The sequence below is a fragment of the Aquimarina amphilecti genome, from assembly GCF_900109375.1.
Classification (GTDB): Bacteria; Bacteroidota; Bacteroidia; order Flavobacteriales; family Flavobacteriaceae; genus Aquimarina; species Aquimarina amphilecti.
Genome location: NZ_FOAB01000003.1, coordinates 638,799 through 681,144, shown reverse-complemented (window position 1 = coordinate 681,144; position 42,346 = coordinate 638,799). Strand labels below are relative to the sequence as shown.

Genomic DNA, 42,346 nt, shown 5'->3' with positions numbered 1-42,346 from the left:
CAAGAACCATTATTTGCAATTGATTTTCAAGCAATAAGAAACATTAATCAAAGTGATGATGGAACCGATTATGCACCACCGTTAACAGGAATTAGATCAGATGAACAATATGACCTTGGTGGTGGTTGGTCTGTTGCTGTACCTTCTTTAGAAGTTTTTGACACTTGGGATGACCGAGATTATAGAAAAACTGTGAGTTTTGATGCTACCGGAATTTTTAATGGTATTGTGGAACCTTATACGGTATTTACGGATTTTAATACAAGAGCAGTAAACCGTCCTCATATTGCTAAATACACTCGATTCATAGGAGCAACGGCTAATGGAAATGGTCGTGCATCAGAAACTAATTATGCCACAATGAGATATGCAGAGGTATTGTTGATTGCAGCAGAGGCATTAAATGAAATTAACGGTGGAAGCGAAGAAGCTCATCAGTATGTAAATAGAGTAAGAGCTAGAGCTAGAAATGGTTCTGATTTCCCGGCTGATGCTTCTGGTTTGTCTCAAGACGATTTTAGAACTATGGTATTAGAAGAACGCAGATTAGAGCTAGCCTTCGAATTTAAAAGATGGTATGATATTGCTAGAAGAGAAATGGGAACACAAGTATTTGGATCAACTGGACTCGAAGGTCTAAAAGCTAACTTTGATCCAACTCGTGATTATCTATTACCTATTCCAAATGAAGAAGTACTAAGAAATCCTAACTTATCTCAAAATGACGGGTATTAATTGATGATATCTATGATAAAAGAAAAAAGAAAAATATTTCCCGGATTAATTATCACTTTACTAATATGTTTTACCGCTTGTAAAGATATTTCTTCGGATAATAAACAAGAAGAAACGATAGCTGAAGAGGATAAGATTATTCAATATTCGGATAGGTTTTCATATTTATTAGACTATTCGGTAGATTCTTTAGCTTTTCCAAGAAGTGCTGATGATAATGGGATTATTAAAAAAGTTCTATCAAAGGATTGGACCAGTGGTTTTTTTCCAGGTACTCTTTGGAAAATTTATCAATTAACTGGTGATACTAAATATAAAGCTAAGGCTAAAGAATGGACAACTTTTATTGAAAAAGAAAAGTATAATGATAGAACCCACGATATGGGATTCAAAGTGTTTTGTAGTTTTGGAAATGGATACAGAATGACAAATGATGAATCTTATAGAGCCATTATTTTAGAAAGCGCAGAAACTCTATCTACTAGATATAACAGTACTGTCGGGTCGATCCGTTCTTGGGATTTTAATAAAGAAGAGTGGCAATTTCCTGTGATTATTGATAATATGATGAATTTAGAATTGCTTTTTGAAGCATCTAATTACTCAGAGGACCCTAAATATTATAATATAGCCCGGCAACACGCTAACACGACTTTAAAAAATCATTTTAGAGAGAATAATAGTAGCTATCATGTAATAGATTATGATACTATAACTGGTAAAATTAGAACAAAGGTAACTCACCAAGGTTTTAGCAATGAATCGTCTTGGGCAAGAGGTCAGGCTTGGGGGCTTTATGGCTATACTATGGCGTATAGATATACCAAAGATATAGCGTTTTTAGAACAATCTAAAAAGATTGCTTCTTTTTTAATGGAACATAAAAACCTCCCAGAAGATGCGATACCATATTGGGATTTTGATGCTCCTAATATTCCTAGTGAACCTAGAGATGCTTCGGCGGCAGCAGTTATTGCTTCGGGAATGATAGAATTATATGAATATACAAAAGACAAAAAGTATCTGGAATTTGCAGATGAAATTATAGCAAGTTTGTCATCAAAAAAATATATAATTCAAAAAGAAACTAATGTACCATTTATTCTAAGTCATAGTACGGGAAATTGGCCTAAAAATGATGAGATTAATGGACCAATTAGTTACGCTGATTACTATTTTTTAGAAGCAGTTTTAAGGAGAAAGAACCTTAAGTAAAGCCTACAAATCTTATGAATAATAGTATTTTTTCTTTTCTAAAATTGGTACAGTTTATAGTGCTTCTTTTTTTGTCTTCTTATTGCTTAGCGCAAATAAGTAGATTAAAAGAAAATATAAATGATAATTGGGAATATCTAGAATTGGATCTCGAAAATGTGGATCAGGTCCATAAACAAACCAATTGGGTTTCGGTTAATTTACCACATACTTGGAATAATTATGATACTATGGATCTTCAGCCTGGTTATAGAAGAAGTTCGAGTTGGTATAAAAAAAATATTCAGATAGAAGCGATCACAAAAGATGTTGTTTATGATCTATACTTTGAAGGAGCGAATATAACCACTCAAGTGTTTATTAATAGTAAATTAGTTGGAAAACATGTTGGCGGTTATATTGGATTTTCATTTGATATTTCTAAGGAGTTGAAAATTGGAAATAATGAAATATTGGTTAAAGTTGATAATAGTTATGATCCCGAAATAATACCTTCTCAAAAAAGTGACTTTTTTATTTATGGTGGAATAACCAGAGATGTATGGCTAATTCATAAGCATAAAACTAATATTTCTGATCTAAAAATAACTACTCCAGATGTTTCCAAAGAACAAGGATCTTTAAAGCTGGATATAGAAATATCAGGTCTGCAAAAAAATGAAGAATATAAAGTAACAGCCCATTTATTTGAACCAAATGGAAAAGAAATACAAAAAATCACAGAAAAAATACTTACCAATCAATTAACATTAAATTTAAAAGATATAGCTAAACCATTACTATGGGATATCGATGCACCTAATTTGTATACGATTGAGGTTGTATTATTAAAATCTGGAAAACAAATCGATAGATTATCAGAAAAAGTAGGCTTCCGCTGGTTCGAGTTTAAAAAAAATGGACCATTTTATCTTAATGGGAAAAGAGTATTGTTACGAGGAACACATCGTCACGAAGAACATGCAGGATATGGAGCAGCAATGCCAAATGAATTGCATCGCAATGATATTAAAGCTATAAAAGAGATGGGTGCTAATTTTATTAGGTTAGCACATTATCCTCAGGACCCAGAGGTTTATAAAATGTGCGATGAGTTAGGGATTTTAGTTTGGGATGAATTACCTTGGTGTAGAGGAGGAATTGGAAATGAAAATTGGAAAACCAATACCAAAAACATGTTATCCGAAATTATCAATCAAAACTATAATCATCCAAGTGTTATCATATGGTCTTTAGGAAATGAAATTTATTGGTTGCCAGATTTTAAGGATGGGGATAATGAGAAGAAATTAAATGATTTTTTAGAAGAATTAAATACACTATCACATACATTAGATCCAACAAGAAAAACTGCTATCCGTAAATATTATTCAGGATCAGATATTGTAGATGTATTTTCACCATCTATCTGGTCTGGTTGGTATTCTGGTAGCTATACTACCTATGAAAAAGCACTAAAAAAATATATAAAAGAATATACTCATTTTCTTCACGCCGAGTATGGAGGGTCTAGTCATTATGGTAGACATACAGAAAATCCAATTGATGGCAGTGGAACCATGGACCAAGATGGATGGACAGAGGCGATCACTCAAACTTCCATTACTAATATTGCCAAAATAGGTGATTGGAGCGAAAATTATATTGTGGATCTTTTTGATTGGCATTTAAAGATAGCCGAAACTAATCCATCTTTTGTAGGCAATGTACAATGGGCATTTAAAGATTTTGGAACACCATTAAGACCAGAAAATGATATCCCTTATGTAAATCAAAAAGGGATTATGGATAGAGAAGGAAACCCTAAAGACGCATATTACGTTTTTAAAAGTTATTGGGCGAAAGACCCATTTGTATATATAGAATCTCACACTTGGACAGAAAGACAAGGTCCTAAAGATACGTTTCGTACTATAAATGTATTTAGTAATTGTGATAAAGTAGAGTTGTTTTTTGAGGGAAAATCTTTAGGGGCAAAGAAAAAAGACATTAATAAGTTTCCTGCTTCGGGACTAACATGGGATGTGCTTTTTAAAGAAGGATCGAACCAATTAAAAGCAATTGGATATAAAGCTGGGAAAAAAGCTACAGATAGCCTTAAAGTTAGTTATAGGTATCAAAAAAATGATGTAGCCAAGTCATTGTCACTTTCATATGAAAAAATAAAAAATGGTAATTATTTAATTACGGCTATTGCAAAAGATAAAGAAGGATTGAGATGTTTAGACTATGAAGAGAGAGTCTATTTTCAATGCTTGTCTGGAGGAGAAGCTAAAAAATATCTAGGCACACCAATGGGCAGTGAATCCATTAAAATGTCTAATGGTAAGGCACAAATTGAAGTCATACCAAATAAAGAAAACTCTACTATCGAAATGATGGTGTTAAATCAAAGTTTTAAAGGAACTTATTTAACCATATCAAAATAATAGTTAGAGTTTACATTTTGTTAGTTTTTGAATTGTTTTTAGGGGAGGTGTCTTATGATGCCTCCTCTATTGTTTTTTAAAAAGGAAAATACGCTTTAGCATTATGGTAACAAATGTCGGAAACAATTTTACCTAACCATTTTTCATCTCTAGGTAGTATTCCATTTTTTACATCATCTCCGATTAAGTTACAGAGGATACGACGAAAATAATCGTGTCGCGGAAAAGATAAAAAACTTCTTGAATCAGTTAACATACCAACAAAACAACTAAGTATACCTATATTAGATAATGAGTTTAAATGTTTTTCCATACCATCTTTTTGATCCAAGAACCACCAAGCTGCACCATATTGAATTTTTCCTTTCACACTTCCGTCATTAAAATTACCAACCATAGAAGCAAAAACCTCATTGTCTGATGGATTCAAGTTGTATAGGATAGTTTTGGCGAGTTGATCTGTTTTGTCTAAAGAATTCAAAAACCTGCTTAAGTTTTTAGCCTGAGAATAATCACCAATGGAGTCAAATCCAGTATCAGGACCAAGTTTTTTTAAAAGTCTTTTGTTATTATTTCTAATTGCTCCTAGATGATATTGCTGAACCCATCCTCGTTTATGATAACAAGTACTTAAGAAGTGCAAAACTTCAAACTTGAAATAATTAATCTCTTTAATTTCAAGAGGTCTTTGTGCTTTTATTTTTTTAAAAATCTGTTCTATATTACAGGTTCCTTTCTGAAAATAATATAAATTCTCTAAGCCGTGATCAGATAATCTGCAACCAGTTTCGTGAAAGTAATCAATTCTGTTTTCCAGTGCAGCTAAGAGATCTTCAAAATTTTTAATTTGTATGTTGGATTTAGCTTCTAACTGATTAAGATATTCTAGATAGTTTGATGAATTTCCTATGGCATAGGAATTATCAGGTCTGAAGGTCGGTAAGAGCTTCATTTCTTTCTCTTTAGCCGCGTATCTGCTGTGGTTTTTTAGTGAGTCGATAGGATCATCTGTGGTGCAAACTAACGTTACATTGTTCATTTTTAGTAACCCTTGAGTCGTATGATTTAAGCTTTGTAATTGTTCATTGGTTGATGAATATATTTTTTTTGCCGTCTCTGGAGATAGTATTTCGGAGATAGAAAAATGCTTCATAAGTTCCATATGTGTCCAATGAAACAAGGGATTTCTTATGGTATACGGAACTGTATCCGCCCATTTTAGAAACTTTTCATTATCAGTAGCTTTGCCTGTGATAAATTTTTCGTTGATACCTAACGTTCGCATAGCACGCCACTTATAGTGATCTCCTTGTAACCATACTTCAGTAATAGTATTGAATTTTCTATTATCACAAACATCTTTTGGTGATAGGTGATTATGATAATCTATAATAGGTAGATCTTTAGCATAGGAATGATAAAGAATTTTGGAAAAATCGTTTTGTAGTAAAAAGTCGTTGTGGATAAATGACGATGTAGCTTTCATATTTTCTAACTAATTTGAATTAGAACATAGTTGCAATATAACTACCGTATAGTATCCAAATATTTGTTTTTGGGTAACGAATTGTTCAATATCTCTGATATTATGATTCTTAGTAAGTCATAAAGTTTATAAAACAATTCAGATGATCTTCTAATTTATTGTTTTTGATAAAAAAAGGCCTCATATAATGAGACCTTTTCTAATTTATTTGTAATGATATTATTTAACATTATGGATATGAACATCTCTTTGCGGGTAAGGAATTGATATTCCTGCAGCGTCCAATGCATTTTTAGAATCTTCTAAAGCACCAAAATAAACATCCCAATAATCAGCAACATTAGTATTTGGTCTTACTACAAGATTAATAGCGTTATCTCCAAGTTCACTAACCGCTACAGTAGGAGCTGGGTCCTTTAGAACTTTAGGGTTATCTGTAAGAACTTTCATAATAACATCTTTCGCTTTTTTGATATCATCTCCATAACCAATACCTATATTAAGATCGACTCTTAATGTTCCTTGAGAAGTATAATTTATAATATTTCCATTAGATAAGGTTCCGTTAGGAATGATTGCTTCTTTATTATCAGGAGTAGATAATTTTGTAGTGAAAATTTCTATTTCTTTTACCACTCCTAGAACTCCTTGTGCTTCGATTAAATCACCAATTTTAAAAGGTTTGAAGATCATAATAAGAACACCTCCTGCAAAATTAGCCAAAGATCCTTGTAGCGCTAAACCAATTGCTAAACCAGCGGCTGCTAAAATAGCAGCAAAAGATGTGGTTTCAACACCAATCGTTCCAAGAACAGCAAGAATTAATACAATTTTTAAAATCCAACCTAGAAGGTTAGAAAGAAATTTTTGCAGACTTTCGTCATAATTTCTTAATGCCATTACTTTAGAAATTCCTTTCAATAGTTTTTTGATGATCCAAGAACCTATAATCCAAATTAGTATTGCTCCAATTACCTTTGGTCCAAAATCAACAATAAAATCGGTTCCTTTATCCAACCACTTTTGAATATCCATATACAAGTTTTTTAAAATTAATGATTTGTAAGTCTTAAAATTAATAATTTATGTTTTTGATTGGGTAATACAATATATAAGAATATCAGAAATTCGATAAATGACCATTGAATGCCTTTAAAAGGTTAATAATCCTAAATTTTTTATAAGAGTTCTTACAAAACTTCAGGATTATTCATTTTAATTGTACATTACACAACCTCAAAAAAATAATTTATGTCAGAGTTTTTGTACTTTTTTAAAGAAGGATTTTTTCATGTCTTGGATTGGCAAGCATATGATCATATTCTATTTTTTATAGTCCTTATTATTGCATATGCTTTTGACGATTGGAAAAGAATTTTAACGTTAGTAACGTTATTTACTTTAGGGCATACGGTTTCTTTATTCTTAGCTGTCTACGATATAGTTACTGTAAATTCAAAACTTGTAGAGTTTTTGATCCCTATCACTATATTGATTACCGCTGTATTTAATGTATTTACGGCTAAGAATACTACAAAAAAAGATAAAATAGGAGTGTTGTATGCTACTACAGCTTTTTTTGGACTTATTCATGGGTTAGGCTTTTCAAGTTATTTTGATATGATTAGTAGCGGTGGTGATTATAAAGCACTTTCAATATTAGAATTTGCTCTTGGTATTGAAGTGTCTCAAATTATTGTTGTTCTAATAGTTCTTATTATAAGTTTCCTTGTTCAAATGATTTTTAGATTTTCTAAACGAGATTGGATATTAGTAGTTTCTTCTATAGTAATTGGGATGGTAATTCCTATGATAATTTCAAACAGAATATGGTAATTAATTATCAATTAGTGTTGTATTTGACACATAGTCATAATATATTCGTACTTTATTAAGTATAAGTACTATCCAATTTTTTATATGCCAAAAAAAAAACAACTGAAATATGATAAAGCCTATCTTAGAATAGCAAGAGAATGGGGGAAGTTATCCCATTGTGATAGAAAAAAAGTTGGCGCGGTTATTGTCAAAGATAGAATGATTATTTCTGATGGTTTTAATGGAACTCCAACAGGTTTTGAAAACCCTTGTGAAGATGAAGAAGGATACACTAAATGGTATGTGCTTCATGCAGAAGCTAATGCGATTTCCAAGGTTGCATCTTCTACACAATCTTGTAAGGGAGCTACATTATATATTACACTCTCACCTTGTAAAGAGTGTAGTAAATTAATCCATCAAGCAGGGATAAAGAGAATTGTATATCAAACAGCGTATAAAGATGATTCCGGACTTTTGTTTTTAGAGAAAGCTGGTGTAGAAATAGAAAACATTATTGATTTAGACGATTAATGGGTTATTCAAAAAAATATTTGCCATTATTTATTGGTTTGGCGATGGGAGCGGGAGTCTTTTTAGGAAGTAAGCTCAACTTTAGCAATCCGTCTGCTAAATTATTTTCCTACAATGCTAAAAAGGAAAAATTAAATCGGCTAATTGATTATATAGATTATGAATATGTCGATGATATTAATACAGATAGTATTGTAGATGTAACAGTAAATAGAATTCTTGAAAACCTTGATCCGCATTCTGTATATATTCCTCCAGAAGAATTAGAAGGTATTACCGAAAGTATGCAAGGAGATTTTATAGGAATTGGTGTTAGTTACTATCCGTATAGAGATACAATTTCTGTTATTAATACAATTAAAGGTGGACCTAGTGAACAATCTGGAATTTTGGCTGGAGATAGAATACTCATGGCTGATCAAGACACACTTTATGGTGAACGCCTGCGAAGAGATGGATTAGCAGATAAATTAAAGGGAGAACTGAATAGTCAAGTCCAATTAAAAGTTTATAGAAAAGGCACAGGTATATTTGATGTAGTTGTAAAACGAGGTAGAGTGCCATTGAGAAGTGTAGATGCTAGCTATATGCTAAAAGAAAGATTAGGATATATAAAAGTGAACCGTTTTGCAGAAACTACGTATAAAGAGTTCAAAAAAGCACTAGATTCTTTACAAGATCTTGGTGCAGAAAATTTAGTTGTAGATCTTAGAGATAATGGAGGAGGTTTTATTGCTCCTGCACTAAAAATGGCCGATGAGTTTTTGCAAAATGATGAATTAATCATGTTTACTAAAAATAAAAAAGGAGCCATAGAAAATAATTATGCTACACGTAATGGTAGTTTCGAAAAAGGAAATGTATATGTGTTAATTAATGAAAACTCTGCTTCTGCAAGTGAGATTTTTGCAGGTGCTATCCAAGATAATGATAGAGGTACTATTGTAGGTAGACGTTCATATGGTAAAGGTTTAGTGCAAAGAGAAATGGCATTAGGAGACGGTAGTGCAATTAGATTGACAATTTCTAGGTATTATACGCCAACAGGACGATCAATCCAGAAACCTTATGAGAATGGCAATAAAGAGTATTTTAATGAATATTTAGAAAGATATAAAAATGGTGAATTACAGAATGCAGATAGTATACAGGTTGCAGATTCTTTAAAGTTTAAGACACCAGGCGGTAAAACAGTGTATGGAGGTGGAGGAATAATACCGGATATTTTTGTTAGTAAGGATACCACAAGAGTTGGAGAGACATTAGATTATATGCTAAGATCCGGAAGAATGGGTGGATACATATTCGAAGAGTTGGATAAAAAGAGAGCATTTTACAATGAATTAACTGAAGAACAGTTCAAGGAAGAAATAAATATAGATGATGATTTTGCAGATGGATTTCTTGTATATACGAGAAAAAATGGAATTGATATTAATCTGAAAAATTATAGAGAACAATTAAAGAAGTATTTAAAAGCTATTATGGCTCAGCAACTATTTGGGACTAGTGAATTTGAAAAAATTATTAATAAAGATGATAAAATGATTCAAAAAGTTTTATCTATTTCTGATTAGAAACTTACATTCAATTTAAATATGGAATCACTAACGGATTTTCTAGCAATTTTCTGCTTTTGTTTTTTTTTAATCGCAATTATTATAACGCTTATAAACAATAGTGCTTCCATTTTATTAGATCACGGGATTTATGTACAATCTTCTTATCCACGTACATCATTATTAATAAAGCATATCAAAAGTACGTCTGATATGTCCTTTAAAAAATCTTTAAAGAAAGCTTTAGTATTAAGAAAATTGCACAAACTATTTATAGTGTTTTCATTAATATGTGGCATTTTTCTGGCTATATTAACATTTAAGTGATATTTTTAAAAACAGAAAAAGACTTTAGAATCTTATCTAGGCCCCAAATATGTCAGAATTAACAGAATATCTATTAGCAATTGCTCTTTGCTCTCCACTTTTTTTCTTTATTGTGGCAGTAGGGTTTAGGTTGTTGGATAATAGTGCGTCTTTATTTCTTGATAACGAAATTTTGGTGGATTCTTCTTACGTGTCAGGAGATTTGATTAGAGAGCATATTGAAAGTACTGAAGATTTCAAATTAAAGAGGTCCTTAAAGAGGGCTCTTACCTTCAGGAAATTGCATAACTTTTTTATGATTTTAGCAGTAATATCATTACCACCAGTAATCATTGCCTGTTTCCTTGTGACATTTATAGCATAAACCGTAACAGCTATCCGTTCTTCTGTTTCTGTTGTATAGCTCTAGAAATTAAAAGTATCATAAGTAAAATAACGACACAAGCTGAACCTAGGATGCTAATTAATGCAGTTTTACTATCTCCTTGTAAAATATCGTTAAAATCTAAAACAGTGGCATTGTAAATAATCAAAGAAATAGCTACTACGATCAAAGCATAAATAAAGTACTTCATTTAAAATAGACCTTTTATATTAGTTGCAAATAATTTTACCGCAATTGCGAGCAAAATTACACCAAATATTTTTCTAATAACATTAATTCCTTGTTTACCTAGTACTTTTTCTATTCTTCCAGAAGATTTAAGAACAATATAAACAAAAATAATATTAACAACTATGGCGATTACTATGTTTATAGGTTGATATTCTGCCCTAAGAGATAGTATAGAAGTCATGGTTCCAGCTCCAGCAATAAGTGGAAATGCTAAAGGTACAACTGCTGCAGTTTCCGGTTCATCATCCTTGTATAATTGAATACCCAGAATCATTTCTAAAGCTAAAAAGAATATGATAAAAGCACCAGCAACGGCAAAAGAATTAACATCAATACCAATTAGATTTAGAATCTCTTTACCTACAAATAAAAATAATATCATTAAGATAGCTGCTACTAGAGATGCTTTCTCACTTTGTATATGACCTACTTTCTTACGAAGGTCAATAATAATAGGAATGCTACCCACGATATCAATTACTGCAAAAAGTACCATGCTAGCAGTTAATATCTCCTTTAAGTCAAAGTTCATTTTAATTGATTTTTATGGTTAGTGCCAAAGTACATAGACTTACGCAGTATAAAAGTAGCATAAAAAGATAAATAATCAGTAAAATTTATCTCTCATAAAAACTATCTTCGCAATATGTTTCAGTTAGGTAAAACCATCGTTTCAGAAGAAATTATCGAAAAAGATTTTGTTTGCAATCTTTCTGCTTGCAAAGGCGCTTGTTGTATTGATGGAGAAGCGGGAGCACCGTTAGAAGAATGGGAAACCCAAAAATTAAAGGAAATTTACCCTGTCGTAAAACCTTATTTAAGAAAAGAAGGTGTTGAAGCAGTTGAAAAACAAGGAGCTTTTGTAAAGACTGCACAAGGAGAATTAGAAACTCCGTTAATAGAGGGAGCAGATTGTGCATATGTTATTTTTGATAAAAAAGGCACAGCTTTATGTGCAATAGAAGAAGCTTATAATCAGGGGGAAGTGGATTGGAAAAAACCAATATCTTGTCATTTGTATCCCGTTAGAGTTCAGGATTACACGGAGTTTTCTGCGGTTAATTACCACAAATGGGAAATATGTGACGATGCCTGTACATTGGGAAAAGAACTTCAAGTACCCGTATACAAATTTGTAAAGCAAGCATTGATTCGTAAGTTCGGAGAAGATTGGTATATGGAGCTAGAAAAAGTAGCAAAAGACCTGAAAAAATAAAATTCCTTATTTTTATTGTTATTAATGTTTACCTAATAGGGAAAAGGAGTACTAACATTAAAACCAAAACAATAATTTTATGAAAACAATTCAAGTGTGTATCGGACTATTTATGCTCGCTGTTGTTCCTTTTGGATGCAGTGATGATGATATAGTTGATGACATCGTTGTTCCAGATGCAGAAGAAACAGGAACATTTTTAGAACAAGATCTTCATGTACTATATTTAAGTAGACAAGATGATTTGATCGCAGAAGAAATTGCATCAGTTGAAGAAGAGCTAGTTAATGATCCTGACAATCAGGATTTACAAGGGCAATTAGAAGAACTGCAAGAAAGAAGAGAAGCTAACACAGAGCAGATTAATTTTCTGAATGGGCAAATAGAAGAAATTGTTGGTGATCTTGCTGTAAGGCCTAGAGTACCAAGACTTCCTCCAGTTCCGCCACCGCCACTTCCTTGTACATGCTTTACAGATGTAGAATTTAGTAGATTAGAACAAATCTTGTTGGCTGGTAATGCAGAAGGTTTTGCAGTAACAGTTTTTACAGAAAATCAGGAAGTAATAGCAGAATTTGGTAATCTTACAGATTTTGAAGATACAGGATTACAGGTGATCTCTTTGAATGAAGCGATAGATTTCCAAGGGAATGTAGTAATTCAAATTTCTAAGTTCTTTGAACCAATTGGTGATATTACAACCTATTCTATAGAAGGGAATATTAACCTTTAGTTACCTTCATAAATAATAATTAAATTAGCTCTCAATCACTTGAGAGCTTTTTTTATGAAATATATTCTTGTTTTAACAGTTATTTTTACTGGATTATCGTGTTATTCTCAAACTGAAGAACAATTAGCAGATTATGAGTACTTTTTAAATAAAGGTGGTACTTTTTTATATGCGGATAAAGATAGTGCTTATGTGTATTTATCAAAAAGTTATAAAGTTGCTGATGAAAGTAATTACTTAGATGGTAAGTTAAATACCTTAACTTATTTAGTACAAGCAAATGGATATCATTTTGATTTAAAAAAACTAAATCAAAATTTAAGAACTTTTGAAAAGGTGTTAAAAGACGAAGCGGTTGATACCTTGACGTATGGAGCGGTTTATCAAAGAAGGTTTTTATTAGAAAAAGGACAATACTTTTATAAAATTAATAATTACCAAACGGCTCTAAGATACTTTAATGAGTTAGTTAATGATTTAACTAGATCAAAATCAAGTGGAGATGATTTGATGAATGAATTAAATGAGCTTTATTCTGCGTATTCTTTTATAGCAGCAGTGTACGAAAAAAGTGGAAAATATAGTTTGTCAAAAGAGTATCATAATAAAACCTTATCTATTACCGAAGCGCATCCAGAAATAAACTGGAGTAGACATATTCTTAACACTAGAATGAGATTAGCTAGAGTTTATGAAAATGAAAGTGATTATTTAAGTGCGAATGAATTATTAAATGAAGTGTTGCCTGTTTACATTTCACAAAAGGAAAACCCAAGATTTAAGAATAATATTCTCTCTACGTATCAACGTTTATCTAAGAATTATTTATTACAGGATAGTATTGTAAAAGCGATTAATACACTTAAGGAGAGTGAAGTATATTATTCTGAAAATGATCCCTTTAAAAGATCTGCGGATATGTTATATGGTGATATCCATATAGAAAACAAAGAATTTGATAAGGCTGAAGCTTTTTATCAATCATATCTAATGAAAACGAAATCTTATAGGCAAGATGAAAAGCATCAAGATGTAGCAGAGGCTTTTTCTAAATTAGGGCGACTATATGTAGCTAAAAATAATCCACAAAAAGCACTAGAGTTTTATCAAGAATCTTTGATGCAAATAGCGCCAAATTTTAATGATAATGATATTAAAAATAATCCTGATCCTAAAAAAGTTTTGTCGAAATTAGAGTTGGTAAAGGTTTTAAAAGAAAAGCTGGAAGCATTACAATTATTATATAAAAACAATAATAAGATTGAGGTGCTTAACATAGCTTTCTCTACATCGTATGATATTATTAAAACATTGGATTTGTTGAAACCTGAATTCGAAAGTAAGGTGGATAAGCAATTTCTAATCTCAGAAATGTATCCAGCTTTTCATAGTATGGTGGCCATAGCATATGATCTTTATGAGGTTACTAAAGAACCTAGATATATTGATGATGCTTTTTATTTCTTTGAAAAAAGTAAAAGTGTTTTGCTGTTAGAAGCAGCAAGGAGCACACAAGCTAGTTCTTATGGTGGAGTTCCAGAGGAAATTGTAGATAGAGAACAACAGTTTAGGGCCAATATTATTCATTTGGAAAAGAAATTTTTTAATCAAAAATCTAATATGGTAGTTTTTGATTCCTTGTTTCAGCTTAAGAATAAGTATTATAATTTCATTTCTGATATAGAACAAAATTATCCAAAATATTATGATTTAAAGTACAATGCTGATGTGGTGAGTTTAGAAGAAACCGCCAACCAATTAATTGAAGATAAAGCACTACTAAGTTATTTTTCGACAAGTACGGATTTGTTTTTAATTACTATAGAAAAGAATAAGAAAGAATTTTTTAAAATCCCTTTAGGATCTAAAACCCAAAATAGGATAACATATTTTTATTCATTATTGTCGAAAATAAATATCAATGACCTACCCGAGATATATGAAACAGGGTATTCTATTTATGATAAGATTTTAAAATCACCTTTGGATGGGATAAATGCTAAAGAGCTTATAATCATTCCTGATGGGATATTAAATTATTTACCATTTGAAGCTTTGTCTACATCAAAAGATAATGCAAATTATTTAATTAAAGAGTATCAAATCTCTTATACGAATTCATCCACATTGTTGAGAGAACAACAAAATAAATTAAGGATTGATGAAAATAAATTATTGGCATATGCTCCGAGTTTTGAAATAGCTAGCGGAAATGTTTCGCAAAATAGACCTGATTTTGGGTCATTATTATATAATAAAGATGAAGTAAATCAAATAACAAAATTTTTTAATGGAAGAGCTGTCATAGGTGATGAGGCTTCTTTAAAATCGTTTTCAGAAAATTCTCAGAAGTATAATATGCTCCATTTTGCTACGCATGCTGCAACCAATGATCAATACCCAGATTATTCCTATTTGGCATTTGCTCCTGATAGTAAAGGAGAAACCAGTTTATTATATGTTAAAGATTTATATGGTTATAGTATTAATGCAGATTTAGTAGCGTTAAGTGCTTGTCAAACAGGTTTAGGTAAGCTTCAGAACGGTGAAGGGATGCTTAGTTTAGCAAGAGGTTTTAGTTACGCTGGTGCTAAATCTTTAGTTACTACATTATGGAAAATTAATGACCAAACCACATCAGAATTGATGCAGGAGTTTTATAAAAATTTGAATAAATCCTTATCAAAGGACGAAGCTCTTAGAAATGCTAAACTGACTTATCTTACTAATGCAGATGATGAACTATTAACACATCCATATTATTGGTCCGGATTTATGATTTCTGGTGATACGACTCCGCTCCAGAAAAAGACTCCTTTCTTTTGGTGGTTATTATTGCTTGGTATTCCGGTCCTATTGGTGGTAGTAAGAAAAATAAAAAAATAGATGGTGTAGATCTATTTTAATTGGCTTAGAAGTTTCAGAACATCACTATTCTTAAAACTCCCTGTTTTAGACATTTCTTCTAATAAATTAATTGCCTCTTTTTTTCTATTTTCTTTAAGATAAGCTAAAGATAAATACCACTTTCCTCTTTCAGATAATTGACCTTCCAGTGAGATATGTTGTTCTAATAATGGAATTGCCTCCTTAGTTTTATTAGATGCTAATAAAGAATTTGCTTGGTATAACAGAAAGTAAGCACTTTTCGTCGTTTCATATAAGTTTCCAAATTGCTCTGCTGCTAATTCATAATTTTTACTTTCATATGAAGTAAATGCAATAGTCTCTTTGTTGGTAGTATCTTCTCCACGAACAATAGGAGTTACTACATTTTTATAGGGTTCAAAATTTTCAGCATATAATTGATTAGTGTCTACGCCAAAAGGTTTTAGGAATGTAATACCGCCAATAGCAACTACCAATAAGATTGATGCAGCTACTAATAATTTTTTGTAGTTAAACAAAGGCACCACTTTGGTTTCGTTAGCTGTAATTTTTTCTTCAAAACTTGCTAAGCTATTTCTTAATCCATCTCTGTCTTCAGCTCCGGCTACTATATTAAGATCCTTAAGAAATTCAACTTCTTTTCTAAAAGTAGTGTCATTTTCTATAAGATTGTCGAACTGATCTTTTTCCGCGGGAGTCAGTTCTGATTGTAAATACTTGTCTATTAACTCTTCTCGTTCCATTTATGCGGGGGTTTTAATTGATTCTTTTAGGGATTTTAAACAACGGGATTTCTGGCTTTTTACTACATTTTTGTTCTCGTAGCCTAAACTTTCGGTAATCTCATCAATTGTTAGTCCCCGATAATAGAATAAGGTTAACATTTCTTGACAACGTTTTCCTAAATTTTTAAAATGTTGTCGTAATAGTTGTTGTTCTGGAGTTAATTGAGGTTCCTCAAAAATATCTTGTGTATCAGATGTTTCTTTAAAATCTACACTGTTTTCATAAGACACTGTTTTTTTTTGTTTTTTAAGTTGATCATAGATCATATACTTTCCGATACTAAATAAATAGGTCTTAATAGAACTTTTGATAGTGTCTAGTTTACCATTAATAGCATGTTCGCGTAAGGCTATGAAAGCTTCTTGATATACATCTACAAGAGAATCGTGATCTAGATCATATTTTTTTGCGAACTGCAAAAAAGCATTACGATACTCAGTGTAGATCTTTTCTAAAGCTTGGTTATGCCCTTTTTTTAACGTTAAAAGTTCTTCCTTCATACTTTGTGACCTGACGATAGGGTAATAGGTTCATCTTATTTTCCAAAGATAAAGTTAACCTTTTTTCTAAAACGCACACAAAGAGATAAAACCAAACAAATAGTATTATGAAAACTACAAAACAAATAATGGGAATAGCAGTGTTGCTTTTTGTGATGTTTATACCTCAGAATATGGAAGCGCAGTTTTGGAAAAAAGTAGCTAAAACCGCTGAAAGAGCTGCTGAAAAAACTGTTTTGAAGAAAACAGAGGAAAAAGTTTCAAAAAAAACTAGCAAAACTATAGATGATACGGTTGATGGAAAACCTAAAAAGAATAAGAAAAACAAGAAAAGTAAAAAAAATAAAAAGGAAAATGGTGCAATTATTTCTTCAGAGAATAAAGGAAAGAATGATGTAAATACAGTAGAGAATATAGAGCCTTCTTTTGCTGCTTATTCTAAGTTTGATTTTATAGCTGGAGAAAATATAATTGCATTCGAAGACTTTAGCCAAGATGAAATAGGGGATTTACCTGCTCGTTGGAATTCTTCTAATTCTGCAGAGGTGGTTACACTTAGTAATGAAGAAGGACGTTTTATACAAATAGGAGCAGGTACGGGATCTTATGTTCCTGAATTTATAGATGAATTTCCTGATAATTTCACGTTAGAATATGATGTAGTTTTTGATTATGATGTGTCTGAATATGCGTATCAGCGTGATTTAATGGTGGTGTTTTCTGATGTAGAGAATCCTGGGTATGAATTACAAGATCATACTCCGGGTAAAAATGGTTTTGTGTTTGCTATTCGGGGCGGTAACAGTTATGGTGGTAAAGTAGATGTACATAAATATTGTTCCGATAGTAAGTTAAACTTAAGTTCGGATAAGCAAATAGCTCAATTAGATAAAAAAAATAATAGTAGAGGGGAGAAAATGCACGTTTCTATTTGGAAGCAAAAACAACGAATGCGCGTATATATTGATGAGAAAAAAGTGTTTGATATTCCAAGAGCATTTGAAAAAGCTACAATTCTTAAAAATGTAAAATTCTTTTCTCAAACAAAGCCAGAAAATACATTCTATTATATAGGTAATATAAGATATGCTGTAGGGAAGCCTGATATGCGTAATAAGTTAATTACAGAAGGGAAATTAATTACTTATGGAATTACATTCGATACAGGAAAAGCATCGGTAAAATCTGAATCTTACGGTACCATAAAAAAAATTGCAAAAGTGCTTTCGGATAATCCTTCTATTAAAGTGTTAATAACAGGTCATACAGATAAAGACGGGGACGAAACTTCTAATAAAAAATTGTCCAAAAGAAGAGCGATGTCGGTAAAAAATGTACTTGTAAATGAATTTGGAATTGATGTATCTAGGTTAAAAACTGATGGTAAAGGAGAAAGCGAGCCTATTTCTAAGGAGAGTACGCCAGAAGCTAAAGCGAAAAATAGAAGAGTAGAGTTTAAAAAATTATAATTTTTAAAAAAAAAGCTTTCCAAATGTTTACCTAAGTAAGTATGTAAATACTAAGAAGTAAATTATCTAACAATTAAAAGGAAAAATAATGAAAACAAAATTTAAAAGTGTAGGTCTAATAGTGATGATTGCGTTTACTATAATGTTTCAATCTTGTAGCAACGAAGATGATGGAGTGAATATTCAGAATGAAGCTCAATTAGAGAATATTCAAGGTCGCATAGAGCAGTATCAAGAATCTATAGAGAACATAGAAGCGCCAGATGATATGGAACAATACGCTCAGCAGAACACGTATGCTGCCAATGCTACATTTACATTGGCAACTTTACAAGTACAGGCATTAGCTTATTCATCTGTTTTTCTTTCAATTCCGGGTGACGCAGAACAACAAAGTGTTGTTGGTAAGAATGGAAGGAATACTGGTACTTGGGTTTGGAGTTATGGTGGAGTTACATTGTATTATACGGTGACATCAGATGCTACGTATGATTATTTTACATACGATATAGAGGAATCCGGTGTTCGTAGAACTTTTTATGAAGGTAAAATTAGTAAAGACGGTACTTTCTATGAAGTGAGATTTAATGGAGAAGGAGGAGAGTTCTTTGTAATGACATATAGTAAAACAGGAAGTATTATCAATTTTACGATAAAAGATCAGAGTAATGATAGGATTGAACTTGTTTACAATGAAGCAGATCAATCAGGGTCAATAAAAGCATTTGAGTCTGGTGTGTTAACCGAAAGTTTTGTTTGGTTATCGAATGGAACAGGTACATATACAAATCATACTACTGGAGAAACTTTTTCTTGGCCATAAAAGAAAATAAAATAAGAAAATATTGTTTTAGAAAAATCATACGTGGAATTCACGTATGATTTTTTCTTTTTTAAAGCTATAAATAATAAAAAAGCGAATTTTATTTACAATTATTAAGGTGTGGTTTTGCCGTAAAATAGATTGTTTTCGAGTTTTGTTTTTTTAGTGTAAAAAAACCTTGGTAACAGGTGAAAAACAAGTAGTTTTTGAGGTTACTAACAATGATGTTTATATCTTTTTTTGTAAGTTTAAGCTATTGTTTTTCAGGTATTTATGTTAAATATGTGAATTGTTGGTTTTTATAGGTTAATTCCCTTCGTGTTGAAAACTTTGTTGAAAACGTTTGCTAACTTTTTGTGAAACTTCTAGAGCATTTTTTGATCTTTGTTAGTCCGTAGCGGAAACAAAAAATCGTAAAACTAGCTAAAAGAAAAAAAGATGAATGCAGTAGAGCCAATCTTGCAAGAAAATAAAGACAGATTTGTAATTTTTCCTATCAAACATCATGATATTTGGGATTGGTATAAAAAATCAGAAGCTAGTTTCTGGACAGCTGAAGAAATTGACTTACATCAAGATATTACTGACTGGGCTACTAAGTTGACAAATGACGAAAGATATTTTATTAAACACATTTTAGCGTTTTTTGCCGCTTCTGACGGAATTGTTAATGAAAATTTAGCAGAGAATTTCGTAAACGAAGTTCAGTATAGTGAGGCAAAATTCTTTTATGGTTTTCAGATTATGATGGAGAATATTCATTCTGAAACATATTCTTTATTGATCGACACTTATGTGAAAGACGAAAAAGAGAAAGATATTTTATTCAAGGCGATAGATAATTTTCCTGCAATTAAGAAAAAAGCAGATTGGGCGTTGAAATGGATTGAATCAGATTCTTTTGCTGAGCGATTAATAGCTTTTGCAGCGGTAGAAGGTATTTTCTTTTCTGGAGCATTTTGTTCGATTTTCTGGTTAAAGAAACGCGGTTTAATGCCAGGACTTACTTTTTCTAATGAATTAATTTCTAGAGATGAAGGAGTACATTGTGATTTTGCAGTGCATTTACATAACAAACATTTAGTAAATAAAGTGCCAAAAGAAAGAATTCGTGAGATCATAGTAGATGCTCTTAATATAGAAAGAGAATTTGTTACAGAATCTCTTCCTGTAAGTTTGATCGGTATGAATGCTAATTTGATGACTCAATATTTAGAGTTTGTTACTGATAGATTATTGTCAGAATTAGAATGTGAAAAAGAGTATGGAACTTCAAATCCATTTGATTTTATGGATATGATATCATTACAAGGGAAAACAAATTTCTTTGAAAAGCGAGTTTCAGAATATCAAAAAGCAGGAGTTCTTAATAAGGATACCGAAGAAAATAAAATAAGTTTTGATGCTGATTTTTAAGCTTTAAAAATCATTTCAAATAAAAATATATTCATTCTGAGCTAATTAAGAATAGGGCTTCTATTTAAATAGCGATTAGCTCAGTTTGATAAAGCTTTCTAAAAGCTTACAAAAAAAACAAAAGAAGGCGAAAGTCATATAATTATATTTTAATTAATGAGAATAACTCTGATTATCATAATGCAGAGGTTTCTTTTTAGTATCTGATTTCGGGGGAAATCATTTGTAATTATTAGTTTTCAGTAAATAGAGGAATATAAACACAAATTAATATCATGGTTCTTCAATAGAAGAATGCTATAAAAACCAAAAACGTATGTATGTAGTAAAAAGAGACGGTCACAAGGAGCCAATTATGTTTGACAAAATTACCGCAAGGGTAAGGAAGTTATGTTATGGATTAAACGCTCTGGTTGATCCAGTGAAGGTAGCGATGCGAGTGATAGAAGGGCTGTATGATGGGGTAACTACTAGTGAACTGGATAATCTGGCTGCAGAAATTGCTGCAACTATGACTATAGCACATCCAGATTATGCTAAGTTGGCTGCGCGTATATCAGTTTCTAATCTACATAAAAATACGAAGAAGACATTTTCTGAGGTAGTTACAGATTTATATGAGTATGTAAATCCAAGAACCGAGAAAAAAGCACCACTGATCTCTGACGAAGTATATGAAGTGATCATGGCAAATAAAGAGAAGTTAGACTCTACGATTATCTACAATAGGGATTTTGGTTATGATTATTTTGGTTTTAAAACTTTAGAGCGTTCTTACTTATTAAAAATTAATGGTCAGATTGCAGAACGTCCGCAACATATGTTAATGAGAGTTTCAATTGGAATTCATCTAAATGATTTAGATGCAGCAATTGAGACATACGAATTAATGTCTAAAAAATATTTTACACACGCTACACCTACGTTATTTAATTCTGGGACTCCAAAACCACAAATGTCATCTTGTTTCTTATTGGCAACAAAAGATGATAGTATTGATGGAATTTATGACACGTTAAAGCAGACAGCAAAGATTTCACAATCCGCAGGGGGAATTGGATTATCTATACATAATGTGAGAGCTACGGGGTCTTATATTGCAGGGACTAATGGAACATCGAACGGTATAGTTCCTATGTTACGTGTATTTAATGATACCGCTCGTTATGTAGATCAAGGAGGAGGAAAACGTAAAGGTTCTTTTGCGATCTATGTAGAACCATGGCATGCAGATATATTTGACTTTTTAGATCTTAAGAAAAACCACGGTAAAGAAGAAATGCGTGCGCGTGATTTATTCTATGCAATGTGGATTCCAGATCTATTTATGAAGCGTGTACAAGAAGATGCGGAATGGACATTAATGTGTCCTAATGAATGTCCAGGATTATTTGATATTCATAGTGATGAGTTTGAAAAAGAATACTTGCGTTTTGAGTCGGAAGGAAAAGGTCGTAGAACTATAAAAGCGCGTGAGCTTTGGGAGAAAATTTTAGAATCTCAGATTGAAACTGGAACCCCATACATGTTGTATAAGGATGCGGCTAATCGTAAATCTAATCAACAGAATTTGGGAACTATTCGTTCTTCTAACTTGTGTACAGAAATTATGGAGTACACTAGTCCTGATGAGGTAGCAGTGTGTAACTTAGCTTCTATTGCATTGCCAATGTTTGTGAAAAATGGAGCATTTGATCACGAAGAGCTTTTTAGAATTACAAAACGAGTAACAAAAAATTTAAATAAAGTAATAGATCGTAATTATTATCCTGTAAAAGAAGCAGAAAACTCTAATATGCGTCACCGTCCTATTGGATTAGGTGTGCAAGGACTTGCAGATGCTTTTATTCAGTTGCGTATGCCTTTTACTAGTGATGAAGCTAAGAAACTGAATCAAGAAATTTTCGAAACTTTATATTTTGCAGCAGTAACAGCGTCTATGGAAGAAGCTATAGTTGATGGTGCATACCAAACATATGAAGGATCGCCTATATCTAAAGGAGAATTCCAACATAATCTATGGGGGATTAAAGATGAAGAGTTAAGTGGTCGTTGGGATTGGGCTAGTCTTAGAAAAGAAGTGCTAAAGAATGGTGTTCGTAATTCGTTATTAGTAGCTCCGATGCCAACAGCATCAACTTCTCAGATCTTAGGAAATAATGAAGCGTTTGAACCGTATACAAGTAATATATATACAAGACGAGTGTTATCTGGTGAGTTTATTGTAGTAAACAAACATTTATTAGAAGATTTAGTAAAATTAAATCTATGGAGTGATGATCTTAAGGATGCTATTATGCGTGCTAATGGATCTATCCAGAATATAGATATTATTCCTCAGGAGCTTAAAGAATTGTATAAGACAGTTTGGGAATTAAGTATGAAGGATATTATTGATATGTCTCGCCATAGAGGATATTTTATTGATCAATCGCAGTCACTGAACTTGTTTATGGAAGGTGCTACAATGGCAAAACTTACTTCGATGCATTTCTATGCTTGGAAGAGTGGGTTAAAAACCGGAATGTATTATCTGAGAACTAAATCTGCAGTAGATGCGATTAAGTTTACACTTAAAACTGAGAAGAAGGAACAACCGCAAGCAGAACAAGTAGCGGTTGCAGCAGCTCAAGTGATGGAAGCTCAGTCAGCTCCTAAAACAGAAGCACAGCCAGAAGCTGTAGAGGTTTCTGCAGAAGGAACCTCCTTAACTCCAGAAGAATTGAAAGCGTTAATTGCGCAATCAAAAGAAGCTGAAGGAGATGATTGTTTAATGTGTGGGTCTTAATTAAGACCATTTAAATAGGGCAAAAGGGAAGTTTTCTGTTAAGAAGCTTCCCTTTTTTGTATATTCGATTTTTCTTAAAATTATGATGAACTGGGAACAGCTACTGTCCTTAAAACGACAGGGAGATACTAATAAAAGATTGCGTAAAGAACAGGATGAAACTAGATTAGGTTTTGAGGTAGATTATGATAGGATTATATTTTCTTCGGCATTCAGGAGTTTACAGGATAAAACTCAGGTAATCCCACTATCCAAAACTAGTTTTGTACATACCAGATTAACTCATAGTTTAGAAGTATCTGTGGTAGGTCGTTCTTTGGGTAGAGTAGTAGGAAAAAAAATTTTAGAAAAACATCCACATCTTGCCACTATTCACGGGTATCAGTTTAATGATTTTGGAGCCATTGTCGCGGCAGCTTCTTTATCTCATGATATAGGGAATCCACCATTTGGACATTCCGGAGAAAAAGCAATAGGAGAGTATTTTGCTACCGGAAAAGGTGAAATGTATAAAGAGTATTTAACCCCAAAGCAATATCAAGATCTTATAGATTTTGAAGGAAATGCAAATGGGTTTAAGATTTTAACAGAATCAAGACAAGGTATAGAAGGAGGGTTGCGATTATCCTATGCTACGCTGGGAGCTTTTATGAAATATCCTAAAGAGTCTTTACCTAAAAAGCCTACTTCACATATTGCGCATAAGAAATTTGGATATTTTCAGAATGAAAGGACTTTTTTCAAAGAAGTAGCAGAAGAGATGGGGTTGCTATCTCAAAAAATAGGAGATGAAATTACGTATAGTCGTCACCCATTAACTTTTTTGGTAGAAGCGGCTGATGATATTTGTTATACCATTATTGATTTTGAAGATGGTATTAATTTAGGATTGATACAAGAAGAGTATGCTCTGGAGTATCTGATCAAACTAGTAAAGGATACGATTAACACATCAAAATATAATAGCCTTACGACTACAGCTGATCGTCTAAGTTACTTAAGAGCATTAGCAATTAATACATTGATACAAGAAGCAGCTAATACTTTTTTAGAACATGAGGAAGAGATATTAAAGGGAGATTTTGCCGAGGCACTTATTGATAAAAGTAAATATCAGGCACAAATTGATGATATTATTAAAATAAGCATTGCTAAGATCTATCAAAGTTCTGAAGTAGTAGAAAAAGAGATTGCAGGATATGAGATTCTTGCCACGCTTCTAGATAGATATTGTACTGCAACAAATCATTTTATGAATCAACAAGCTTCTAATTACGATAAACTGATTTTGAAAGCTGAAGGAAATAATTTCGATTATACTAATGAAGATCTATATACTAGACTAATAAGCATAAGTAATTATGTAGCAAGTCTAACTGATGGAAATGCGTTGTTGAAGTTTCAAAAAATCAAAGGGTTAGAAATCTAATCTTTTAACATTCAACCTTTGTTTTTTCCTTATTTTTAGGGTTTATAATATATTAAAAATCATATTTCTGATATAAATCTGTGTAAGAATGAAAGGATTCTACTTTAGTGTTTTGTTTTTTGCTCTTATCTTCAATTCTTTAGAAGTCCTTGCTCAATCTTCAAATCTTCAAATTATTAAAGACTATTTGACACAAGTAGGAATGTCTCAAGAAGATATTTCAGAACTTCGTATTCAAAGAGAATCATTTTCTAAAAGTTTAAAGGCTTCTAATATATACGTTATTCAGGAATACAAAGAAATTCCAATTTATAATGCAGTAGGGAGTTTTGTTGTAAAAAATGGAAAAGTACTTTCGTTTAGTGGAAAACTTCACAACGATCTTTCTAAAAAAGTAAATACTATTATACCTAATATTTTAGCTCCTGAAGCCGTTCAACAGGTGGCTTCCAATGTAGGAATTAATACTCCAATTAATCTGAAAAACATTAATAAAAGTGACAATGGGAAAGTAATTTATGTTGATGAGAATTTATCTCAAGAACAAATTCCGGTTCAACTTATGTATGTTTTAAGGGATGGTAAGATATATCTCTGTTGGGATATGAGTATCTATACGATGGATGGAAAACATTGGTATAGTGCTAGAGTCAATGCGGTTACAGGAGAAGTGTTGGATAAAACAGATTGGATGACAGAATGTTCTTTTGAGCATACTGAAAATCGAAATACCCATAGAGATGATGTCTCTCAAAGTACTTTTGGGTTCAAGAAAAAATATAACTTTTTGATGGAAGGAAGTTATAATGTATATCCAATACCAGCTATAGAGAGTCCAAACCATGGAAATAGAGTGCTTATAACTAATCCAGCAGAGGCCACGGCATCTCCTTTTGGTTGGCATGACACCAATGGAATTGATGGAGCAGAATTTACTACCACTAGAGGTAATAATGTAATAGCGTCAGAAGATGTGAATGCTAATAATGGTATTGGAAATCTTGCAGACGGAGGGGCAAGTTTGGTATTTGATTTTCCTTTTAATGAGAATGAGTTAGTAGAAAACTTTGAAGAAGCATCTATTACGAATCTTTTTTATGCAAATAATGTCACACATGATGTGTGGTATCAATATGGTTTTGATGAAACTGCTGGTAATTTTCAATTTAATAATTATGGAAGAGGTGGTTCAGCTAGTGATGAGGTATTTGCCGATGCTCAAGATGGATCAGGATTTAATAATGCAAATTTTGGAACACCGCCTGATGGAGCAAATCCAAGAATGCAGATGTTTTTGTGGAATCCGACACCTGATCCAGCAGTAAATACTTTTGTAGTTAATGGAGGAACATTATCAGGGGCATATGTCACTGTTGACAATTCTTTTAATCCGGGCCACATAGATGCTCCCGAATTTCCTAGTGGACTTACTGCTAATTTAGCACTTGCTATTGATGATGATTCGTCGGTAAATGCTAATGATATTTGTTCTAATATTATAAATGCATCATCTCTTAATGGTAGAATAGCCGTTGTAAGAAGAGGTGGTTGTAATTTTGATGATAAAGTATCTAGATGTCAAGCGGCAGGAGCTGTTGCTGTTTTGGTAGTAAATAATGTAGCTGGAGATCCAATTGCTATGGGAGGAGATGATGGTAGTATCACTATTCCGGCGGTTATGATAGGAAGAGATAATGGAGAGGCCCTAATAACAGAAATGACTTCCAATACAATAAATGTTACACTTTCAGATATTGGGAGGAATTTTTTTGCAGAGGATAGTAGTTTTGATAATGGAATTGTCGTTCACGAATATGGACATGGTATTTCCAATCGTTTAACAGGTGGAGCAAACAACTCTGGTTGCTTAACTTCCTGCGTTCAGTTTGATCCCGATGGGAATTGTACTCAAGCTACTGAGCAAATGGGAGAAGGTTGGTCAGATTGGTTTGCATTAATGATGACTATCGAATCTGGTGATGCAGCAGAAGATAGTAGGGGAATAGGAACCTATGCTGTAGGTCAACCTACAACTGGAGGAGGAATTAGGCCTTTTCCATATAGTACGAATATGACGATTAATCCGGTAACATATGCGGATACAAATAATACAGGTAGTTTTTCTGCACCTCATGGAGTTGGATCTATTTGGGCATCTATGATTTGGGATCTTACCTGGGCATTGATTGAAAGAGATGGGTTTGATCCAGATTTGTATAATGGAACAGGTGGGAATAATTTAGCAATGCAATTGATTATGGATGGATTAAAATTACAATCTTGTAATCCAGGTTTTGTTGATGGCCGTGATGCTATTCTTATGGCTGATGAAATAGCAAATTCGGGAGCAAATGTTTGCTTAATTTGGGAAGTTTTTGCGAGAAGAGGTTTAGGTTGGGGTGCTACTCAAGGTGATTCACTCAATAGAACAGATCAAACAGAAGCATTTGATATTCCACCTTCTTCTGAAGTATCTTGTTTGTTAAATGTAGAAGATTTTGATGAAAGTATTTTTAGAATTACACCAAATCCATCAAGTGGTAATTTTGTGATTAATGTTTCTAAAGGTTTTGGCGAAAGTAATATAAGAATAGTAGATATTAACGGAAGAGTTGTTTTTGAACAAGATATTCTTTTAAACAGTTCTTATAGTATCAATGCGCAAAGCTTAAGAACTGGAATTTATATATTACAAATAATGACGAACGAGGGAAATAGATTTACAACAAAAATAGCGATAGAATAATAATTAGGAAAGATTAAAAATAGTCTCTCTTATTTTTTTCGCAGAAATACCACAAATTTCTTGTAATTCTTCGGTAGTTCCTTGGTGTATGAAACGATCCGGAATTCCTAAAGTAATTATTTTCTTTGTGAAATTATTATGATTTGCAAAATCTATAATTGTACTTCCAAATCCTCCTTTTATAACACCATCTTCTATAGTTACGATGGTTTTATGTTTTTGTAGTATTTCTATTAGAAAATTGGAATCTAAAGGTTTTATAAAACAAAAATGATAGTGATTCACTTTTTTATCAATAGATTCTAAAGCATCAATTATATTATTTGCTATTGTTCCCGTTGATATGATTGCTATTTCTGATTCTTCATTTCTTAAACTTGTTCCTTTTCCTATTAAAATTTTAGTCATAGGAACTTTCCAGTTTATAATTTTTCCTCTACCTCTAGGGTATCTAATAGCAATTGGATGCTCTAATCCTAATGTAGCAGTATAGAGAAGGTTTCTTAATTCAACCTCATTTACTGGTGCAGCTACGATCATGTTCGGAATACAGTTTAGATATGCTATATCAAAAACACCGTGATGTGTTGCGCCATCTGCACCAACTAACCCAGCACGGTCAATACAGAAAATTACAGGCAGATTTTGTAAAGCTACATCATGGATTAATTGATCATATGCGCGTTGTAAAAATGTTGAGTAGATTGTACAGAAAGGGATTAATCCTTGTGTTGCCATTCCTGCTGCTAAAGTAACCGCATGTTGTTCTGCGATACCAACGTCAAAAGCTCTATCGGGCATTTCTTCCATCATATATTTTAGAGAGCTACCAGTTGGCATTGCTGGAGTAATACCAATGATTTTTTTATTCTTTTTTGCGAGTTCTAAAATAGTGTAACCAAATACATCCTGAAATTTAGGAGCTTGTTGGATATCTTTTTTCGGGATTAATTCTCCTGTATGAGCATCAAATTTTCCAGGTGCGTGATAAGTAACCTGATTTTCTTCAGCTTGTTTTAATCCTTTGCCCTTAGTTGTGATAATATGTAAAAGTTTAGGACCTTTTATAGTTTTTAATTTTTCGAGAGTGTTTAATAAAGTGGGTAAGTCATGACCGTCTATAGGACCGAAATATTTGAAATTCAATGCTTCAATAATATTATCGGTTTTAGGTTTATACCCAACTTTAGCTTTGGTTAAATATTCCTTTAGAGCTCCTACACTTGGATCGATTCCAATGGAATTGTCATTTAAAATAATTAGCATGTTGGCATCAGTGACGCCTGCGTGATTTAGTCCTTCAAACGCCATTCCACTAGCAATAGAAGCATCTCCGATTACAGCAATATGTTGTTTTGCAATATTGCCTTTTAATTTTGATGCAATTGCCATTCCAAGAGTAGCAGAAATAGAGGTAGAAGAATGTCCAACACCAAAAGTATCATATTCACTTTCACTACGTTTGGGAAACCCACTAATGCCTTCTAGCTGGCGGTTAGTATGAAATAATTTTTTTCTTCCGGTTAATATTTTATGAGGATATGCTTGATGTCCTACGTCCCAAACTAATAAATCATTAGGGGTGTTAAAAGTATAATGTAAGGCAATTGTAAGTTCGATAACCCCCAAGCTGGCACCTAAATGTCCTTCTTTTGTAGCTACTATATTAATTACAAAATCACGTAATTCTTTTGCTAAAACAGGTAGTTGATCTGAAGAAAGTTTACGAAGATCCTCAGGGTATTCAATATGTGAAAGTAGTGTGTCTTTCATTCAGTAAAAGTACTATTTTGAAATGAGCTGTAACAATCTCTAATCAGTAATTCCGATGGTTGCTTATAAAATTAATTAAGAGAGTTTCTTATAAAGCTGAATACATTGAAAATAAGAAGGATTATATTTATTAGTTTTACTCTAAATTAAAATAAGTTTATGTTTGATCCATACGACGATTCACATTTTATGAGAAAAGCACTTCAGGAAGCTGAAGCAGCTTATGAGAAAGGAGAAATACCTATTGGAGCAGTGATAGTGGTTGCTGATAGAGTTATTGCTAGAGCGCATAATCTAACGGAGCTATTAAATGATGTTACGGCTCATGCTGAAATGCAGGCTATTACGGCTGCAGCTAATTTTTTAGGAGGTAAGTATTTAAAAGAATGTACGTTATATGTTACCATAGAACCTTGTCAAATGTGTGCTGGAGCTTTGTTTTGGAGTCAGATTGGTAAGATAGTATATGGAGCAAGGGATGAACAACGGGGATGTATAAATATGGGAACAAAATTACACCCTAAGACAAAAATGACTGGTGGTGTATTAGAAGAAGAATGTGGCGAAATACTTAAGCGATTTTTTATTGAAAAACGTAATTTGAATTGATATTAATAAAATCTTCATGAAAAATACAATTGCAGAACGGATTCAGGATTTTTTAAAACAATTTCCACCTTTTAGTATGTTAGGTAAGGAAGAATTGCTAATGATTTCTGGTCAAATTAGAGTGTTGTATTTAGAAAAGGGAGAATATGTATTTAAACAAGATGAAAAGTGCCACGACGAATTTTATATAGTAAGGGAGGGAGCAATTGGATTATATAGAAATATTGGGAATGAAAAAGATTTAGTGGATATATGTGATACTGGAGATCTTTTTGGGCTTCGTATCATGATTATTAAAAAAAATTATCGAATGGCCTCTTTAGCTAATGAAGAGTCTATTGTATACGCAATTCCTTCGTCAGTTTTCAAACCTTTTATTGATGAAAATAAAGACGTGAATTCATTTCTTTTAGAAACATTTGCAACTCATGCGAGAAACTATTACACAGAGACAGAAAAAGGGAAAAGAATTGATAATACCATATCTATTGATACTGCAAATGATCTTTCTACTTTACGAACTATTTCTTATCGCAAAAAGCCACTTATCTGTACCTCATCTACTATTGTAAAAGATATTGCTTTAGAGATGAATAATCGCAAGGTAGATGCTGTGGTTGTTACTGATGAAAATAGATATCCAATAGGCATTATAACAGATAGTGATCTTAGAGCAAAAGTGGCTACAGGTTTGTTTCCAGCTACGGCTATGGTTCCTGAGATTATGAATACACCTGTTAAAACATATGGTAAAAAATTAACTATTGCAGAAGCACAAATTGCGTTGATAAAAAATAATATTAGTCATCTCTGTATAACTAAAGATGGAACACGCAGTTCAAAATTGGTTGGAGTTTTTTCAGATCATGATTTGCTAGTATCCTTTGGGAATAATCCTTCAGTATTGATTAAGGGAATAAAAAGAGCTAAAAAAATACAAAGACTTAGGTACATAAGAAAACAGTTAGAAAGATTGCTTAAAACGTATTTAGAGCAAGATATTCCAACATTGCATATACTAAATCTTATTTCGGAAGTTAATGATGCATTGGTGGTTAAAACGATAGAATTGTCATTAAAAGAAATGTCCGAGCCTCCACACGTAAAATTTAGTTTTTTAGTTTTGGGGAGTCAAGGAAGAAGAGAACAGTTATTATTAACAGATCAAGATAATGCTATAGTATTTGAAGATGTTAGTAAAGAAGCATATGAATCAACTCAAAGTTACTTTTTAGAATTAGCTCGGGCGATTACCAAAAACTTGCACACAATAGGGTTTGAGTATTGTCCGGCAGAAATGATGGCGAGCAACCCAAGATGGTGTATGTCCGTTACAGAATGGGAAACACAATTTAGAACTTGGATGACTACTCCAACAGAAGAAAGCACTTTGCTTTCATCAATATTTTTTGATTTTCAATTGGTTTATGGAGATTCAGGGATGGTCAATCAACTATCCGACGTAGTTTTCGATGGTGTCAATAAGAGTAAAAGATTTTTAGGTTTATTAGGGGTTAGTGCATTACAAAAACCATCACCTTTAGGTTTCTTTAAACAATTTTTAGTCGAACAAAATGGAGAACATAAAGACACTTTTGATATTAAAACTAGAGCTATGATGGTTTTAATTGATGGTGCAAGAATTTTATCTTTATATCATAATTTAAAAGGAGTAAATAATACATTACTCCGCTATGAAAAGTTAGCAGAATTAGAATCAAATAATAAAGAACTTTTTGAAAGTTGTGCGAAGGCTTTTAGGGTATTACTTAAGTTTAGAACACGTCAAGGTTTAATGCACAAAGATTCTGGAAGGTTTATAAAATTAAATACGTTAAGCAAGAGTGATAAATTGAAGCTTAAAAGATGTTTTAAGCCTATTCGTGATATACAAGAGGTATTAAGAGTACGTTTTCAGTTAAAAACATTGATGTAGATGAGTTTTTGGTCTCTAAATAGAAATAAAGAGTTTCCAGATTTCTGGAAAAATTATCTTGCGCTTTTTGAAAATCAACCTTCAAAAAGGATTATTGAAGCGGTTAGGTTTGTTGCTTTTGATACAGAAACTACAGGTTTTGATTATTCTAATGATAGAATTTTATCTATTGGATGTGTTGCTATTAACAATGTTGCAATTGATGTAGCGGATCAATTGGAGTTGTATCTAGAACAAGATGTTTTTAATTCCAATACAGTAGAGATACACGGGATTCGAAAGAATAATAATTTTGATACGATATTAGAATTTAAAGCGATTGAGTTATTTCTAGAATATATCGGAAACGCTATATTAATAGCACATCATGCTGATTTTGATAAGAAAATGATAAATAGTGCTTTAAAAAGACATGGGTTAGGGACGTTAAAAAATAAGTTTTTGGATACAGGTGTCCTTTTTCGAAAAACTAAACATCTTGTATATCGTAGTAATAGAAAACACGTTCAGTATGCTTTAGATGAATTATGTGACGATTTAAAAATTTCCAAAAGTGATAGACATACTGCTTCGGGTGATGCTTTTATTACAGCACTAGCCTTTTTGAAAATCATACCAAAACTAAAAATTCATAAAACAGATAAGGTGTCGAACCTGTTTTAATATTCTGATGTAAAATTTTTACTTGCAACTGTTTTTATAGATCTCAGTCTTTTTTATAGAATCAATCAAAATGAGAAAAGAATTATACGTTATTATTTCTTTGATGAGCTCTGTTGGCTTTTCTCAAGATAATGAGATTTTAAGAGGTAAAATAGTCACAGATACGATTCATCGGCAATCTGTAAATATTATAAATATTACCAAAGGCATAGGAACAATAAATGATAAAGTTGGTTTTTTTGAAATAAGAGCTAATAAAGGGGATACAATCGTTTTTTCTTCAGTCCAATATTATCAAAAATCACATATTGTTACTAAAAATGATCTAAAAAAAGCGAGTTTATCCATACAATTAGAAATCAAGGTGAATGAATTAGATGAAGTTACTATTTCTCGGTATAATCTTTCAGGAGAAGCTAAGGAGGATATAAAGAAAATTGAAACAATTGAGGATAAATTACCGATGTTTAATGCAAAACTATTAGATACTACTCCTTTTGTACACGAAATGGGCGCTGCAACGGTTAGAAACACAACAGTTGATCATAGAAAAAATGCAACTGCTTTTAATTTTATAGCTACAGGTAGAATGATTGCGAGTCTTTTTAAGAAAAGAAAACCCAAAAAAGTAGTTCGTATTCCAGAAGTATCTGATTTTTATAATGGTGATTTTTTAGTAAATGAATTAGAAATACCAGAAATAGAAGTATACAATTTTATTGATTATTTAAATCAAAAAGTAGAAACAAAAAAAGTATTAAAAACAGGGGATGAGTTAAGAGTATTAGAATACTTAATTAATCAAAGTGAAGTCTTTAACACCAAAAATTTCCAAAAAGAGAAAAACTGAAAATGTATTATACTATTTGAATAAACAAATGCGAAAAAATATTCTCTTTCTATTTTTATTAATTACTTTTTTAGGGTTTGGTCAGAAAAGTTCTTTGCTTAAAGGAAAAATCATAGTGGATACATTGGAGTTAGAAGCAGTGAATATAATTAACCTTACTAAAGGAACGGGTACAATTAATAATTCATTAGGATACTTTAAAATAAAAGCAGATCCAGGTGATGAAATTGCATTTTCATCCATTCAGTTTCAATTAAAAAAACATGTAGTTACTAGTAAAGATTTACAATCAGATACTTTCTTGGTATTTTTAGAACCTCAGGTTAATCAACTCGATGAGGTAAGAATATCTGAATATATTTTATCAGGAGACATACAAAAAGATATTCAGGAAATTCCAACATACGAGGATAGGTTACCATTATGGAATGCAGCTCAGATTAAGAAAATGAGAATTGTCTGGCAAGATGATGCCCAGTCACCAGTGCGGAATATAGCTTTGGGAGGAGGTAATAGTCAAGCATCTATTTCAATTGATATAGGGATATTAGTTAATCTGGTATCTCGAGCTTTTAAAAAGAGATCTAAACAAATTGAATCTACAGGAGAAATAACAGATTTTTATAGAGAAGAATTCTTTGTCGAGGAATTAAAAATACCCGAAACAGAGTTTTATAATTTTTTAGATTTTATAAAAGAAAAAAGTGAAATAAAAGTCATTCTTAAAACAAAAGATGAATTGAAAATTTTGGATTTCTTAATGGATCAGAGTGAGGTGTTTAAAAAGAAATATAACATAGATTAATAAAAAAGACGCTACAAGATGTAGCGTCCGTGAAACTTAGAGATTTTTATCTTAATCATGAATCACGCGAACTTGAGCTGCGATAATTCCTTTTCTTCCTTCTTCTTCTTCATACTCTACTTTATCACCTTCATTAAGTGCTTCGCCATTTAATCCTGAAGCGTGTACAAAGATGTCTTTTCCTGTTTCATCGTTGGTAATGAACCCGTAACCTTTGGATTCATTGAAAAATTTTACTGTTCCTTCCATTGTAATAAGATAATATTATGAAATATAAAGGTAACTTTTAATGCAAAAAGATTTGTTATTAAAATGTAAATATTTGCATAATTTTAATCTTTGTCAGTTTTTTCCTTATTGTTGAAGTCCCTCATTTTCTTAATGTTATCCTCGGTAAGCATGTAATCTTTTACCTTTTTGTCCTTCCACCTATGATATATAAATAAGGGCATTAATATAAAGGAAGCTCCTAGTATTCCTAAACCAACCCACTTGTCACCGGTAAGATGATCTCCAGAATTTTTGTAGTAATAGCCAATAGCGACAAGAGCGACTACAGCAGTGAATAATATTCTAATAGCATACTTCATGTAAGAACTATATTTTAATGATTTTGGTGCAATTTATTAACAATCAAAGGTTTTCGTAAAAAAGAGGTCTAATAGTTTTATAAAAGAAACGTTTTCTAGAATTATAAGAATAAGTACGCTATCTGCGTCTTAGACTTAAACAAATTAAACTTATACGTATATCAAACACAAACAAAAACCAAAAAAACGCACAATGAAAAAGAGTTTATTAATTGCAATAACCATTATATTTTATTTTTCAAGGATAAGTTATGCGCAATCGAATCGTGATTTACCTTTTGTATGGGAAAATGCAACAATATATTTTGTCTTAACTGATCGTTTTGAGAACGGGGATCCTTCTAATGATATTTCTTACAATAGACCTCAGGATGGACCGCCACTAAGAAATTATGAAGGTGGAGATTTATTAGGTTTAATAAATAAAATAGAAGAAGGATATTTTGATGAGCTTGGAGTAAATGTTCTTTGGATTACACCACCTATCGAAAATATTTATGGATCTGTTCCAGGAGCAGGATATGGTTTTCACGGATATTGGGCGAAAGATTGGACTAATATAGATGCCAATTTAGGAACCAATGTTCTTTTCGAAACTTTTGTAGATATTGCTCATGAGCACGGAATTAGAGTATTATTAGATGTAGTGTTAAATCATGTTGGACCTGATACAAGTACAGATCAAAATCAATCTTGGCCTGATGAATGGGTACGAAGAGATCCTAATTGTAATTTTCAAGGTCCTAATGGTACTATACCATGTGAATTAGTAGATAATTTACCGGATATTAGAACAGAATCTAATGATAATGTGAGTTTGCCAGATTGGTTATTAGAAAAATGGAATCAGGAAGGAAGAAGAGAACGTGAAGAAAATGAATTGAATGATTTCTTTACAAGAACGGGTAAATCTAGATCTCCTAGAAGTTATATTATCAAATGGTTAACTGACTATGTTAGAAAATATGGAGTTGATGGCTTTAGAGTAGATACGGTAAAACATGTAGAAGAAGCTGTATGGAAAGAATTAGAAACAGAAGGCATTATAGCGCTAAGAGAATGGAAAACTAATAATCCGGGTAAAAAAATAGATAATCTTGATTTTTGGATGACAGGTGAAGTTTTTAACTATAACGCTCCTACAATGGGAAGAAATTTTACGGGAGATGGCTTCAATGTGGATTATTATAACAATGGATTTGCGAATCTAATCAACTTCGAGTTTAGGTTTAATGCGGATGAAGGTTTGGAAAGTATTTTTAGTAGATATGATAATTTATTGCAAAATCAATTAGGAGAAGGAAAAAGTGCAATGAACTTTTTAACAAATCATGATACAGAAGAAGTTTTTGATAGAAATCGACAAAAGACGTTTGAAGCTGGTACTAAGTTGTTACTTACACCGGGACCAGCACAAATATATTATGGAGATGAAACGGCTAGAACATTAACCTCAGGCGGGGGCGCAACGGGAGATGCGACCCTAAGGTCAAATATGAATTTTGATGAGCTAACTAACCCAAATTCTATAGCGTCATTAACGTTAAAACACTATCAAAAAATTGGTAAGTTTAGAAGAGAGCACATCTCGGTTGGGGCAGGAAAACATATAAAATTACAGGATGCTCCATATACTTTTAAAAGAGAGTATGATAAAAATGGTTTTGATGATAAAACTTTGGTATATACAGGTAATGATAATGATTTTATAGGAGCTTTAAGCGTATTTGATCTTTGGGCAGATGGGACAGAATTACAAGATTACTTTTCTGGATCTTTAGGAACAGTTGCTAATGGAACTGTAAGTTTTGGAACCAACTTTGGATTGGTGTTAATAGGCGAGCCGGTATCTCAAATTTTAGGAGTAGAGGAAATAGATGCGTCGAATCTAGCTTTAGTAAAAGCTTGGCCAAATCCTTTTACAAATTCTGTTAAGATTTCTTTTCCAACAACTAATGTAAGATTACAGGATGTAGAAGTTGAAGTATATAACATTTTAGGAAAAAAGGTTCTGGATAATAACGGAGTAGATGTTAAAGATGATACTATTCTAATAGAAACAGCTCATCTGATTCAAGGAATCTATTTGATGAAAATAACTTTTGAAGGACGGAATGAAATTGTTCAATTAGTCAAAAAGTAATTTCGATTTTTTAAGAGTTTAAAAACTCGTTAGGGTAAATTCTTAGCGAGTTTTTTGTAGTTAAAAGAACCTGAAAACATAGTTATCTAGTAAAATTAATAAGTTTCCTACGATAAGCAGTTAATAATTTTGATTTAGAAATAAAACCATAATATCGACCATCTTTAATTACTGGAAGATTCCAAGCACCTGTATCTTGAAATTTTTGCATTGCTTTTTTAGCATCATCTTCCTCATAGATGATCATAGTTTCTAATTGTGTCATTAACATGGCTACAGTGGTCTTATGATATAGAGAAATATCAAACATGATATCTCTAATATTATCTAACTTCACGATACCTAATAAAGCATTGGATTCATCGACTACAGGGAATAAATTTCGATTTGATTTAGCAACAGCCTCACTAAGTAGATGTTTTAAGCTGTGTTCTGGGTTAACGGCAATAAAATTAGTTTCGATACAATCGTCTAATCTCATAAGTGTAAGCACAGTTTGATCTTTGTCGTGAGTAAGTAATAAACCTTGTTCTGCAAGTTCTCTTGTATAGATATTATGTTCGATGCTGTTTTTTGAAATAATAAATGATATAGCTGTGGTGATCATTAACGGTACAAACAATTCATAACTTGAAGTGATTTCTGCAATAAGAAAAATAGAGGTAAGAGGGGCATGTAACACTCCAGCAATAAGGCCGGCCATTCCTAATAAAGTGAAGTTAGCTTCAGAGACCTGGATCCCTACCCCCAGATTATTGATTATTTTAGAAACAACATTTCCTAATGCGCTACCCATAACCATCGTAGGGATTATAATACCTCCCGAACCACCTGCTCCAAACGTAGCTGTCATGGCAATTGCCTTAAAAACAGTAATACCTATAAGTAGTGCGATGATCATCCAGATATTACTAGTCATATTGTCAAAAGGGGTATTGCCGATTGCTGCAAGGTGATTCCCATTTAATAAATCATTAATAAAACCTAAACCTTCTCCATACAACGGAGGGATAAAATATAGCATAACACCAATTGCAAACCCGCCAATTAATAATCGATGAATTTTCTTTGGAAATCGATCAAAAAAATGGAGAATACCGAAATACATTTTAGTAAAATAAATAGAAGCAACAGCCGTCCCAACTCCTAAAATCATATAAAAAGGAGTGTCGTAAATATCAAATTTTTCTAAAACATCGAAACTGAATAATACTTCATCGCCTAAGAAAAAATAAGAAGTTATAATAGAGGAAACAGAAGCAAATAACAATGGTAATAGGGATGTTAATGTCAAGTCAAGACTAAAAACTTCAACAGCAAAAACTAAACCGGCAAGAGGCGATTTGAAAACAGCAGAAATAGCTCCTGCAGCAGCACAACCAATTAGTAAAAATCGAGTTTTAGTATCTAGTTTAAATAATGTGCTAAGATTTGAACTTAAAGTGGAACCGGAACCAACTGCCGGACCCAGTAATCCTACAGAACCTCCAAAACCTACGGTAATTGGAGCTAGAAGAAGCGGCAAATAACCACTTAATGGTTTTATTTTTCCATCCTTTTTAGAAAGAGAATATAAAATTAATGGGATAGCAGATTTTGGACTCTTTTTGATTATGAATTTAGTAATAACATAAACTATGAGAAGTCCAATTACTGGAATAATAAAATAGAAAGATGTTTGCCATGAGATAATATCACTTTCTAGTACTACTTGGATTAAGTGTGTAATGTTTTTAAGTAAAAGAGATATAAGACCAGCACAAAATCCAACAAAAACGCTTAAAATAAGAACAAAGTTTTTAGTAGATATATGACGATATCGCCAAATCAAAAACCTATGTAGTAGTGTCTTTTTTTTAGCAGGCATATACAGATGATACTATTGGTTTAGATTAAAGGTAATAAAAAATCCCGCTTTTCGCGGGATCTTTTATTTTATAAATCTAGTTTGATGTTTAATTCTTTTAATTGCTCTGTGTCAATATTTGCGGGAGCATCTATCATTACATCGCGACCACTATTGTTTTTTGGAAATGCTATGAAATCCCTTATGGTTTCTTGACCTCCAAGTATTGCAACCAATCGATCAAACCCAAAAGCAATTCCTCCATGCGGAGGAGCTCCATATTGGAAAGCATCCATTAAGAAACCAAACTGTTCTTTTGCTTCTTCAGGAGTAAAACCTAAATGGTCAAACATAAGTGCTTGCGTTTCTTTATCGTGAATACGAATAGATCCACCACCGATTTCATTTCCATTTAATACTAAGTCATAAGCATTTGCTCTAACATCACCAGGTTTAGTATCTAAAAGAGGAATGTCTTCTGGTTTTGGAGAAGTAAAAGGATGATGCATTGCGTGATAACGTTCAGTATCTTCATCCCACTCTAAAAGAGGGAAGTCAACTACCCATAGCGGAGCAAACTCCTCAGGATTTCTTAATCCTAACCTTTCGGCTAGTTCCATCCTTAAAGCACTTAGCTGACCTCTAACTTTATTTTCTTGTCCCGATAATACACAGATAAGATCTCCAGGTTTTGCTTCGGTGATTTCCGCCCATTTTGATAAATCAGACTGATCATAAAATTTGTCTACTGATGATTTAAAGCTTCCATCTTCATTGTATTTTGCATACACCATTCCTAGTGCTCCTACCTGTGGGCGTTTTACCCAATCAATTAGTTTATCAATTTCTTTTCTAGTGTAAGAAGCTCCTCCAGGAACTGCAATTGCCACTACTAATTCTGCATCGTTAAAAACTTTGAATTCTTTATGTTTCGCAACTTCATTTAGTTCTCCGAACCTCATTCCGAAACGGATATCTGGCTTGTCGTTTCCATATGTTTTCATGGCTTCATCATAAGTCATTCTAGGAAAATCAGTAATATCCTGCCCTTTTATATCCTTAATTAGATGACGAGTTAGTCCTTCAAAAATAGTTAGAATATCTTCTTGTTCTACGAAAGCCATTTCACAGTCAATCTGAGTAAATTCTGGTTGTCTGTCCGCTCTTAAATCTTCATCTCTGAAACATTTTACAATCTGAAAATATTTATCCATTCCACCAACCATCAATAATTGTTTGAAAGTTTGTGGAGATTGAGGTAAAGCATAAAACTGACCTTCATTCATACGAGATGGTACAACAAAATCTCTAGCTCCTTCTGGAGTAGATTTTATTAAATATGGTGTTTCTACCTCTATAAAATCTGCTTCTGATAAATAGTTACGAACCTTCATAGCTACTTGATGACGAAACATCAAGCTATCTTTTACCGGGTTTCGTCTTATATCAAGATATCTATATTTCATTCTGATATCTTCACCTCCATCTGTTTCATCTTCTATCGTAAATGGAGGAACTAATGCTTTATTTAGAACTTGTAATTCTTGTACTAAAATCTCGATATCTCCAGTAGGGATATTTGGATTTTTAGATTCACGTTCGATAACGGTTCCTTTGACTTGTATTACAAATTCTCGACCAAGAGTTTTCGCATTTTCCATAACATTCAAAGGAGTGCGTTCTTCATCAAAAATTAATTGAGTGATTCCGTAACGATCTCTTAGATCTACCCATATCATAAATCCTTTATCTCGTACTTTTTGAACCCATCCGGATAAGGTTACTTCTTTATTGATATCAGAGGTGCGTAATTCACCACAAGAATGACTTCTATACATAGTTGTTTGTTAAGGCTGCAAAAATAAGAAGTTTAATATTAAATGTATCGGGTTTTTGTGAAAATGAGGAGATGGAATATAAACGTTTGTATTTTTATTGATGTTACGTATTTACTATACTTTTTATGAGGTTTTAACGTATAATTACTTGATAATCAGTTAATTCTAAACTAACATATGTTAGCTTTAACTTTTTTTTATAAGAATGTTTTAATAGATTTAACCAAACTTATAAACAAATCATTATGAAAAAACAAACACAAATTAGCAAGGGGCTTTTGCTATTCTTGTTTTTCTTTCCGGTCGTGCTTTTTGCACAAGAAACTATAACCGGTAAGGTAATCAATGAAAATACCGGGGAAGGGGTATCTTTCATCAATGTCGTAGAAGACGGTACAAGTAACGGAACTGCGAGTGATATTGATGGTAATTTTTCTATTACTGTTAATAGCCTTCCTGTAACCCTTAGAGTCTTTTCTATTGGGTTTACAACAAAATTGGTAACTGTAGAAAATGCAGGAGCAATTACTGTTCAAGTGGCAGAATCTTTAGAAGCGCTTGATGAAATTGTAGTAACTGGTTTAGGTTCTTCTATAAAACGAGCGAATCTTGCTAATGCAGTTTCTACAGTATCTTCTGAAGAATTAGTTGGTAATACAGGTCAAACAACCGTAGATGGTGCCTTATATGGTAAGGTAACTGGAGTTAATATTACTGCTTCTTCTGGTGCGCCAGGAGGAGGTACAGCATTAAGGTTAAGAGGGATATCATCTATCAACGGGAATAATCAACCTTTATTTATCGTGGATGGTGTATATATAAATAATGTAGAAATACCTTCTGGTCTTCGTTTTGCGTCAGGAGCGAATAGAGGTAATGAAGAAAATGCTGGAAATAGATTGGCAGATATCGATCCAAATGATATAGAAAATATTGAAATATTAAAAGGTGCTTCTGCAGCGGCAATTTATGGAACCAGAGCAAATGCTGGGGTGGTAATTATTACTACTAAAAAAGGAAAAGGTGGAAAAACTAAAATTAGATTTAGTCAAGATACAGGAATAAATGTGATACAAAATAGATTAGGATTACGTCCTTGGACGGCTACAAGTGTATTTGATGCATTTTTTACTCCTAATCCAGATGACCCTGCAGCTGAAGCAAGATCTCGAGCTGCCGCTGAAGCGGAAGTTGCTGCTTTTAACAATGCTATTCAGAATGGAGGATTAATTGATTATGAGGATGAAATTTATGGAAATGTAGGATTCATTTCAGAAACGAAATTAAGTGCTAGTGGAGGTAATGATAAAACTAGATTTTATATAGGAGGTTCTTATCGTGATGAAGAAGGAATTATTCAGAAAACTGGTTTTGATAGATTTTCTATTAGAAGTAATATTGATCATAAAATCTCAGATATTTTTGATGTTTCTTTATCTTCTAATTATGTGAGAAGTAATTCTAGTAGAAGTTTTACGGGTAATGAAAATGAAGGTGGTTTAAGTTTTGGTTATACCTTAGCATTTACACGACCGTGGAATAATTTATTCCCAGATGCAGATGGTAATTACCCTAATAACCCAAATTATCCAGGAAACCCAATTTTTGTGAGAGATCAGGCGAAAAATGAGGATTCTAATAATCGATTTATTCAAGGGGTTAAGTTCACCACTAAATTATTAACTAAGGAAAATGATAGAGTAAAGTTTGTAGTGAATGGAGGTATTGATTATTTAGCAAATGAGACATATGTATATGTTCCAGAAACACACCAGGCTC

34 protein-coding genes (1 of these 34 running past the window's edge) are annotated in these 42,346 nt (G+C 32.4%); 23 read left to right on the top strand and 11 right to left on the bottom strand.

Features of this window, described 5'->3' with window-relative positions; all coding sequences use genetic code 11:
• The 3 genes from BMY33_RS10670 to BMY33_RS10660 form a co-directional block, all read left to right on the top strand.
• Window positions 1-735 (top strand): RagB/SusD family nutrient uptake outer membrane protein (locus tag BMY33_RS10670; protein WP_139195631.1); only part of this gene is annotated, 735 nt, incomplete at its 5' end.
• 12 nt (window positions 736-747) lie between these two features.
• Window positions 748-1,950 (top strand): glycoside hydrolase family 88 protein, encoded by a 1,203-nt coding sequence (locus BMY33_RS10665; protein ID WP_091408197.1) that lies wholly within the window; start codon window positions 748-750, stop codon window positions 1,948-1,950.
• 14 nt (window positions 1,951-1,964) lie between these two features.
• Window positions 1,965-4,379 carry a glycoside hydrolase family 2 protein gene (locus tag BMY33_RS10660; protein WP_091408162.1) on the top strand — a complete coding sequence of 805 codons (2,415 nt, stop codon included), beginning with the start codon at window positions 1,965-1,967 and terminating at the stop codon, window positions 4,377-4,379.
• Window positions 4,380-4,455: 76 nt separating this feature from the next.
• Here the strand turns inward: BMY33_RS10660 and uxaC are convergent, their stop codons facing one another.
• Window positions 4,456-5,865, bottom strand: coding sequence for a glucuronate isomerase (gene uxaC, locus BMY33_RS10655; RefSeq protein WP_091408160.1), 1,410 nt, complete (start codon window positions 5,863-5,865; stop codon window positions 4,456-4,458).
• A gap of 219 nt (window positions 5,866-6,084) precedes the next feature.
• Window positions 6,085-6,900: a mechanosensitive ion channel family protein gene (locus BMY33_RS10650; protein ID WP_091408159.1), complete on the bottom strand. Its 816-nt coding sequence runs from the start codon at window positions 6,898-6,900 to the stop codon at window positions 6,085-6,087.
• Between the two features lie 216 nt (window positions 6,901-7,116).
• Between BMY33_RS10650 and BMY33_RS10645 the strand changes: the two genes are divergently transcribed.
• The 4 genes from BMY33_RS10645 (at window position 7,117) to BMY33_RS10630 (ending at window position 10,467) form a co-directional block, all read left to right on the top strand.
• A complete protein-coding gene (locus BMY33_RS10645) occupies window positions 7,117-7,701 on the top strand; it encodes a HupE/UreJ family protein (protein ID WP_091408157.1) in 585 nt (194 codons plus the stop codon).
• An 84-nt stretch (window positions 7,702-7,785) separates the two neighbouring features.
• Complete coding sequence (locus tag BMY33_RS10640) at window positions 7,786-8,217, top strand: deoxycytidylate deaminase (RefSeq protein ID WP_091408156.1); 432 nt, start codon at window positions 7,786-7,788, stop codon at window positions 8,215-8,217.
• A gap of 20 nt (window positions 8,218-8,237) precedes the next feature.
• The gene (locus tag BMY33_RS10635; RefSeq protein ID WP_342028427.1) at window positions 8,238-9,794 is read left to right on the top strand and encodes a S41 family peptidase; all 1,557 of its coding nucleotides are present in this window, start codon (window positions 8,238-8,240) and stop codon (window positions 9,792-9,794) included.
• A gap of 358 nt (window positions 9,795-10,152) precedes the next feature.
• On the top strand, window positions 10,153-10,467 hold the full coding sequence (locus BMY33_RS10630; RefSeq protein WP_091408153.1) for a hypothetical protein: 315 nt from the start codon (window positions 10,153-10,155) through the stop codon (window positions 10,465-10,467).
• Window positions 10,468-10,477: 10 nt separating this feature from the next.
• On the opposite strand, the gene BMY33_RS10625 is transcribed toward BMY33_RS10630, so the two are convergent.
• Both BMY33_RS10625 and BMY33_RS10620 read right to left on the bottom strand, forming a co-directional pair.
• Window positions 10,478-10,678, bottom strand: a complete 201-nt coding sequence (locus BMY33_RS10625) for a hypothetical protein (RefSeq protein ID WP_091408151.1) — start codon at window positions 10,676-10,678, stop codon at window positions 10,478-10,480.
• A complete protein-coding gene (locus BMY33_RS10620) occupies window positions 10,679-11,251 on the bottom strand; it encodes a MarC family protein (protein WP_091408150.1) in 573 nt (190 codons plus the stop codon). It lies immediately after the preceding gene.
• 114 nt (window positions 11,252-11,365) lie between these two features.
• Here BMY33_RS10620 and BMY33_RS10615 point away from each other — a divergent pair, with 114 nt between their 5' ends.
• The 3 genes from BMY33_RS10615 to BMY33_RS10605 all read left to right on the top strand — a co-directional run bounded on the left by BMY33_RS10615 (window position 11,366) and on the right by BMY33_RS10605 (window position 15,554).
• Window positions 11,366-11,935: a DUF3109 family protein gene (locus tag BMY33_RS10615; protein ID WP_091408148.1), complete on the top strand. Its 570-nt coding sequence runs from the start codon at window positions 11,366-11,368 to the stop codon at window positions 11,933-11,935.
• A 79-nt stretch (window positions 11,936-12,014) separates the two neighbouring features.
• Entirely contained in the window at window positions 12,015-12,668 is a 654-nt protein-coding gene (locus BMY33_RS10610) for a hypothetical protein (RefSeq protein WP_091408146.1), read from the top strand.
• A gap of 54 nt (window positions 12,669-12,722) precedes the next feature.
• The gene (locus BMY33_RS10605; protein WP_091408145.1) at window positions 12,723-15,554 is read left to right on the top strand and encodes a CHAT domain-containing protein; all 2,832 of its coding nucleotides are present in this window, start codon (window positions 12,723-12,725) and stop codon (window positions 15,552-15,554) included.
• 11 nt (window positions 15,555-15,565) lie between these two features.
• Here the strand turns inward: BMY33_RS10605 and BMY33_RS10600 are convergent, their stop codons facing one another.
• A complete protein-coding gene (locus BMY33_RS10600) occupies window positions 15,566-16,300 on the bottom strand; it encodes a hypothetical protein (protein ID WP_091408143.1) in 735 nt (244 codons plus the stop codon).
• Window positions 16,301-16,843: an RNA polymerase sigma factor gene (locus BMY33_RS10595; protein ID WP_091408142.1), complete on the bottom strand. Its 543-nt coding sequence runs from the start codon at window positions 16,841-16,843 to the stop codon at window positions 16,301-16,303.
• A 107-nt stretch (window positions 16,844-16,950) separates the two neighbouring features.
• Here BMY33_RS10595 and BMY33_RS10590 point away from each other — a divergent pair, with 107 nt between their 5' ends.
• From BMY33_RS10590 to BMY33_RS10565, 6 genes are all read left to right on the top strand, one after another.
• On the top strand, window positions 16,951-18,312 hold the full coding sequence (locus BMY33_RS10590) for an OmpA family protein (protein ID WP_091408140.1): 1,362 nt from the start codon (window positions 16,951-16,953) through the stop codon (window positions 18,310-18,312).
• A gap of 88 nt (window positions 18,313-18,400) precedes the next feature.
• Window positions 18,401-19,135 carry a hypothetical protein gene (locus BMY33_RS10585; RefSeq protein WP_091408139.1) on the top strand — a complete coding sequence of 245 codons (735 nt, stop codon included), beginning with the start codon at window positions 18,401-18,403 and terminating at the stop codon, window positions 19,133-19,135.
• Between the two features lie 438 nt (window positions 19,136-19,573).
• A complete protein-coding gene (locus tag BMY33_RS10580; protein WP_091408137.1) occupies window positions 19,574-20,551 on the top strand; it encodes a ribonucleotide-diphosphate reductase subunit beta in 978 nt (325 codons plus the stop codon).
• A 316-nt stretch (window positions 20,552-20,867) separates the two neighbouring features.
• Window positions 20,868-23,339 (top strand): ribonucleoside-diphosphate reductase subunit alpha, encoded by a 2,472-nt coding sequence (locus BMY33_RS10575; RefSeq protein WP_091408136.1) that lies wholly within the window; start codon window positions 20,868-20,870, stop codon window positions 23,337-23,339.
• An 85-nt stretch (window positions 23,340-23,424) separates the two neighbouring features.
• Window positions 23,425-24,768: a deoxyguanosinetriphosphate triphosphohydrolase gene (locus tag BMY33_RS10570; protein ID WP_091408195.1), complete on the top strand. Its 1,344-nt coding sequence runs from the start codon at window positions 23,425-23,427 to the stop codon at window positions 24,766-24,768.
• A gap of 88 nt (window positions 24,769-24,856) precedes the next feature.
• A complete protein-coding gene (locus BMY33_RS10565; protein WP_091408134.1) occupies window positions 24,857-27,514 on the top strand; it encodes a T9SS-dependent M36 family metallopeptidase in 2,658 nt (885 codons plus the stop codon).
• 3 nt (window positions 27,515-27,517) lie between these two features.
• On the opposite strand, the gene BMY33_RS10560 is transcribed toward BMY33_RS10565, so the two are convergent.
• Window positions 27,518-29,287 carry a 1-deoxy-D-xylulose-5-phosphate synthase gene (locus tag BMY33_RS10560; RefSeq protein ID WP_091408133.1) on the bottom strand — a complete coding sequence of 590 codons (1,770 nt, stop codon included), beginning with the start codon at window positions 29,285-29,287 and terminating at the stop codon, window positions 27,518-27,520.
• 159 nt (window positions 29,288-29,446) lie between these two features.
• Here BMY33_RS10560 and BMY33_RS10555 point away from each other — a divergent pair, with 159 nt between their 5' ends.
• From BMY33_RS10555 to BMY33_RS10535, 5 genes are all read left to right on the top strand, one after another.
• Complete coding sequence (locus BMY33_RS10555; RefSeq protein WP_091408131.1) at window positions 29,447-29,896, top strand: nucleoside deaminase; 450 nt, start codon at window positions 29,447-29,449, stop codon at window positions 29,894-29,896.
• A 16-nt stretch (window positions 29,897-29,912) separates the two neighbouring features.
• The gene (locus tag BMY33_RS10550) at window positions 29,913-31,832 is read left to right on the top strand and encodes a DUF294 nucleotidyltransferase-like domain-containing protein (protein ID WP_091408129.1); all 1,920 of its coding nucleotides are present in this window, start codon (window positions 29,913-29,915) and stop codon (window positions 31,830-31,832) included.
• Entirely contained in the window at window positions 31,833-32,495 is a 663-nt protein-coding gene (locus BMY33_RS10545; protein ID WP_091408128.1) for a 3'-5' exonuclease, read from the top strand.
• A 70-nt stretch (window positions 32,496-32,565) separates the two neighbouring features.
• Window positions 32,566-33,345, top strand: a complete 780-nt coding sequence (locus BMY33_RS10540) for a peptidase associated/transthyretin-like domain-containing protein (RefSeq protein WP_139195630.1) — start codon at window positions 32,566-32,568, stop codon at window positions 33,343-33,345.
• 28 nt (window positions 33,346-33,373) lie between these two features.
• A complete protein-coding gene (locus BMY33_RS10535; protein WP_091408124.1) occupies window positions 33,374-34,150 on the top strand; it encodes a peptidase associated/transthyretin-like domain-containing protein in 777 nt (258 codons plus the stop codon).
• Between the two features lie 51 nt (window positions 34,151-34,201).
• On the opposite strand, the gene BMY33_RS10530 is transcribed toward BMY33_RS10535, so the two are convergent.
• Window positions 34,202-34,399, bottom strand: coding sequence for a cold-shock protein (locus BMY33_RS10530; RefSeq protein ID WP_091408123.1), 198 nt, complete (start codon window positions 34,397-34,399; stop codon window positions 34,202-34,204).
• An 83-nt stretch (window positions 34,400-34,482) separates the two neighbouring features.
• Entirely contained in the window at window positions 34,483-34,740 is a 258-nt protein-coding gene (locus BMY33_RS10525) for a hypothetical protein (protein ID WP_091408121.1), read from the bottom strand.
• A 193-nt stretch (window positions 34,741-34,933) separates the two neighbouring features.
• On the opposite strand from BMY33_RS10525, the gene BMY33_RS10520 reads away from it, so the two are divergent.
• Entirely contained in the window at window positions 34,934-36,883 is a 1,950-nt protein-coding gene (locus tag BMY33_RS10520) for an alpha-amylase family glycosyl hydrolase (RefSeq protein ID WP_091408120.1), read from the top strand.
• A gap of 82 nt (window positions 36,884-36,965) precedes the next feature.
• On the opposite strand, the gene BMY33_RS10515 is transcribed toward BMY33_RS10520, so the two are convergent.
• Together BMY33_RS10515 and aspS are read right to left on the bottom strand one after the other, a co-directional pair.
• A complete protein-coding gene (locus BMY33_RS10515) occupies window positions 36,966-38,750 on the bottom strand; it encodes a chloride channel protein (protein WP_091408118.1) in 1,785 nt (594 codons plus the stop codon).
• A 68-nt stretch (window positions 38,751-38,818) separates the two neighbouring features.
• Window positions 38,819-40,567, bottom strand: coding sequence for an aspartate--tRNA ligase (gene aspS / locus BMY33_RS10510; protein ID WP_091408117.1), 1,749 nt, complete (start codon window positions 40,565-40,567; stop codon window positions 38,819-38,821).
• Between the two features lie 245 nt (window positions 40,568-40,812).
• Between aspS and BMY33_RS10505 the strand changes: the two genes are divergently transcribed.
• On the top strand, window positions 40,813-42,346 hold the 5' portion of the coding sequence (locus BMY33_RS10505) for a SusC/RagA family TonB-linked outer membrane protein (protein WP_091408115.1). It continues 1,469 nt past the right edge of the window; only the first 1,534 of its 3,003 coding nucleotides appear in the window; the start codon lies at window positions 40,813-40,815; the stop codon falls past the right edge of the window.

Coding starts and splice junctions, on each gene's coding strand:
- BMY33_RS10665 (WP_091408197.1), top strand. CDS start 748: ATGATAAAAGAAAAAAGAAAAATATTTCCCGGATTAATTATCACTTTA.
- BMY33_RS10660 (WP_091408162.1), top strand. CDS start 1,965: ATGAATAATAGTATTTTTTCTTTTCTAAAATTGGTACAGTTTATAGTG.
- uxaC (WP_091408160.1), bottom strand. CDS start 5,865: ATGAAAGCTACATCGTCATTTATCCACAACGACTTTTTACTACAAAAC.
- BMY33_RS10650 (WP_091408159.1), bottom strand. CDS start 6,900: ATGGATATTCAAAAGTGGTTGGATAAAGGAACCGATTTTATTGTTGAT.
- BMY33_RS10645 (WP_091408157.1), top strand. CDS start 7,117: ATGTCAGAGTTTTTGTACTTTTTTAAAGAAGGATTTTTTCATGTCTTG.
- BMY33_RS10640 (WP_091408156.1), top strand. CDS start 7,786: ATGCCAAAAAAAAAACAACTGAAATATGATAAAGCCTATCTTAGAATA.
- BMY33_RS10630 (WP_091408153.1), top strand. CDS start 10,153: ATGTCAGAATTAACAGAATATCTATTAGCAATTGCTCTTTGCTCTCCA.
- BMY33_RS10625 (WP_091408151.1), bottom strand. CDS start 10,678: ATGAAGTACTTTATTTATGCTTTGATCGTAGTAGCTATTTCTTTGATT.
- BMY33_RS10620 (WP_091408150.1), bottom strand. CDS start 11,251: ATGAACTTTGACTTAAAGGAGATATTAACTGCTAGCATGGTACTTTTT.
- BMY33_RS10615 (WP_091408148.1), top strand. CDS start 11,366: ATGTTTCAGTTAGGTAAAACCATCGTTTCAGAAGAAATTATCGAAAAA.
- BMY33_RS10610 (WP_091408146.1), top strand. CDS start 12,015: ATGAAAACAATTCAAGTGTGTATCGGACTATTTATGCTCGCTGTTGTT.
- BMY33_RS10605 (WP_091408145.1), top strand. CDS start 12,723: ATGAAATATATTCTTGTTTTAACAGTTATTTTTACTGGATTATCGTGT.
- BMY33_RS10600 (WP_091408143.1), bottom strand. CDS start 16,300: ATGGAACGAGAAGAGTTAATAGACAAGTATTTACAATCAGAACTGACT.
- BMY33_RS10595 (WP_091408142.1), bottom strand. CDS start 16,843: ATGAAGGAAGAACTTTTAACGTTAAAAAAAGGGCATAACCAAGCTTTA.
- BMY33_RS10590 (WP_091408140.1), top strand. CDS start 16,951: ATGAAAACTACAAAACAAATAATGGGAATAGCAGTGTTGCTTTTTGTG.
- BMY33_RS10585 (WP_091408139.1), top strand. CDS start 18,401: ATGAAAACAAAATTTAAAAGTGTAGGTCTAATAGTGATGATTGCGTTT.
- BMY33_RS10580 (WP_091408137.1), top strand. CDS start 19,574: ATGAATGCAGTAGAGCCAATCTTGCAAGAAAATAAAGACAGATTTGTA.
- BMY33_RS10575 (WP_091408136.1), top strand. CDS start 20,868: ATGTATGTAGTAAAAAGAGACGGTCACAAGGAGCCAATTATGTTTGAC.
- BMY33_RS10570 (WP_091408195.1), top strand. CDS start 23,425: ATGAACTGGGAACAGCTACTGTCCTTAAAACGACAGGGAGATACTAAT.
- BMY33_RS10565 (WP_091408134.1), top strand. CDS start 24,857: ATGAAAGGATTCTACTTTAGTGTTTTGTTTTTTGCTCTTATCTTCAAT.
- BMY33_RS10560 (WP_091408133.1), bottom strand. CDS start 29,287: ATGAAAGACACACTACTTTCACATATTGAATACCCTGAGGATCTTCGT.
- BMY33_RS10555 (WP_091408131.1), top strand. CDS start 29,447: ATGTTTGATCCATACGACGATTCACATTTTATGAGAAAAGCACTTCAG.
- BMY33_RS10550 (WP_091408129.1), top strand. CDS start 29,913: ATGAAAAATACAATTGCAGAACGGATTCAGGATTTTTTAAAACAATTT.
- BMY33_RS10545 (WP_091408128.1), top strand. CDS start 31,833: ATGAGTTTTTGGTCTCTAAATAGAAATAAAGAGTTTCCAGATTTCTGG.
- BMY33_RS10540 (WP_139195630.1), top strand. CDS start 32,566: ATGAGAAAAGAATTATACGTTATTATTTCTTTGATGAGCTCTGTTGGC.
- BMY33_RS10535 (WP_091408124.1), top strand. CDS start 33,374: ATGCGAAAAAATATTCTCTTTCTATTTTTATTAATTACTTTTTTAGGG.
- BMY33_RS10530 (WP_091408123.1), bottom strand. CDS start 34,399: ATGGAAGGAACAGTAAAATTTTTCAATGAATCCAAAGGTTACGGGTTC.
- BMY33_RS10525 (WP_091408121.1), bottom strand. CDS start 34,740: ATGAAGTATGCTATTAGAATATTATTCACTGCTGTAGTCGCTCTTGTC.
- BMY33_RS10520 (WP_091408120.1), top strand. CDS start 34,934: ATGAAAAAGAGTTTATTAATTGCAATAACCATTATATTTTATTTTTCA.
- BMY33_RS10515 (WP_091408118.1), bottom strand. CDS start 38,750: ATGCCTGCTAAAAAAAAGACACTACTACATAGGTTTTTGATTTGGCGA.
- aspS (WP_091408117.1), bottom strand. CDS start 40,567: ATGTATAGAAGTCATTCTTGTGGTGAATTACGCACCTCTGATATCAAT.